Consider the following 56157-nt stretch of genomic DNA (forward strand, 5'->3'; position numbering starts at 1 on the left):
CACCTCCTACAGCCGGGTCTCGCGAAGGAGCCAGGACCAGGCCGGCGACCTTGCCACCGCCGTCGAGGAATCGGTTCACGGCATCCGCGTGCTCAAGGCCTTCGGGCGCAGCGGCGAGGCACTCGATGCGTTCAATGAGCAGGCGGAGCAGCTGCGCCGCACCGAGATCGTCAAGGCGAAATCGCTCGCCAACTTCTCCCTCGTGGTCACCCTGCTCCCGGAGCTGGCGTTGGGAGCCTCCCTCGTCGTCGGCGTGCTGCTGGCCTCCACGGGGCAGGTGAGCATCGGGGCGCTCGTCGCGTTCTTCGCCACCGCCGCCGTCGTCGCCGGCCCGGTGGAATTCATCGGACCGCTGCTGGCCATGACCTTCACCGCCAAGACCGCCATCGACCGCCACTACGAGGTCATGGAGACCCGGAACCCCATCACGTCCCCCGCCGCACCGGCGCGGCCGGCCGAGCCGCGCGGGGAGCTGGCCTTCGAGGACGTCCACTTCCGCTACCCGGACACCCAGGACGCTGCCGGGGACATCCTCAACGGCGTGGACCTGCGGCTGCGGGCCGGAGAAACCCTGGCCCTGGTGGGCGTGACCGGCAGCGGCAAGACCACCCTGGTGCAGCTCGTGCCGCGCCTCTACGACGTGACCGGAGGGCGCATCACCCTCGACGGCACCGACCTGCGGGACTTCGCGCTGGCCGACCTGCGCACCCTGGTGGCGGTCGCCTTCGAGGACACGACCCTCTTTTCAAGCTCGGTGCGCGACAACGTCCTGATGGGCGCCCGGACCGAAAGCGACGCCGAGGCGGAGGCACTGCTGGCCGAGGCGCTCGAGGTGGCCCAGGCGCACTTCGTCTACTCCCTCCCGCTCGGGGTCGACACCCTCATCGGCGAGGAGGGACTGAGTCTGTCCGGCGGCCAGCGCCAGCGCCTGGCCCTGGCCCGGGCCATCGCCGCCCAGCCACGCGTGCTGGTGCTCGACGATCCCCTCTCCGCCCTCGACGTGCGCACCGAGGAACTCGTTGAGGAGCGGCTCCGGGAGGTGCTGCGCGGCACGACGACGCTCGTGGTCGCCCACCGGCCCTCGACCGTCGCCCTGGCCGACCGGGTGGCGCTGCTTCAGGACGGGCGGATCACCGACGTCGGCACGCACATCGAACTGCTCGCCCGCAACGACCACTACCGCTATGTCATTGCGAGCCTGACGGAGGAACCGGTGGATCTCGACAGCGGGTACGACGACGAAGAGGCACTGGCATGACAAAGGCTGCACAGCGGCCGCGACGGCGGCCGGGGCGGAAGTCCGGCCCGGAAGCGACGGCGGGGGCCGCCCCCGCCGGCGTCAGCAACGAGGACGAGGTCCTGCTGGACCGGGCGCAGAACCGGACAGTGCGGGCACGCTCCTTCCGCCTGCTCGGGGCACTGATCCGGCCCAACCGGCGGCAGTTCGTCCTCACCATCGCCCTGGTCGTCATCTCACAGGCGGCCCGGGTGGCCGGGCCGGCGATCATCGCCTTCGGCATCGATCGGGCCCTGCCGGCCCTGATCGCCGGGAATCCGGTGCAGCTGGTGGCGGCCGGCGGCGCATATCTCCTCGCCGCCGTCCTGGGTGCCGTGCTCACCGCCGGGTACGTGCGGGCGACGGCGCGGCTGAGCCAGGCGATGCTGCTTGACCTGCGCCTGTGGGTGTTCCGGCACACCCAGCGGCTGAGCCTCGAGTTCCACGAGAAGTACACCTCGGGCCGGATCATTTCCCGGCAGACCTCGGACCTCGAGGCGCTGCGCGAACTCCTCGATTCGGGCATCAGCTCCCTGGCCTCCGGCGCGATGTTCATGCTCTTCACCGCCGTGACCATCTTCGCCCTCGACTGGCGGACCGGCCTGCTGATCCTCGCGGCGGGGGTTCCCATGTTCCTGCTGGCCCGCTGGTACCAGAAGCACTCGCAGATCGCCTTCCGGTCCTCCCGGGTGGTCTCCGCGAAACTCATCGTCCACTTCATCGAGACGATGACCGGGATCCGCGCCGTGAAGGCGTTCCGCCGGGAACCGGCCAACGCCACCCGGTACGACGAACTGGCCGAGGACTACCGCCAGGCCACCATCCGCTCGATCAACCTCAACGGCGTCTTCCAGCCGGGGCTGGTGCTCATCGGCAACCTCACCGTGGCCGTCGTGCTCGCGGCCGGCGGCTTCCGGGTCCTCGAGGGCTCGCTTGAGGTGGGCGCGCTGCTGGCCCTGCTGCTCTACAGCAAGCGGTTCTTCCAGCCGGTGGACCAGATGGCCCTCTTCTACAACTCCTTCCAGTCCGCCTCGGCGGCGCTGGAGAAGGTCTCGGGGCTGCTCGAGGAGGTTCCGACGGTCCGCCCGCCCCGGAACCCGGTGGCCCTGCCGCAGGCCCGGGGCGCCGTCGAATTCCGGGACGTCGAGTTCCGCTACGCCGACGGCCCGCAGGTCATCCCGCCCCTGAACCTGGCCATCCCGGCCGGCCAGACCGTGGCCCTGGTCGGGCAGACCGGCGCCGGAAAGTCCACGCTCGCCAAGCTGATCGCCCGCTTCTACGACGTGTCCGCCGGGAGCATCACCCTCGACGGGGTGGACCTGCGCGAGGTGGACGCGAAGGACCTGCGGCGCTCGGTGGTCATGGTGACCCAGGAGGCCTTCCTGTTCAGCGGCTCCGTCGCCGAGAATATCGCCCTCGGCCGGCCCGATGCGTCCCGGGAGGAGATCGAGGCGGCCGCGCGGGCCGTCGGCGCCGACACGTTCGTCCGCGAACTGCCCGAGGGCTACGACACCGACGTCAACAAGCGCGGGGGCCGGGTGTCCTCGGGGCAGCGGCAGCTGATCAGCTTCGCCCGGGCCTTCCTGGCCGACCCCGCCGTGCTGATCCTCGACGAGGCGACCTCGTCCCTTGACATTCCCAGCGAGCGGCTCGTGCAGGAGGGCCTGCAGCGGCTGCTGGGACAGCGCACGGCCCTGATCATCGCCCACCGGCTCTCCACCGTGGCGATCGCCGACCGGGTGCTGGTGGTGCACGACGGCGAGGTGGTTGAGGACGGAAAGCCGGCGGACCTGATCGGTGGAACCGGCCGGTTCGCGGCCCTGCACGCGGCCTGGAAGGACTCGCTGGTGTAGGACCGCCGGCCGCGACGGGCCGGGGTTTCGCCTCCCGGGCCTTCACGGGGTATTCTTGGAAAGTTGCTTTTGCCGCAGGTTATGCGGCGGGAACAATGCATCGGGGTGTGGCGCAGCTTGGTAGCGCGCGTCGTTCGGGACGACGAGGCCGCAGGTTCAAATCCTGTCACCCCGACCAAAGAAGTTAACTCAGGCACGACAGCAGGGGCGTCTCCGCAGGGCGGAGGCGTCCTTTCCTGTGTCCCGGGTTCTCGACCGGGGTTCTGCGTCCAGGCGGTCGCCCCGGCCTGAAGCAGATGGCGTGGAGCAGTTGGCCTGAAGCAGTTGGCCTGAAGCAGCGAGGACGAAGCCGGCGGCGGTCGCGTGTTGGACCCGGGATCACGGGGCCGATGCGGTTGGATTAAGGGCAAGCGAAACCCCGAGCGCCGGAAGAGGCACCCGAACAATGCACAACGCGGCGCAGGTCGTCTCCCGGTTCGGCCCCACCCTGGACCGGGTGGCCGGGCTCATCGACGCCGCGGCCCAGAAGGCCGTGGTGCACTTCCTCAGCGAGTACCAGCCCGAGGAATTCGTCCGCCGGGAGATCTACCGCCACGCCACCCGCGACCGGGTCTGGAACCTGCTGCTGGGAAACCCCGTTCTCGTCGATACCGGCATCACGGCGGTCCCCAGCAACAAGGGCGGCTACCTTTCGGCCGAGGGCATTGGCAGGATCTCCATCCTGACCCGCCCGCCGGGCGTCACCCTCCTTCCGGGCACCGACCCGGAACAGGGCGCCCTCTTCGACCTGCCCGACGCCGGGGACGGCCTCCTGCCCTCCCGGGAGCTGTGGAGCGTCCAGGCCCTGCAGACGGCGATCTACTGGGACCCCACCGCCACCGGGTCCCTGCGCCGGGCGACCCTCAGCGTTGGGTACGACCTGGCGAAGATCCACGCCGTCGTGCTCTCCGAAGTCCTCCTGAACCCCCGCGGCCCCGGCGCACCCGGCCCGCGCTCCCCGGGCCTGGTCGAGGTTCCCCTCGAGGGCTTCGACGAGCTCTTCGCGCCCGGAGGCGCGACGGGCTAAGCGCGGAGCCGTCCGCCGGGTCAATGCCCGGGCCCCGGCCCGGCGGCGGTTCCTACTGCTCCTCGACCTCGCAGAACAGCCCCGTGAAGGATACCCCCAGGCCGCCGAGCTTCTCGAAGAACGCCCCGGCCTCCGGCACGCTGACCGCGCGGGAGGCGGCATCGTAATCATCGAAATAGACATCCAAAGTGCGGTGCGCCGGAGCCGGCGTGCCGTCCTCCTTCGGCCACACCTTCGCGGACTCGAGGCGGACCTGGCCGGGCAGCGCCCTGGCCTTCGCGAGGAGGTCGGGGAATTCCCGCTCGAATGCTTCCGGGTCGGCAGGGACGTCGATGATGAGGGTGATTTTCGTCTGCATAGGACACTTCTCCTCGTGGCGGGCTGAGCGGGCCTCCGGCCGGCACCGCCGCCGCTGTCCAAAGACGTCGGGAGCGGGGCCGGCTGCGGAAATTGTGAGGCGAGTCTAACGCCGCCGACGCGGGGCTCCACCGGGTGCGCCGAAAGTGTCGGTTCCGTGACGTACGCCCCAGCCGCCGCCCGGTGTCCGGGGGACCCTCAGGCGAAGGCCCGGCCGGTCAGGCGCTCGTAGGCCTCGATGTAGCGCCCGCGGGTCCGCTCTACGACGTCGGCGGGGAGGGCCGGCGGCGCCGACACCCGGTCCCAGCCGGAGGCGTCCGAGGTGAGCCAGTCGCGCACGAACTGCTTGTCGAAGGAGGGCTGGGCGCGGCCCGGGGAGTACTGCGAGGCGTCCCAGAACCGGGAGGAATCGGGGGTCAGCACCTCATCGCCCAGGGTGATCCGCCCCGCGACCGGGTCGAGGCCGAATTCCACCTTCGTGTCGGCGAGGATAATCCCGCGCTCCCGGGCGATCACCTCGGCCCGGGAGTAGATGTCCAGGGTCAGCGAACGCAGCTGCGCAGCGGCGTCGTCGCCCACGGTCATGACGACGGCGTCATAGGTGATGTTCTCGTCGTGCTCGCCCACCTCGGCCTTGGCCGAGGGCGTGAACAGCGGCGGGTCGAGCCGGGAGCCGTCCTGCAGCCCGGCCGGCAGCGGCAGGGAGCAGACCGTGCCCGAGGCGCGGTATTCGGCCAGCCCGCTTCCGGTCAGGTAGCCGCGGGCGATGCACTCGATCGGATACATCTCGAGCCGCCGGCAGATCATGGCGCGGCCCGCGACGGCGGCCGGGACCCCGCCGGCCTCGTCCGCGGCCAGCACGTGGTTGCGCACCCCGGTGAGGCGTTCGAACCACCACAGGCTCAGCTGGGTGAGGACCCTGCCCTTGTCCGGGATCTCCGTGGCGAGCACATGGTCGAAGGCGCTGATGCGGTCACTGGCCACCACGAGGACCCGGTCCGGGTCCCCGTCCGCCGGCTCGTACAGGTCGCGCACCTTCCCCGAGTACACGTGCCTCCAGCCGGGCAGGTCCGGGTGCGGGGGTGCGAAGGAGCTCACCGTCCCGCCACCGGCGCGGCGGCCGCCGCGACGTGGATCTCGCCGCGGGCGGCCTTCAGGGCGATGTCGGTGCGGAACTGTCCGCCCTCGAGGTCGATCTCGGCCAGGGCGTCGTAGGCCGTGGCCCGGGCGCCGGCGAGGTCGCCGCCCAGCCCCACGACGGCGAGCACGCGGCCGCCGGAGCTGACCACCTTCCCGTCCTTCTCCGCCGTTCCGGCGTGCAGCACCTGCACGTCCTCATGCTGAGCGGCCCGCTTCAGGCCGCGGATGCGGCCGCCGGTCCGGGGCGCTTCGGGGTAGTTCTCCGCGGCGAGCACCACGGCCACCGCCGTCCGGGGGGACCACTGGAGGCCGCTGAGGCGGTCCAGGCCGCCCCTGGCAGCCGCCAGCAGCACCCCGCCGAGGGGGGTCCGCAGGCGGGCCAGCACGGCCTGGGTCTCGGGGTCGCCGAAGCGTGCATTGAATTCGATGACCCGCATTCCGCGCGAGGTCAGGGCCAGCCCGCAGTACAGCACGCCCACGAAGGGGGTGGCCCGGTTGGCCATCTCGTCGATGACCGGCTGGGCCACGCGCGTCACCACCTCGTCGACGAGGCCGGGCGGCGCCCAGGTCAGGGGCGAGTAGGCGCCCATGCCGCCGGTGTTGGGGCCCACGTCGCCGTCGTGGATGCGCTTGAAGTCCTGGGCCAGGGCGAGCGGGACCACGCTGCATCCGTCGGAGAGTACGAAGAGGGAGACCTCGGGACCGTCGAGGAACTCCTCGATGACCACGCTTCCGCCGGCGTCGAAGCAGCTCTGGGCGTGGGCGAGCGCCTCGGCGCGGTCGCCGGTCACCACGACTCCCTTGCCCGCGGCCAGGCCGTCGTCCTTGACCACGTAGGGGGCGCCGAAGGTATCGAGTGCCTCCTCGGCCGCGGCGGTGGTCGAGGCAACCCGCGCCATCGCCGTCGGAACGCCGGCCGCGGCCATGACCTGCTTGGCGAAGGCCTTCGAGGCCTCGAGCTGCGCGGCGGCCCGGGAGGGCCCGAAGACGGGGATCCCGGCCTCGGTGAGCGCGTCGGCCACGCCGGCGGCCAGGGGCGCCTCGGGGCCGATGACCACCAGATCCGAGCCGAGCCGCTGCGCCAGTTGCGTCACCTCCGCCGGATCACTGGCGTTGATGCTGTGGGTGGGGACGTCCGCGGCGATGCCGGCGTTGCCGGGGGCCGCGTGGACCTCGCGGACGAACGGATCGTTAAGCAGTGCACGGACGATGGCGTGTTCGCGGCCACCGGGGCCAATCACAAGAACCTTCACAGTAGATCAGCGTACTGGGTGCGCCGCACCCCACGAAGCCCGCTCCCCCTGTTACGCCCCGCCCGCCCACCCATACACGGAACCGGCATCTCCGAATACCCGGTATGGACATCCGACGGAAAAGCGCCCGAGCAACGACCCTGCTGGCAGCACTGGCAGGGATCGCGGCGGCGGCACTCCTCCTCGGCGTGGCCGAGCTCGCCGCGGCGTTCTTCACCGCCCGTGCCACGCCGGTGATCGCCCTCGGATCGACGTTCATCGACTTCACCCCCGGGTGGCTGAAGGACTTCGCCATCGCCACCTTCGGGACCGGGGATAAGGCGGCCCTGTTCGTCGGGATGGGCCTGACCATCACCGCCCTCGCGGCGGTCCTCGGCATCGCCGCGTTCCACCGGTGGGTGCTGGGTGCCGTCGGCGTCACCGCGGCGGGCCTGGTCATTGTGGCCAGTGTCCTGTCCCGGGCCGGCGCGTCAACCTACGATGCCCTCCCCTCCCTGATCGGCACGGCCGCCGGGCTGCTGGCCCTCCGGCTCATGATCGCCCGCCTGCCCGCCGCGCGAGCGGTACCCTCCGACCCCGCGCCCGCCGACATGGCGCCCGCCCCCGCGGCGGCGCGGGCCCTGCCGGGCGGGTCCTCGCGGCGTTCGTTCTTCGCCGCCGCCGGCATCACCACGGCGGCGGCGGCCGCCGCCGCGGCCGGGGGCCGCGCCCTGGGCAGCGTGCGCAACAGCGTGGAGGCGGCCCGGCGCAGCCTGCGGCTGCCGGCCCCTGCCAGCCCGGCCCCGGTCCTGCCGGCCGGGCTCGAAGCCCCGGTGGACGGCGTCGTTCCGTGGCTGACCCCGAACCCCGACTTCTACCGCATCGACACCGCCCTCAGCGTCCCCCAGCTCGACGTCGACACCTGGGAACTGAGGGTCCACGGCATGGTCGAGGAGGAGTTCACCCTGACCTTCGACGACCTGCTCGAGGAGGACCTCATCGAGCGGCACATCACGCTCACCTGCGTCTCCAATCCGGTGGGCGGCAACCTCGTGGGCAACGCCAAGTGGCTGGGCTACCCGCTGCGGGACCTGCTTCGGCGGGCGCGGCCGCTGCGGGGCGCCGACATGGTCCTGAGCACCAGCAGCGACGGGTTCAGCGCCTCGACCCCGCTGCCCGTGCTGCAGGACGGGCGCGACGCCATGCTGGCGGTCGCCATGAACGACGAGCCGCTGCCCCTTGAACACGGCTATCCGGTGCGCATGGTGGTGCCGGGGCTGTACGGGTACGTGTCGGCCACCAAGTGGGTGGTCGATCTCGAGGTCACCCGCTTCGCCGACCGGACCTCCTACTGGACCGACCGCGGCTGGTCCGAGAAGGGCCCGATCAAGACGATGGCCCGGGTCGAGGTCCCCCGCTCCTTCGGCAAGGTCGCCGCGGGCACGGTCCAGATCGGCGGGACGGCCTGGTCCCAGACCCGCGGCATCACCCGGGTCGAGGTCTCGGTCGACGACGGGCGGTGGGAGGAGGTGACCCTTGCCGCGGAGGCCTCCGTCGACACCTGGCGCCAGTGGCACCACGAGATCACCGTCGGCCCGGGTTCCCACACGCTGCGCGCCCGCGCCACGGACCCCGCCGACGGGCTCCAGACCGACGAGCGGGCCGACCCCGTGCCCAATGGCGCCTCCGGCTGGCAGTCGGTCCAGTTCACTGCGACCTAGGCCCTTCCACCGGCGCGGGCAGGACGCCGCGCTGCGGGAGCCGCGCCCGCCGGAGGCCCGTCCCCTCCGGCGGGCGCGGCGCCGGCGGAAAGGTGCCGCGGAAGGAGCCGGCGAATAGGCAATACTTGTTCCATGCTTTCAACTTTCAGCTCGGACGACGCCGTTGATCTCGCCGTCCTTGAGCGCAGCGGCCTGATCGAGTCCCGCCACGTGGGATCCGCCGTCGTCCTCGCCGCCGACGGCTCGGTGGTGATCGCGCTGGGCAACGTCGAGGCGCCGATCTACCCGCGCTCCACCCTCAAGCCCTTCCAGGCTCTGGCCACCATGAAGTCAGGGGTGCCCCTGCGCGGCCCGCAGGTGGCCCTCGCGGCCGCCAGCCACGTAGGCAGCGCCGAACATCTGGACGTGGTGAAGACAATGCTCAATGCCGCCGGCGTGAGCGAAGAGCACCTCCAGTGCCCGGAGGACTGGCCGCAGGACGAGGCCACCCGGACCCAGCTGGTCCTCTCCGGCAAGGGAAAACAGCGCATCGCGTTCAACTGCTCCGGCAAGCACGCAGGATTCCTGTGGGCGTGCACCGAGAACAACTGGGACCATTCCACCTACCTCGACCGGGGCCACCCGCTGCAGCAGAGCATCGCCGAGGTCATCGAGGAGTACACCGGAGAGGCGCCGGCGCACTGGGGCGTGGACGGCTGTGGGGCGCCCGTGGCCGCGGTGTCCCTCACCGGCCTGGCCCGGGGCATCGGCAGGATCGCCAAGGCCCCCTCGGACAAGTACGCGGACGCGCGCGCCGCGACGGTGGCCACCGCCATGCTCGATTACCCGTGGGCCGTGCACGGCCGCGGCCAGGACAACTCCGTGGTCATGGAGGAGCTGGGCATCCTCGCCAAGAGCGGTGCGGAGGGCGTGCTGGTCCTGGCCGCACCCACCGGCGCGTCCCTGGCACTGAAGGTCCTCGACGGCAACCTGCGGGCGGCCACCCTGGTGGGCCTGAGCCTGTTCGCCGCCGCCGGGGCCATCGACGCCGCGGAGGTTGGCGCGGTGCTTGAGCGGGTGGTCCCGCGCGTCCTCGGCGGTGGACGCCCCGTGGGCAGCCTGCGCCTCGCCGCGCCCGTGCTGGCCCAGCTTGACGCGGGTTCGCTGAGCTGAGGTCCGGGCACCGGAGGCAGGATCGGCACCGAAAGGGACGGTATGGCACGACGACGCATCAGCGCCGAGGACGGGTACGCCGCCCTCCGGGCCGCGCCGGGTGGCGGCCGGGCCGAGAAGGCCGCGGCCGTGCGCTTCTGCCTTGAGGAACTCGCTGAACGGGCCCCGGGCAACAGCGTCGAAGTGCGCGTGCCGCCCTTCGGCGTGACGCAGTGCGTCGAAGGGCCCCGCCACACCCGGGGCACCCCGCCCAATGTCGTCGAAACCGATCCGCAGACCTGGCTGGAGCTGGCCACCGGCGCCCTGTCGTGGAGCGGCGCAGTGGCCGCCGGAAGGGTCTCGGCCTCCGGGCAGCGGGCCGATCTTGGCGCCTGGCTGCCACTGTTCCCCGACGTGCCTCCTCCGGCCGCCGGGCCTCCCGTTCCGGACCGGTAGCCATGGCGCATCCAGCACCGGCGCCGCACCGGAGCACCGGCCGGCCGGAATTGCGCCGCCGGGGCCCGGCCCGCGCCGTCGCCCTGGCCGCCGCGGCCGGCGGTGCCCTCCGGCGCCAGCCGGCCGGCGCCTGGCTGATCGCCGGCGCCGTCACGGCCCTCTACTGCGCCTACTCCACCGCGCAGTGGCACCGGCTCGAGTCGCCGTCGTGGGACCTGGGGATCTTCACCCAGCTCGCCAAGGCCTACGCGGGATTCGATGCGCCCATCGTTCCGATCAAGGGCGCGTCCTTCAACCTGCTCGGGGACCACTTCCATCCGCTGCTGGTCCTGCTCGGGCCGGTCTACGCGCTGTTCCCCTCGGCCTTCGCCCTCCTGGTGGTGCAGAACCTGCTGTTCGGGCTCTCGGTGTTCGTCGTCGCCCGCACCGGGCTGCGGGAGCTCGGCCGGGCCGGCGGGACCGCCGTCGGGCTGGCCTACGGCCTGTCCTGGGGGCTGCAGGCCGCCGCCGCCGCCCAGTTCCATGAGATCGCCTTCGCTGTGCCGCTGCTCGCCCTCAGCTGCGAGGCGCTGATCCGCCGGCGCCTTGCCGCGGCCGTGGCCTGGGGTGCGCTGCTGGTCTTCGTGAAGGAGGACCTGGGCCTGACGGTGATCGCGCTGGGTCTGGTCATCGCACTGCGCTTCCGGCACGCGGCCGGCCTCTGGCTCGCCGTCTGGGGCGCGCTCTGGCTCCTGCTCTCGGTGCGGGTGATCCTGCCGGGCCTGAACTCCGCGGGATCCTATGACTATGCCGGCCGCGTCGACGCGGAGGCGATGGTGGCCGACCCCCTGCAGGCGGCGGCCGACTTCTTCTCCGGGGCGCCCAAGTACGAGACGGCGCTCCTGCTCCTGGTGGCCGGCGGGGTAGTCTTCCTGCGCTCCCCGCTGGCGCTGGTCCTGGTGCCGACCCTGCTCTGGCGCTTCGCCTCCACCGAGGTGGGCTACTGGGGGCCGGGCTGGCATTACAGCGCCGTGCTCATGCCCGTGCTCTTCCTGGCCCTGATCGACGCCGCGGCCCGGCTCCGGCGCAGCGGGCGCACCCTGCCGCGGGTCCTCGCCGGGGCCGGGTGCGCCTGCGCCGCGGCCGCCGCGCTGGCCCTGCTGCCCGGCCAGTCCCTGGCGGAGCTCGCCGACCCTGAAACCTACCGGCAGTCCCCGCGGTGGGACGCCGCGCACCGGCTGATCGAGGCAGTGCCCCGAGGGGCCAGCGTGGAGACCGGCGTGGGGCTGATGGCCTACCTCGTGCCCCGGTCCGAGGTGTACTGGATCGGGAACACCAACCCGGCCCCCGACTTCCTCCTCGTTGACGCCGAGGACTGGAGCTGGGGCACCACTCCCCCGGCCGACGCCGAGGCGCACGCCGAGGAGACCTACCCGGGCACCGCCTACACCCTGGTGTTCGCCGAGGACGGCTATCAGTTGGTCGAACGGACCGGCTGATCGCCGGTAGCCTTAATTCATGAGCTCCGAGACCCCGCCGTCCAACAGCCCGTCCGGGCGCCCCGCCGAGCGCCGGGAGGTGAGCGTGCGCCGCGCCCCCCGGTTCGCCCCGTTCATGCTGCTTGGAGTGGCGGCCGGCTTCATCGCCGCCCTCATCATCGCCTACACGAGCCCGCCCGATCCCACCCTGACCCGCGAATCCGTCCTGGGATTCTTCTTCGTCGTCCTGGCACTGCCAGGGCTGCTGCTTGGCGCCCTCGTGGTCCTGGTGCTCGACCGGCGCAGCGTGCGCCGGGCCCGCCGCCTCTCGGCCGACCCCATTGACGACGACGCCTGAGCCCGCCCTCCTCCAACCGGTTCCGCCCGCCGAACCCGAGGCGTACACTGTACTCCTAACGATTCGACCGGGCGTGCGGCACAGGACAAGGTGGCGGCAATGACGGACACTCTCCAGGCCGGGCCGCGCCCGCGCCTGAACCGGGCCCGGGTGCTGGAGGCCGCGGTGGCCCTTGCCGATGAGATCGGCATCGACTCCCTCAGCATGCGCCGGCTCGCCCAGGAGCTCCGGGTGGTGCCGATGGCCCTCTACAAACACGTAGCCAATAAGGAGGAACTCCTCGACGGCATGGTCGACGTCATCGTCGGCGAGATCGATCCTCCGGCGGCCGACGCCGACTGGAAGAGCGGGGTGCGGTCGAGGATCCTCTCGGCGCGGCACACCCTGCAGCGGCACCCCTGGGCGCGCCGGGCGATCGAGACCCGCACCGCCATGACCCCTCGGGTGCTCGACTATATGGAATCCTTCGTCGGTGTGTTCCTGACCGGCGGATTGTCCCTCGACCTCACCCACCACGCCATGCACGCCCTCGGTGGGCGGATGTGGGGATTCACCCAGGAACTGTTCGAGGACCCCGCGGCCCCGGCGCCGGCCGTATCGGACGCCGACCGGGCCGAGATGCTGCGGCAGGCGGCTCAGCGTTATCCGAACGTGGTGGCGATCGCGACGTCGGTGACGCACGACGAGGGGTCGGTGGTCGGGCACGGCTGCGACGACGAGTTCGAGTTCGAGTTCGCCCTCGATCTGCTGCTCGACGGCTTCGAGCGGCTTCACGCGCGGGGCTGGACCTCGCAGGGGGCGAAAACCCAATTGCTGAAACCCGAGGCGTCGACAACCGCCCGCTGACGCACCCACCCACCGACACACCGGCCCCACCGGCGGCGTCGGCCGGGTTCCCGGCCCCGGCCGCCCGGACACGGGAACGGCGGGGACCGCGCCGCTGGGCGCGGTCCCCGCCGGTTCACCCGCCGGCCGGAATGTCCCCGCCGGCCGTTCATCGAACTAGGCGGGCACGCGGTCGCCCGGCGTCCGGGCCGCGTCGAGCGCCGCCACGGCCGGGGAGCGGAAGCCCCTGGCGATCAGGTAGACCGCAAGGCATACCTCCCAGGCGAAGACCGGGAGGGCTGCCACCGCTGCCCACACCGAGACCTGCTCGTAGAGGCCGAACATCTGGGCCGCCCCCGAGGCGAAGACCAGAGGCCCTCCCACCAGTCCCAGCACGGCGATGAACCGCGGCACCAGTTCTGACCGGTAGAGCAGGTAGGCCAGGAGCAGGGTGTTCGTTCCGCAGATGAAACTCGGCCCGACGAGGAAGGTCCAGTTGTTGAAGGCGACCAGGGCGCTGCCGAGGGCGAGCGTCTCCGGGCCCGCCTGCGGAAGGTCCTGCCGCAGTGTCACGAGCGTCAGGAGGGCGACGACGCCGGCGGTGATCACGGCGCCCTCGAGGGTACGCAGCGCCACATATCCCAGGGCGATCCCTTCGTTCTGCCGCCGGACCACGGGGTAGAGGGCAACGCCGGTTCCGACGATGGCCAGCACGAGCAGCACATCGAGAAAGGCTGCAAGGACCACCAGCGACTCCGGCCCCGAGCCGGTGATGTACTCCGGATTGCCGAGCGCCGGAACGTAGAGCAGCCGCGCCGCGATCGACGTGACGTGCGTGATGAGGAAGAGGACGCCGGCGACGGCGGCGGTCCTTCGCAGTGAGGTCATTTTCCACTCTCTCGGGTGTTTGGCGTACGGCGTACACCATCAGAACCCCAACGTTAGGTGTACGCCGTATACAAGTCAAGGGATGGGAAGACTTTTTTCGACCGCCGCAGGAAGCCGGGCGCCGTCACGTTCAGGCGCCGCATCCGGCCCGTGAGAGAATGGGTCCATGGTGCGCGGTGATGGAAAACTTACCCACGATCTTCTCCCCAACGAAAAAGGCCCCCAGGATGCCTGCGGCGTTTTCGGCGTCTGGGCCCCGGGCGAAGAGGTGGCCAAGCTGACGTACTACGGCCTGTACGCCCTGCAGCACCGGGGGCAGGAGTCCGCCGGCATCGCCACCAGCGATGGGGCGCGCATCAATGTGTATAAGGACATGGGCCTGGTGTCCCAGGTGTTCGACGAGACCACCCTCAACACCCTCACCGGCCACATCGCCGTCGGCCACTGCCGGTACTCCACCACGGGAGCCTCCCAGTGGGCCAACGCCCAGCCCACCCTGGGCGCCACCGCCGCGGGCACCGTCGCCCTGGCCCACAACGGCAACCTGACGAACTCCGCCGAGCTCTACCAGATGGTCCTTGACCGGCACGGCGTCCCCCGTTCCGGGGAGATCGCCCAGGGCAACACCACCGACACCGCCCTGGTCACGGCGCTGCTGGCCGGCGATGAGGGCCGCTCGCTGGAGGAAACGGCGATGGACCTGCTGCCGAACATCCGCGGCGCCTTCTGCTTCGTGTTCATGGACGAAGGAACCCTCTACGCGGCACGGGACACCTACGGGGTGCGCCCGCTGGTGCTCGGCCGCCTCGAGCGCGGCTGGGTCGTCGCCTCCGAGCAGGCCGCGCTGGCCACCGTGGGCGCGAGCTTCATCCGGGAGATCGAGCCCGGGGAGTTCATTGCCATCGACGAGGACGGAGTCCGCTCAAGCCGCTTCGGGTCCTCGACGGCCGCCGGATGCGTCTTCGAGTACGTGTACCTGGCCCGGCCCGACGCCGCCATCGCCGGTCGCTCGGTGTACGAATCCCGGGTGGAGATGGGCCGCCAGCTCGCCCGCGAGAACTCTGCGCAGGCCGACATCGTCATCCCCGTGCCCGAATCGGGCACCCCCGCCGCCGTCGGATTTGCCGAGCAGTCGGGCATCCCCTTCGCCCACGGTTTCGTCAAGAACGCCTACGTGGGGCGCACCTTCATCCAGCCCAGCCAGACCCTCCGCCAGCTGGGCATCAAGCTGAAGCTCAACGCTCTGGAATCGGTGATCCGCGGCAAGCGCATCATCGTCGTCGACGACTCCATCGTGCGCGGCAACACCCAGCGGGCCGTGGTGCGGATGCTGCGGGAGGCCGGAGCGGCCGAGGTCCATGTCAAGATCTCCTCGCCGCCGGTCCGCTGGCCCTGCTTCTACGGCATCGACTTCGCCTCCCGCGCCGAACTGATCGCCAACGGCGCCGCGGTGGAGGAGATCAGCAAGTCGATCGGCGCCGACAGCCTCGCCTACATCTCCGAGGACGGCATGATCGAGGCAACGCAGCAGCCCCGCGAGCGGCTGTGCACGGCGTGCTTCACCGGCACGTACCCCATCGAACTTCCCGCCGCCGACCGCCTGGGCAAGCACCTCCTGGAGCTCAACCCGGCCGACAAGACCGGTGCCGACGGGTGCGATCCCGGGCCGGACACCGAATTCGAAGCTGTACTCACCGACGCCGACAGGAAAGAACGGGTATGAACCCCTCCCCCAATCCCATCACCTACGCAAGTGCAGGAGTGGACGTCGAGGCCGGTGACCGCGCAGTCGAACTGATGAAAGGCGCGGTGAAGGCCACCCACGGCGCCGAGGTGATCGGGGGCGTCGGCGGCTTCGCCGGCCTGTACGACGTGTCGAAGCTGCTGACCTACCGTCGGCCGCTGCTGGCGACCTCCACCGACGGCGTCGGCACCAAGGTCGCCATCGCCCAGGCCATGGACATCCACGACACCATCGGCTTCGACCTGGTGGGCATGGTCGTCGACGACATCGTGGTGGTCGGCGCGGAGCCGCTCTACATGACCGACTACATCGCCTGCGGCAGGGTGGTTCCCGAGCGCATCGCCGCCATTGTCCGTGGCATCGCCGCCGCCTGCTCGGTCGCCGGAACCGCACTGGTGGGCGGGGAGACCGCCGAGCACCCGGGCCTGCTCGGGGAGCACGAGTACGACGTCGCCGGTGCGGCCACCGGTGTCGTGGAGGCCGACGGGCTGCTCGGACCGGACCGCGTGCGGGAGGGCGACGTCGTCATCGGCATGGCCGCCTCGGGTCTGCACTCCAACGGCTACTCCCTGGTGCGCCGGGTCATCAACTCGGCCGGGTGGGCCCTTGACCGACAGGTCTCCGAACTGGGCCGTACGCTGGGCGAGGAACTGCTCGAGCCCACGCGCATCTACGCCGCCGACTGCCTCGACCTCGCCCGCTACACCGGCGCCGCCGTGCACGGGTTCAGCCACGTGACCGGCGGCGGGCTCGCCGCGAACCTCGCCCGGGTCCTCCCCCGCGGTATGGAGGCCACCGTGGACCGCTCCACTTGGGCGCTACCGCCCATCTTCGCCCTCGTCTCCGAACTCGGCAACGTGCCCCTGCCCGATCTGGAGCGCACCCTGAACCTGGGCGTGGGCATGGTGGCCATCGTTGGGGCCGAGGGGGCCGACGCCGCCTTGGCGCGCCTCGCCGAGCGCGGCGTCCCCGCCTGGGCCATGGGCACCGTGGGCTCAGCCGCCGGATCGGCCGCGACGGACGGACCGGACTACGTGCAGGGCGCCAAGGGCGTCGACGGCGGAGCGGTCCGGCTGGTGGGCTCCTACGCCTGAGGCCTGCGCCTCCGGGCCGGACAGGCCGGCAGGAAGAACGAACGAAAGAGCGGTGCACCGGGTGCACCGCTCTTTCAATGTCTATTTGCTGCCGACCCGCGAAAGCCCGAAGCGGGGATCAGAGGATTATCCGGCGCGCCGGAGGCTATCCCGTGCGCCGCGAACCGTCTTCTCCGTCGTCGTCAAATTCGTCCGCATACTTGTCCGCATACTCCGAATAGTCCGGTTCCACCGGTTCGAGAGGTTCACTGCGTCGGTTGGAGGCATGGCTACCAGGGCCTGTGAGCTCGCGCTGCAGTGCCGTGTAGTCGGTCGCGGGGCTGAAGTACTTCATGTCCCGTGCCTGCTTGGTAGCTTTTGCCTTTTGACGGCCGCGCCCCATGGCGTGACCCCCTTTGTGCGTCGATCCGGAGGTGGTCACTGGGGCACAAAGGCCCAAGGCTGCAGCGAGGCCCCGGAGTAATTGGTCAATTTATCGTAACTATAGGTTACATGCTTTAACGTGAGTCCGCGTGCCGTTGTGACCTGCATGACGGATCGCCCGCCCACTGCCCTGAAAGGGCGCGAACCGGCGGGCTAAGGTCAGCGCCCGAGCGCCGGAAATTTGGATAGAGTTCTGCCCTAAGGGCCCATTTCCGGGCGCAGAACGAAAACCCTCCGAGGAGACAACGGTTGGCTACGAAGAATCGGGAGAACGCCCAGCGTGGTCCGGAGGATCAGGGGAAGCGGGATGCCGGCGGGCACCAGGATGCCGCCCGGGATGCGGACCTGGACACCGACGCCGTCGGGCCCGCGGGCGCCACGGAGGCCACCGCCGCCGGCGCACCGGCGGAACCCGAGCTGTCGGTGACCGCTGAGGACCTGACGCTCGCCGAACCGGTGCTGGCACCTGCGTCCGTCAGCAAGACCACCGCCGACGCCGCAGCCCTCGAGGACGCGGCGGCGGAGGCCCAGGCAGTGGCGGACGAGGCCGAGGACGCCGGCACCCTCCTGGCCGGTCCCCTGCCTGCCAACGCGCCGACCGTGACGGCGGCTCCGTCGGGCACCGCACCTGCGGGCGGTCCCGCCGGCGACGTGGCGGATCCCACCCTCCAGAGCAGTGAGGCCCAGGGCGGGAGCCCCCGGTCCGGCGCCTCCGCGGCCGGCGGGTCAACCGGTTCGTCCATCCCGGACGGCCGGGGTGGGGAAACCCCTTCCGGCGACGCGCCTCCCGCCGGGCCCGCCGGGGAGCAGCCCGCTCCCAACAGCTCCGCGGGTTCCACCTCCGGCCGGTCCGCCGGAGATCCGTCCGCCCCCAACGCGACCGCGGACGGTTCCGCCGAGGACGCCGGCACGGGTGGACCCGACGCTTCCGCGGCCGACGATACCGAGGACCTCCGCCTCGCCTCCGTCCTTGAAACGGTGGCGGTCGGATCGGGCGCCGCCCACTCCGGCCTCCTCGCGGGAACCGATCCGGCCGCTCTCGGTGTCGGCCCCGCGGCTTCGTCCGGTGCCACCGGACGGGCCGGCGCGACCGCCGTCTCCCGCAGCGCATCCGGTGGACCGGAGACCGCCGAGCCGTCGGCAGAGGCCCGCCGGTCCGTCTGGGCTCCGGCCGGCGACGCCGGCGACCCCGTGGGCCCGCGGCGGGCGCGGTCCCGTGAGCGCCGGGAGAAGTCCCGGCGCCCGGTGGCGATCCTTGTCCTCGGCGGTGTCGCGGTCCTGGCCCTGGTCGTCTGGGCGGCCATCAGCCTGGTGCGCGGTCTGACCGGCGCCGGCGACCCCCAGTCGCCGGAGGACATCCCGACGGCGGCCGGCGCTGACGGGGTGATTGCCGAAGACGTCCCGCCGTCGGTCCTGACGGCCGGCCACTGCCTCCTTGATTTCACCGACATCGAGAGCGATGTCACCATCGTGACCTGCTCGACGCCGCACCGGGCCCAGCTGATCGCCTCGGAGTTCTATCCAGACGACGCCAAGTTCCCCGGCCGCGATCAGCTCGGGGCCCGGGCCGACGCGGCCTGTGAAACCGCCCCGATCGACTCCGGCGTCGCGGCCGGAGCCGGCAGGATCGAACTGCTGCGCGTGACGCCGACCGAGGGCACGTGGGCCGACGGCGACCGCCGGGTTGACTGCTTCGCCGTCCTGCAGGACGGTGCGACGCTGAGCCGGAGCCTGCTCACCGAGTAGGCTCCGGCCTGCTGGAGGAGAGCTGCGGGGCCTGCGCGCCTAGGTGACCGCGCGCAGGCTCAGCCCCTCCCGCTGGCCGTCGGCACTTCCATCGCCGTCCCGGTCGACCAGGACCCGGTCCCCGTCGGTGATCTCCCCGGCCAGGATTCCCCGGGCGAGCTGGTCGCCGATCTCCCGCTGCACGAGCCGGCGCAGGGGCCGGGCGCCGTAGGCGGGGTCGAACCCGGTGAGGGCCAGCCACTCGCTGGCCGCCGGCGTGACCTCGAGCGTGAGGCGGCGCTCCTGCAGCCGCTTGCCCAGCGCCTCCACCTGAAGGTCGACGATCTTCGACAGCTCATCGAGGCTGAGCGCGTCGAAGATGATCACGTCGTCGAGCCGGTTGAGGAACTCCGGCCGGAAACTGGCGTTCACCGTCGCCATCACGGTCTGGCGGCGGGCCGCGTCATCGAGCGAGGGATCCATCAGGAACTGCGAGCCCAGGTTGGAGGTCAGCACCAGGATGACATTGCGGAAATCCACGGTGCGTCCCTGCCCGTCGGTCAGGCGGCCGTCGTCGAGCACCTGCAGGAGGATGTCGAAGACCTCCGGGTGAGCCTTCTCCACCTCGTCGAGCAGCACGACGCTGTAGGGACGGCGGCGCACCGCCTCGGTGAGCTGGCCGCCCTCCTCGTAACCGACATAGCCCGGAGGCGCGCCGACGAGCCGGGCCACCGAGTGCTTCTCGGAGTATTCGGACATGTCGATGCGCACCATGGAGCGCTCGTCGTCGAACAGGAAGTCCGCCAGCGCCTTCGCGAGTTCGGTCTTGCCCACACCGGTCGGACCGAGGAACAGGAAGGAGCCGGTGGGCCGGTTCGGGTCGGACACCCCGGCCCGGGCACGGCGCACCGCATCCGAGACCGACGCGACCGCCTTGGACTGGCCGATCAGCCGGGACCCGATGACCTCCTCCATGTGCAGCAGCTTCTGGCTCTCGCCCTGCAGCATGCGCCCGGCGGGAATGCCGGTCCACGCCGAGATGACCTCCGCGATGTCATTGGCCGTCACCTCTTCGGCCACCATCAGCTCCGGGGCCTCCCCCGCCGACTCCTGCTCGGCGGCCTGGGCGGCATCGAGTTCGCGCTGCACCTGCGGAATCTCCCCGTAGAGGATTCGCGAGGCCGTCTCCAGGTCGCCCTCGCGCTGTGCCTTGTCGGCCTGGGAGCGCAGCTCGTCGAGGGAAGCCTTCAGGTCGCCGACCCGGTTCAGGCCCGCCTTCTCGGCCTCCCACCGGGCGTTAAGCGCCGTCAGCTCCTCCTGCCGGTCCGCCATGACCGCGCGCAGGTCCTCGAGCCTCTCCTGGGATGCTTCGTCGGTCTCCCGTTCCAGCGCGAGCTCCTCCATGCGCATCCTGGCCATAGCGCGGCGCAGCTCGTCGATCTCCACCGGGGCGGAGTCGATCTCCATGCGCATCCGGGACGCTGCCTCGTCGACGAGGTCGATGGCCTTGTCCGGCAGCTGCCGCCCGGAGATGTACCGGTTGGACAGGCTCGCCGCGGCCACCAGGGCGGAGTCGGCGATGGAGACCTTGTGGTGGGCCTCGTAGCGTTCCTTGAGCCCGCGGAGGATGCCGATGGTGTCCTCCACCGACGGCTCTCCCACATAGACCTGCTGGAAGCGACGCTCCAGCGCCGGGTCCTTCTCCACATTCTCGCGGTACTCGTCAAGGGTCGTGGCGCCGATCAGACGCAGCTCGCCGCGGGCCAGCATGGGCTTGAGCATGTTGCCGGCGTCCATCGATCCCTCGGCGGCCCCGGCCCCGACCACGGTGTGCAGCTCGTCGATGAAGGTGACGACCTGCCCGTTGGAGGAGCGGATCTCCTCCAACACGGCCTTGAGCCGCTCCTCGAATTCGCCGCGGTACTTCGCGCCGGCGATCATCGAGCCGAGGTCGAGGCTGATGAGGGACTTGCCGCGGAGGGATTCGGGGACGTCGCCTTCGACCATCCGCTGCGCGAGACCTTCGACGACGGCCGTCTTGCCGACGCCGGGCTCCCCGATCAGCACGGGGTTGTTCTTGGTGCGGCGCGAGAGCACCTGGACCACGCGGCGGATCTCGGAGTTCCGCCCGATCACCGGGTCGAGCTTGCCCGCCCGCGCCAGCTCGGTGAGGTCGACGCCGAACTTCTCAAGGGCCTGGAAGGTGTTCTCCGGGTCGGCGGAGGTTACCCTGCGGTCGCCCCGGACCCCGGGGAGCGCGGCGGCGAGCGCGTCGCGGGAGATTCCGGCCTCGCGCAGGATCCTGCCGGCCGGACCGGAGTCTGCTGCGAGCCCGAGCAGCAGGTGCTCGGTTGAGACGAACTGGTCCCCCAGCACTTCGGCCTCCTGCTGGGCAGCCGAAACCACCTGCAGGGCCCCCCGGGAGAACTGGGCCTGGGCCACGTTCGACCCCGAGGAGGAGGGCAGGGCGCGGATGGCCGTGCTGGCCTGCACGCTGATGTCGTCGGGCGAGGCGCCGGCGGCCTTGAGCAGGGCCACGGCGATGCCCTCCCGCTGATCCATCAGCGCCTTGAGGAAGTGCGGCGTTTCGACCTGCGGATTGCCCGCCGTCGAAGCGTTCATCGCCGCAGCCGAAAGAGCCTCCTGGCTCTTGGTGGTGAATTTTGCGTCCATCAACCCATCCTTCGCTATCGACGATGTTCCTGCTCGGAACACCCTCCAAAACCTAAGTTGAGTGTACCTGACTCAACCTTGTCGCGCGGAATTTTATGCCCGGTCCGCCTCCAGCGAAGCCGCCGGCTGCTGCCCGGCCCGCCGGCGTTCTTTCGAACCCGGTCCGGAGAGGGGCCGCTGTCGGCCATAATGGCCCGATGGGGAAATTTCATCGACTCACCGCCGTCCTTACCACCGCCGTCCTGGCCGCCTCGCTCGCCGCCTGCGCCGACGACCGGCCCAGCGCCGCCGACGCCGCGAAAGAGCTCGCAGCGGGCCTGTCGAAACTCGACGTCGGGGGCTCCGCCTTCACCGTAGTCAGGGCCGAGGACGTCACCACGGACCTGGGCACCATCACCGAGGCACTCGCCCCCCTGAAGCCCAAGGTGACCGCCGGCGGCGTCGAATCCACCGGTGAGGACACCGCCACCGCCACCCTGGACTATGTGTGGGACGTCGACGCCTCGGACGAGGACTGGACGTACTCGACGTCAGTGGAGCTCTCCCGGGAGGAGGACGAGTGGCAGGCCGAATGGGACCCGTCCATCTTCGTGCCGGAACTGCGCGTCGATGAACACCTCGCCCGTGAGGAAATTCCTGCTGACCGGGGCGACATCACCGGTGCCAACGGCGAGGTCCTCGTCACGCAGCGCACGGTCCTGCGGGTCGGCATCGACAAGACCAAAGCCCCCGAGGAGGGGCACGACGCCGCGGCGCGTGCCCTCGCCGCACTCGTGGAGATCGATCCGGCGTCCTACGCGGAGCAGGTGGCCGCTGCCGGCGCGGAGGCGTTCGTTGAGGCCATCGTGCTGCGCGAGGACGCCCCGCTCGCGGCCGACCGCGCCGCCATCGATGCCATTCCGGGGGCGGTTGCCCTTCAGGACTTCCGCGAACTGGCCCCGACCCGCTCATTTGCCCGTGAGCTGCTGGGCACCGTCGGGGAACCGACGGCCGAACTGATCGAGCAGTCCGGCGGGAAGCTCGAGGCCGGGGACATCACCGGCCTTTCCGGCCTGCAGCAGCAGCACAACGACCTGCTCGCCGGGACCCCCGGGGTGATGATCACCGCGGTTCTCGGCGACGGAACCACCCTGACACCCCGGCCGCTGTTCTCCAAGTCCCCGGTGAATGGAAAGCCGCTCGCCACGACGCTCGACGCGAAGCTGCAGACCCTCGCCGAGAACACCCTTGCCGAGGAGCCCTCGGCGTCCTCGATCGTCGCAATCCGCCCCAGTACCGGGGAAATCCTGACCGCCGCCAACGGGCCCGGCAGCGAAGGCCTGCCCACCGCGCTGCTCGGGCAGTACCCGCCGGGGTCCACCTTCAAGATCGCGACCACCCTCGCGCTGCTGCGCAAGGGCCTCACTCCGGAGTCCCCCACCGAATGCCCCGCCGAACTCACAGTCGACGGGCGCAGCTTCAACAATGCGAGCACCTACCCCGCGCAGTTCACCGGGACGATCCCGCTGCTCCAAAGCTTCGCGCAGTCCTGCAACACCGGGTTCATCTCCAACCGCGACAAGGTGTCCCAGCAGGAACTCGCCTCGGCCGCCGCTGACCTCGGCGTCGGGATCGAAGCCTCCATCGGCACGCCCGCCTTCTTCGGCGTCGTTCCCGCCGAGGCCGAAGGCACCGCGCACGCCGCGTCGATGATCGGGCAGGGCGAAATCCTCGTCTCGCCGCTGGCGCTGGCGACCATGGCAGCGAGCGTCGGCAAGGGCGCCAGGGTCACCCCGACGGTGATGGCGGGCGGGCAGGACGACGCGTCGCCGTCGGACTCTGCGCCGTCGGCATCCCCGTCCCCGTCCTCCGGGCCGTCGGAGGATGCCTCAAAGTCCACCAATGCGCCGGCCGAACCCAGCAAACTGACAGAGGAGGAGGCCGCCACCCTGCGGACGCTGATGCGGGCCGTGGTCACCGAGGGCGGCGCGGGCATGCTCGCCGGCGTCCCGGGCGAACCCGTGCATGCGAAGACCGGGACCGCGGAGTTCGGCAGCGAGACCCCGCCGCGCACCCACGCGTGGATCGTCGCGCTGCAGGGCGACCTTGCCGTGGCGGTCTTCGTGGAAGAGGGCGAGCTCGGCTCAACCTCGGGAGGGCCGCTCATGGAGGCGTTCCTTCGGGGAGCCGGCTCCTAGGAGACACTCATTTCCGCCGAAAGTGCAGCTCACCACGCTCTGCACCAACCACGTCCGCCGAACGTGCAGCTCACCACGCTTCCAGCGCACCTAAGCGTGGTGAGCTGCCAACTCGGCGGGGTTTCCGGGCGCACTCCCGCGTCCCGGCGCCTTGGCGCTCCCGACCCGGGGTCAGCGGTACTGGGGAATTCGAGTGCCACGCGTCTCCACGATGACCTTCCCCAGCGGCATCAGTGACACAGGGATGAGCTTGAGGTTGGCGATGCCCAGGGGGATCCCGATGATGCTCACGAACATGGGGATCGCCGTGAGGACGTGCCCGATGGCGATCCAGATCCCCGCGACGAGCAGCCAGATGATGTTGCCCACGGTGGAGAAGAAGGACACCTGCCCACCCCGGTCCACCACTGTCCGTCCGAACGGCCACAGGGCGTAGAGGCCGATCCGGAATGAGGCGATTCCGAAGGGGATCGTGATGATCAGGACGCAGCACAGGATCCCGGCGGCGAAGTAGCCGAGGGCCAGCCAGATACCGCCGAAGAGCAGCCAGATCACGTTCAGGAGTGTATTCATGGGCCCATTGTCGCGCATCGCAGGGCACGGCGTCCGGGGATCTGCTCCGCGGCCCCTCGGCCCCCGCCGAAACTGCAGCTCACCACGCCTCCACCCCGTCGAAACTGCAGCTCACCACGCTTTCGCGCGCCCAAAGCGTGGTTATCTGCCAAGTCGGCGCCCCCCCCCACCGCAAAACGCCCCGCACAGCAGAAAGGCCCCTTCCCGTGCGGGAAGGGGCCTTCTGTTGGATCGGCTCTGCTGGATCGGCTCTGCCGGATCAGCGGAGCTTAGCGCGTGCGGCGGTCGTTCGACGCCGGGGCGCTTGCCCTGCGCGAGCCACCCGCGCGACCGGCGCTGGCGGGACGGCCCGCAGCGGCCGGTGCGTGGCTGCGCTGGCCCGAGGACGTTCCACCGGCGGCCGCCGGACGGCGGGGAGCGACGTCCGCGGCGCGCTGACCCGTTGCGGGACGGCGGCTGCGGGTTCCGGCGGTGTCGGCGGCGGGACGGCCCTCGGCGGAGCGTCGGCGGCCTGCGCCGGCGCCTGCCTCGGTGCCGAAGCGCGGTGCCTGCGGCTGGTCCTTGCGGCGGTCGGCGCGGTTGCCCTGGGCGGGCTGCGCCTCGGCCGCGACACGTCCACGGCCACCCCTGCCGCCGCGTCCGCCGGCGGCGGGTGCTGCGGCGCCGCGGCGGGCGCGCTTGCGCTGGGCGTTGGCACCGGTGGAGGTGCCCTCGCCGCGGGCGGTGTCACGCTGGGCGATGAGTGCGGCGCGGGTGCGCGGATCGATCTTTTCCGCAACGTCACCGATCAGCTTGCCGACGAGCGGCGAGGTCGCCTTGACGTTCTCGAAGGCGACGTCGACGCCGGCGGCGCGCATCAGCTTCTGCACCTCGGACTTCTGCTCCGGCAGGGTGATCGTCACGACGGTGCCCGAGGACCCGGCGCGGGCGGTGCGGCCCGAACGGTGGAGGTATGCCTTGTGCTCGGTCGGCGGGTCGACGTGGACGACCAGTTCGACGTCGTCAACGTGCACGCCGCGGGCGGCCACGTCGGTCGCCACGAGGACGCGCACATCGCCGCTGGAGAACTCCGCAAGGTTCCGGTCACGGGCATTCTGCGAGAGGTTGCCGTGGAGGTCGACCGCGGGGATGCCGGCGTCGGTGAGGGTCTTGGCCAGCTTGCGGGCGTGGTGCTTGGTGCGCATGAACAGCAGGCGGCGCCCGGTGCCGGAGGCAAGCTGGACGATCAGCTGCTTCTTCTGGGTCTGGTCGCCGATGAGCAGCACGTGGTGCTCCATGGTGGTCACCGCGGCCTGGGGATCGTCGACCGAGTGGGTGACGGGCTTGCTCAGGTACCGGTTGACGAGCTTGTCCACGCCGTTGTCGAGGGTCGCCGAGAACAGCAGGCGCTGGCCCTCGGTGGGCGTGGTGTCCATGATCTTCTTCACGACGGGCAGGAAGCCCAGGTCGGCCATGTGGTCGGCCTCATCGAGGATGGTGATCTCCACCGATTCAAGGGTGATGAGCTTCTGGCGCATCAGGTCCTCGAGGCGCCCGGGGCAGGCGATGACGATGTCGACGCCGGCCCGCAGGGCCTTCTCCTGGCGCTGCTGGGAAACCCCGCCGTAGATGACGGTGGTGTTCAGGCCCAGCTCGTTGGCCAGGGGCTCGACGGTGTTGTTGATCTGCGTGGCCAGCTCGCGGGTCGGGGCGAGGATCAGGGCCAGCGGGCGTCCGGGCTTGCGCCGGTAGGCAGCCTCCTGCTCGGCGAGCCGGGACACCATGGGAAGGGCAAAAGCGAGGGTCTTTCCCGAGCCGGTGCGGCCGCGGCCGAGGACGTCGCGTCCCGCGAGGGTGTCGGGGAGGGTCTTGACCTGGATGGGGAAAGGTTCGGTGATTCCCTGCGCGGTCAGGTTCGAAACCAGGGCTTTGGGCACACCAAGGGCGGCAAAAGTAGTCATGTATATACACGAACTTTCTTCTCATCTTCCCCGGCGCCGGTTGGCACAGGGGTTCGCCGAAGAAAAGTCAGACAGTGTCCACCGCGCTTCCATACGGGAAGCTGGATGCGGGACAAAAGAAAGCGCTCATCGACGCAGGCTGCGGGTATCGGGGCCGTCTCCGGCCTCCGGGATACGCAGGCATGTCCTTCCACCCTACCAGCCGGAACGGCCTCCGCCTGACGCGCACCGTCCCCGAGACACTACGCCCCTCCCGTTTTCCGGCACCGTCTGGGAGGGTGTGAGAACCCCCACACCAGGGAAACCATCGACCGAATCCACCAGGAGGACCTCAATGACCGCCACCCCCGCCAGCCTGCTCGAGGAGGCACGCCAGCTCCACGGCGGCCTGACCGATCTGCGGCACCGCCTGCACCGCGAACCCGAGATCGGGCTGTCCCTTCCGCGGACCCAGCAGAAGGTCCTCGAGGCCCTTGAGGGCCTCCCGTACGAGGTGACGCTGGGCGAGGAGACGACCTCCGTCACCGCCGTCCTGCGCGGCACCGCCGCCTCGGCCGGCCGGCGGCCCACGGTGCTGCTGCGCGGGGACATGGACGCCCTCCCGGTTCAGGAACGCACCGGGGAGCAGTTCTCGTCCACCATCGACGGCGTGATGCACGCCTGCGGGCACGACCTGCACACCTCCATGCTCGCCGGCGCCGCCGGTCTGCTCGCCGCCCACCGGGACGAAGTGGCCGGCGACGTCGTGCTCATGTTCCAGCCCGGTGAGGAGGGCTTCGACGGCGCGGCGGTGATGATCCGCGAGGGCATCCTCGAGGCCTCCGGCCGGCTGCCCGACGCGGCCTACGGACTCCATGTGACCTCCTCGCTGCTGCCCAATGGGATCTTCGCCAGCAGGGGCGGCACGCTGATGTCGGCCTCGGACGGACTCATGGTGACGGTCCGCGGCGCCGGCGGCCACGGCTCGGCCCCGCACACCGCGAAGGACCCGGTCACCGTGGCCGCCGAAATCGTCACGCAGCTGCAGGTGATGGTGACCCGGCAGTTCAATATGTTCGACCCGGTGGTGATCTCCGTCGGCGTGCTTCAGGCGGGCACGAAGCGGAACATCATTCCCGACACGGCCCGGATCGAGGCCACCGTGCGGACCTTCTCGGCGGAAAACCGGGAGAAGATGGCTGCCATCGCCCCACGCCTGGTGCGCGGCATCGCCGAGGCGCACGGGCTGGAGGCCGACGTCGACTACGAGACCGAGTACCCGCTGACCGTGACGAACTTCTCGGAGACCCTCCATGCGCAGGAGCAGGTCGACGCGCTCTTCGGCCCCGGCCGGTACACGGAGATGCAGCAGCCCCTGAGCGGTTCCGAAGACTTCTCGCGCATCCTGGAGGCGGTCCCCGGCAGCTTCGTCTTCCTCGCCGCCACTCCCCCGGGCGCCGACCCGCGCTCGGCACCGTTCAACCACTCGCCCCTGGCCGTGTTCGACGACAATGTCCTGGCCGACGGCGCCGCCCTGTACGCCCAGCTGGCGCTGTCCCGGCTGGCGTCCCTCGCCGCGTCGGGCATCGGCTGAGAGTCCGGCGGCCCCGCGCCGGGCACGCCGGACGGTAGCCTTGAGGGTGATGAGCACCGAGCCCAACGCCCCGGCAACCACCCCGGCAGATCCCGAAACACCCGAAGCTCCCGCACCGCCCCGAGGCCACCCCGTGTCCTTCGTTCGACGCGGTTCCCGGCTCCAGGGCCGCCGGCGCGAGGCGTGGGCCGAGCTCGCCGGGGACTACCTGATCGACGTCCCGCGCGTGTCCGCCGACACGTCGGTGGACCCTGACTACCGGTTCGACGCCACCGCTGCCTTCGGCCGGCACGCCCCGCTCGTGGTGGAGGTCGGCTCCGGGCTCGGCGAGGCGATCACCCACGCCGCGGAGCTTGACCCGGACCGCAACTTCATGGCCCTCGAGGTGTACCGCCCCGGACTGGCCCAGACGATGCTGCGGATCAGCCAGAAGGGCCTCTCCAACGTCCGGGTGGCCCAGGTCAACGCCCCCGAGGCCCTGGCGGGAATGCTCGGGCCGGCCTCGCTCAGCGAGCTCTGGGTCTACTTCCCCGACCCCTGGCACAAGGTGCGCCACCGCAAGCGGCGCCTGGTGAAGGAAAGCTTCGTCGAGCTCGCCGCCCGGGTGCTTGAACCCGGCGGACTGTTCCGGCTGGCCACCGACTGGTCCGACTACGCCGTGCAGATGCGCTCGGTCCTCAACGCCTCACCGATGTTCGCCAACCTCCACGCCGGCGAACGCACCGGCGAGATGAGCCCCCTCACCCAGGTGTGGGAGAGCGGGGTGGAATCGGTGGTCGGCGGCGCCCCGGTCCGTGAAGGCAAGGACCCCGTAAGCACCGGCAATACCGGAATCAACGAGGGCACCGACGCCCTGGGCGGCTGGGCTCCGCGGTTTGAGGGCCGCCCGCTGACCAGCTTCGAGAACAAGGCGCTGGAGGCCGGGCGCATGGTCTTCGACCTCACCTACCGCCGCACGGACCAGCCCACCGGGTAGGCCCGGGCACCGCCCGGAGCGCCTCCCTGAATCGATTCAGTGCAGCGGTTCAGTGGAGCTTCGTGACCCAGTCGCGGGGAACGGCCCCTGCCGGCCCCGGCGAGCCCTGCTTCAACGGGCGGTGCTGGGGCGGCGCAAGCTTCATTCCCTTCGTGTAGGAACCGGTCTCATAGTTCCAGAACCAGTCCTCCCCCGGCTCGAAGGAGGCGATGATGGGATGGCCGGACTCCGCCGCGTGCCGGCTCGCATGCTGGCTCGGCGAGGAGTCACAGCACCCGATGTGCCCGCACTGGGCGCACCGCCGCAGGTGCAGCCACCACCCCTGACTGCCGAGGCACTCGGCGCAGCCGGTGCCCGAGGGTGCCGCCGAGGGAACGATCCCTATCGCTTCGCTCATTCGCTGGATCCTTTCCGAGTCCGGACGGCAGCTTCATGCGGCGGACCGCCGTCGTTCTGTTCTACACCGAGCCGGCGGTGCAGGCCAGAGTCCCTGCCCGTATGACGCCCTGGGCCGCGCGTAATGATCCGCGGATCCTCTACCGAGCCGGGCATGGAACATAAATCCAGGTCAGCCCTTCAGCTCCTGCCGCCGCGGACATTTCCGATCCCGTCCCGGCCGTCCCTCGATTCCTCCGGGCTAGGAGAACCCATGAAAATTGCAGTACTTGGAACAGGAAATGTCGGCACCGCCCTCGCCGACGGTCTGCTCGATGCGGGCCGCGACGTCGTCCTGGGCGCCGCCCGCCGGGCGCAGTGCCCCGGCACGGGGGCGTTCAACCTGATGTCGTCCCTGAACACCCTGTCCGTCAACATCAAGGTCGTGGTGTGAGCCGCTGGCCGGGACTGCTGGTGGACGGGAGGACCTCGGCCTGTTCCTGCTTCCCTACGACGCCGTGAGGCGCTCGGCGGATCCGGACGCCATCGGCCTTGACTTCCTCAGGTCAACGCATGAAGCGGCCGCCGACGGCGCCGGCTGGGACCGCTCCACCCTCGAGACCGACCCGGGGCGCCTGCCTCAACTGGCGCCCCGTGAAACCTGAGCGCGGGCGGCGTCCGGAACGGCCGGCTCAGAACGCCGTGGAAGCCAGGTCCTTCTCGCCTTCCACCAGAGCGGTGATGATGCGCTCGGCAACGGCCTGCGGGTCCTTGCCCTGCGGTAGCCGCGGGGCGGTGCCCGCGAGGGTCCGTTCAGTCAGGCCGGTCTCGGTGTGCGGGGGGCGCACGTCCAGCACCCGCGATCCCTGGCGGCGCAGTTCGAGGCTGAGTGCCTTGCCGTAGGCGCTCAGTGCCGCCTTGGTGGCGGAGTAGGCCGCCATGCCCGCGGTGGGCCGCTCGGCGACGACGGCGCTGAGCTGGACGACGACGGAGTCTTCGGCCAGCCGCGGCGCCAGCTCGCGCATCAGGCGCATGTACCCGAGCAGGTTCACCAGCATCAGCTCATCCAGGGTGTCGTCGTCGACCTCCGCGGCCGGCCCGAAGGCGACGACGCCGGCGGCGAAGATGATGCCGTTCAGCTCCCGGCCGTAGGCGGCGGCCGCGATGTCCGAGGGTGCGCTGAGCCGGCCGAGGTCGGCCGCGACGGTGCCGGCGGCGGCACCGCCCAGCTCGCCGGCCAGGGCGGCCAGCTTGGCCTCCGACCGTCCACTCAGGGTCAGCAGGGCGCCCCGGGCGGCAAGGCCGCGCGCGAGCGCGGATCCCAGCACTCCGGTGGCACCGACGACAAGGAAGTGGGATCCGTTCAGCTCCATGCGGCGAGTGTACCAACGCAGGGGAGAGGGCGGTCCGGCTACGCTGGAGCAATGGGCGAGATCAAGACCTGGCAGGCGATGGCCGACACGAATGCGGAACGGCTCCAGCGCACCACGGGCCGCAGCGTCGAGGAGTGGGTCCAGGCAGCCCGCGGCGCCGGCGTCGGCTCCCGGGCGGCGCTGGCGGCCTGGCTGAAACCCCAGGGGGTGACCGGCTACAGCCTGATGAGCGTGGACTGGGCGATGTTCGGCTACCCGGATTTCATCCTTCGATCCGTGGACGAACTGTACGAGGGCCAGTACGCGGACCGGCAGGCGCTGCGCCCCATCGGGGACCGGCTCCTCGCCTGGGCGCTCGAAGCCGACGGCGTCGAGGTGCAGATGCGCAAGACCTACATCTCACTGCAGACGGCGCGCCGGAAGTTCGCGCAGGTCACCCCGGCGACGAAGTCCGCCGTCGACGTGTTCCTGCGCTTCGCCCGCCCGAACGATCCGCGCGCCGAGCCGGCGCGGGCGGCGAAGGACGATCCGTTCCGCTGGCGGATCCGCCTGAAGACAGTCGACGATATTGACGACGCGGTGCTGGGGGCCCTTACTGCGGCCCGGGACGAGAGCCTCTAGCCCGCTGTTCCTTGAGCCGGGCCAGCTCCAGGCGCGCGGCGGAGTCGGCCTCGAGCTCCTCGAACGCCTCCTGGACCCGCTGTGAGGATGGATCCGACCAGGCCAGTTCCTCACGGGCGGCGGCGAGGGCCTGCAGGCGGCGCACCTCCCGCTCGGCCTCCCGGGCGGCGAGCTCCCCGCCCCCGATCGGGCCCGCCGAGGAGCGCAGCGCCTCCTGGGCCCGCATCGAGGCCTCGGCCGCGGCCTGCTGGGCCAGCAGGGCCTGGTGCCGGAGCCAGCTGTCGGACATCCGTTCCTCAAGCCGCGCGACGTCGGCGGCGAGCCGCCGGGCCTGCGCATCAATCTCCTGGAGCTGCCCGCTGAGGGTCTGCAGGTGCTTCGCGGCCCCCAGCTGGGCGCGCAGGGCCTCCCGGGCGGCGTTGTCATCGCCGCGGGCGACCGCGGCGGCGGCATGCGCCTCGAAGTGGCGCACCCGCGCGGCGGCCTCACCGGCCAGGATTTCGAGGCGGCGCCGGTGCGCGGCGACATCGGCGGCTCCCCGCCGCGCCTGGTCCAGGGCCGCGTGCTGCGCACGCTGTGCGTTGGCGGCGGTCACCCGGGGGTCTTCGACGGGCTGGGCGGCGGCCTTGTTGGCGCGGACGATCCGCGAGATGCGCCGGGAAAGGGACATCGCTGCCCTGCCGGGGCCTAGGAGCGGCGGAGCGGCGCCGTCATGACGCCCTCCGGACCCCGTAGGCGGTAAGCCATGAATGCATGGCGCTGATCTCCATGGTCAGCCGGGCGCCGCTGCGTTCCAGCTCGAGCCGGTCCATGGAGCCTGAACCCCGCAGCAGGCAGCGCCGGAGGTCAACCGAGAGTCCCTCAAGGGAGCGCACATGGCGGGCGAGGTCCGCGGTCAGTTCCCGTTTCAGGGCTCGGTTCGGCTCCCGGTCGGCCATGCGCAGGTGGTCTCCGACGGAGGCGGCGGCCCGTTCGAGCTCTTCGGCGGCGGCGGGCAGGTTGCCCACCGGCCAGCCGCGCTGCACGGCCTCGGCGAGAGCCCGCCGGTTGGCCTGGTTGGAGCGGCGGAGCTCCAGGGCCAGCCGGGCCGGCTCCCGCACGGTCCGGTCCATGGCGAGGGAGTGAAGGGTCAGGACGCCGTTGTCGGCCGCGCGCCGCATGAGTCCTGAGCGCCGGATCCGCCGGACGGCCAGCCAGAGCAGCGCGGTGGAGGTCAGGCCCATGAGGAGCAGGATGATGCCGAACACCATCAGCAGCTGAAGAAATCCGTCCATCAGTACAGGGTCCTCGGGGAGCGGGAGCGGGAGCGGAGCATGCCTCTAGTGTGCCCTGCGGGTGCGGCGATTTCCAGATTTTGGCCGCGGGAATCCACCGGGCCGTGCCGTCTGCTCAGTTGCCGGCGGTGTCCGGGCGCCAGACCATGACGGCCTGGCTGCGGGCCCGCGGGCGCTGGCCCCGGGCCAGAGTGACGACGTCGCCGGCCAGCCCGGCGGCGAACACCCGGCTGGGATCGGGCTGGCCGCGGCGCTGCGCCAGTTCGGAGTTCAGTTCCCGGACCCGCTGCTGCAGCGCCGACACCTGGTTCTCGAGTTCGAGAATGCGGCGGATCCCTTCGAGGGAAACTCCTTCATGGGACAGCCGCTGGATCTCGCGGAGGGTGCTGACGTCCTTCTGGGAGTACCGCCGGGCGCGTCCGGGCGCCCGGCTCGGCGTGACGAGCCCGAGCCGGTCGTACTGGCGCAGCGTCTGCGGGTGCATGTCGGCCAGCTCGGCGGCGACCGAGATGACGTAGATGGGCATCGTGGTATCCATCGTGCGGTTGCCTCCTTCCGGTTCCGCACGGGGCGGAGGGGTGTGCGGTTAGAGCCGGGCCTTGGCCGCCAGGCCGGCGCGGGGATTGGCGTCGGCGGTCGCGGCGGCGAACGCCTCGACCGCGGCGGCGGCCTCCTTGGAGAGGTTCTGGGGCACGACGACGTCGATGGTCACCAGCAGGTCCCCGGTCACCTTCGGCGTGGACACCCCCCGGCCCTTGAGCCTCAGCGTCCTGCCCGAGGGCGTTCCCGGTGGGACCTTCATCTTGACCAGTTCGCCGGTGATGGTCGGCACCTCGATCTGCGCGCCGAGTGCGGCCTCGGGGAAGGTCACGGGCACGTGGACCTTGATGTTGTCGCCGTCGCGCTGGAAGATGGGGTGGTCTTTGACGTTCACGGTGACCATGAGGTCGCCGCTGCCCGCCGGCCCCGACTGGCCGCGCCCGCGCACCCGCACCTTCTGGCCGTCCTTGATGCCGGCCGGGATGCGGACGTCGATGACCTCTCCGGAGGGCTCGCGCAGCCCGATGGTGGTGCCCTTGATGGAGCCGGCGAAGGAGATGGTGGTGCTGGCGGTGCGGTCGGCGCCCTTGCGCGGGGGCGCGTCGAAGCCGCCGCCGAACCCTCCGCCGCCGCCGAAGAGGTCGGCGAACTCGGGCGGGAGGTTGCCGTAGCTGTTGCCGCCGCGGGTGCGGGGCCCGGCGCTCTGGCCGAAGAGGTTCCCGAAGATGTCTTCGAAGCCGGCGCTTCCGCCCGGCGCCCCGGCACCGGCGGCGGTGAAGCGGGCGCCGCCGCCCATGGCGCGGATGGCGTCGTACTGCTGGCGCTGCTCGGAGTCGGACAGGACGGAGTAGGCCTCGGAGACGTCCTTGAACATGCGTTCGGACCCGGCGTCGCCCTGGTTCTGGTCAGGGTGGTGCTTGCGGGCGAGTTTGCGGTACGCCTTTTTGATGTCGGCGTCCGTTGCGTCCTTGGAGACACCGAGGATCTTGTAAAAATCCTTATCGACCCAATCCTGACTAGCCAATTGGAGTCTCCTTTCACTGCTTCTTCTTGAAACCTGAAATGTACCGGGTACGGATCGTCCCGGGCGGAGCGGTCTTGTGTAGGGCCTTCAATATTCCAAGCGAGCTCTGCGAGCTCTGGAATTTCGTTGGCCCGGCAAGACCGCCCCGCCCGGGACAGTAACGCTACTCCGGTACTGCGACGATCACTTGGGCCGCCCGCAGCACGCGGTCGCCCTTGCGGTAGCCGGCGCGGAGGACCTGGCTGACGCTGTCGGCCTGGACGTCCGCGCTGGGCTGCTGGATGAGCGCCTCGTGGATGTTCGGGTCGAAGGCCACGCCGGTCTCGTCGATGCGGGTCAGCTCGTACGCCTTGAGGGCGTTTTCGAACTTGCCCGCGATCGCCGCGAACGGCCCGTCGGCGAGGTCGCCGTGCTGGCGCGCGGCGTCGATGTCGTCGAGGACCGGCATCAGGGAGTTGAGGACCCCGATGACGGCCTGATCGCGTGCAACGTCGCGGTCCCGCTCGACGCGGCGCCGGTAGTTGACGTACTCGGCCTGCAGCCGGAGCAGGTCGTTGCGCAGTTCGGCGATGACCTCCGTCACCGGCGCGTCCTCGCCCTCGCCGGCCTCATTGAGGATGGCTTCGGCCTGGGCGAGCGCGTCGCCGTCGGCGGAATCCGCGGCGGCAGGGGCCGGAGGCGCCTGCTCCCCGGCCGGTTCCCCGGACACCGGCTGGGCCGGTGCCGGGTCGCCGGCGTCGTTCTGCTGCCCACGGACGGCGCCCGTTTCAGGGTCGATCTTGCGGTTGTCCCGGAAGCTCACTGGCTCTGACTGGTGCTCTTCTTCATTTCCGTGGTGCGGCATGGTTACTTCTTTTCTTCGTCGACAACCTCGGCGTCGACGATGTCGTCGTCGTCCGCCGGGGCGGGGCCGGATCCGTCTGCCGAGGCGCCGGGGCCGCTCTGGCCGTCCTGCTGGGCGGAGGCGTAGATGGCCTCGCCGAGCTTGGACTGGGAGGCCTGCAGCTTCTCGAACGCGGTCTTCACCTCGTCGTCGTTGTCCTGGGACTCGAGCGCCTTCTTGAGGGCGTCGACGTCGGCCTGGACCTCCGTCTTGACCTCCTCGGGCAGCTTGTCCGAGTTGTCGGCGATGAGCTTGTCGACCGAGTAGGCGAGCTGCTCGGCGGCGTTGCGGGTGTCGGCTGCCTCGCGGCGGGCCTTGTCCTCGGCTGCGTGCTCCTCGGCCTCGCGGACCATGCGGTCGATGTCCTCCTTGGAGAGGGAGGATCCACCGGTGATGGTCATGGACTGCTCGGTGCCGGTGCCCTTGTCCTTGGCGGACACGTGCACGATGCCGTTGGCGTCGATGTCGAAGGTGACCTCGACCTGCGGCACTCCGCGCGGGGCCGGCGCGATGCCGGTCAACTCGAAGGTGCCCAGCGGCTTGTTGTCCCGGGTGAACTCGCGCTCGCCCTGGAAGACCTGGATCGCTACGGACGGCTGGTTGTCGTCGGCGGTGGTGAAGGTCTCGGACCGCTTGGTCGGGATGGCGGTGTTGCGCTCGATGAGCTTGGTCATCATGCCGCCCTTGGTTTCGATGCCGAGGGAGAGCGGGGTGACGTCGATCAGCAGGACGTCCTTGCGCTCGCCCTTCAGCACACCGGCCTGCAGGGCGGCGCCGACGGCGACGACCTCATCGGGGTTGACGCCCTTGTTGGGCTCCTTGCCGCCGGCGAGTTCCTTGACCAGTTCGGAAACGGCCGGCATGCGGGTCGAGCCGCCGACCAGGATGATGTGGTTGATGTCGGAGACCTTGATGCCGGCCTCGGAGATCACATCGTGGAACGGCTTCTTCGTGCGGTCCAGCAGATCCTTGGTGAGGTCCTGGAACTTGGCGCGGGAGAGGTGCTCGTCCAGGTGCACCGGGCCCTCCGGGGTGACGGAGAGGTACTGCAGCGAGATGTTGGTGGAGGTGGCCGAGGACAGTTCCTTCTTGGCCTGCTCCGCGGCTTCCTTCAGGCGCTGCAGGGCGATCTTGTCCTTGGACAGGTCGGCACCCTTGGCCTTGGCCTGGGCGAGGAGGAAGTCGACGACACGCTGGTCCCAGTCGTCGCCGCCGAGGCGGTTGTCGCCTGCGGTGGAGCGGACCTGAATGGTGGAGAACTGGTCCTCGTCCTTGCCGACTTCGAGCAGGGAGACGTCGAAGGTTCCGCCGCCGAGGTCGAACACGAGGATGAGCTCGTCTTCCTTGCCCTTGTCCAGCCCGTACGCCAGTGCCGCGGCGGTGGGCTCGTTGACGATGCGCAGCACCTTCAGGCCCGCGATCTCGCCGGCCTCCTTGGTGGCCTGGCGCTCGGCGTCGTTGAAGTACGCGGGAACGGTGATGACGGCGTCGGTCACCTTCTCGCCGAGGTAGGACTCGGCGTCGGTCTTCAGCTTCTGAAGGATGCGGGCCGAGATTTCCTGGGCGGTGTACTTCTTGTCATCGACGGGGATGGACCAGTCGGTGCCCATGTGGCGCTTGACCGACGCGATGGTGCGGTCGATGTTGTTGACGGCCTGGCGCTTGGCGATCTCGCCGACCAGCACCTCGCCGGCCTTGGAGAAAGCAACGATGGAGGGCGTGGTGCGCGCGCCCTCGGCGTTCGCAATAACGGTGGGCTCGCCGCCTTCGAGGACTGAAACAACTGAGTTGGTGGTTCCGAGGTCAATGCCTACTGCACGTGACATGCAAGTTTCCTTTCGACAGCCCGGTAATCTGCTGGCCGCTCAACCGCCGGGCGCGTAGATTGAGCGTTCTACACTCAACTGTACCCCGCCCTCATCGAGAGTCAAACCAAAGTTGAGCCTGCCCTACTCAACTTCGAAATGCTGGGATACATTCCGGCTGGTACAGGGGGCTCGCCGGGCCCTTGGAGTCCAGGGCGTGGCTGACCAGCTGGTGCACCACCGGGTCGTTGGGCGCCTGGTCGTGCTCGATCGGGTCGAGCGGGCACTTGTCCTGGAGGGTGATGTTGGTGACCTGCTGGGCCGGCCCGCTGAGGAACTGGCTCGGATAGGGGGTGACGACCTCGTCGTACTTAGTGGAAAGCACCGTGTAGGACGGCCCGTTGACCGTGTCGCCGATCGAGTTCAGCTTCGTCAGGAAGGCCGACCCCGCCTCCTGGTCGGCGCAGGCCTGGCAGAGGAAACCCGAGTCACCGGAGCCCAGGGGAACCTGGTCCGGCGTCGGCGCAATCACGCCTTCGGTGCCGTGGTTGGACGGCGCAATCCCGACGAGGTGGTTGACCTTTTTCGCTCCGCCGAGGAACCCGAGGTAGTACCGGGGCATCATTCCGCCCTGGCTGTGCCCGACGATGTCCACCTTCTGGGCCCCGGTGGCGCCCAGCACACCGTCGACGAAGGAGGCGAGCTCCCCGGCGGACTCGGCGATGGGCCCGGTGGCGTCGACGCCGTTGGTGGTGCCGTAGTTAAGGGCGAAGACGCAGTAGCCCTCGGCCGCCAGGCGGGGTGAGAGCGTCGACCAGTTCTTCGCCATGCTCTCGAAGGTGCCGGGAACCAGCACCACGGGCCGCGGGTGCTCGGCGCTGGGCTTGCACGACCAGTCGTTGGCTCCGGGCGGGGCGATGTCCGTAGTGTCGGCCGACGCTGGTGCTCCCCCAGCAAGGCTGGTGGCGGCGAGGGCGACGGCGGCCAGGGCGGTTCGGAAGCGGAAGGACATGGCGGAGGACCTCTTCGTGTCGGCACGGGCCCGCAGGGGCATTGGACCCCGTCAACGCTAAGCGTACTTAGCAGTTTGGGCAATGCCTCCCGCCCAGCCGGCCCGCCGCGGCCGGTTGGGCTCAGGCGCGGTGGGCCGCCACCTCGCGGTGCTCGTGCTCCTCGGCATCGGGCCCGGCGGCGCGGTGGGCGGACACCTGGCCCTTGGCCAGCGCGGAGGGCCACCAGATGCGCGGGCCCAGATCGTAGGCCAGCGCCGGCACCAGCAGCGACCGCACCAGGATGGTGTCGAGCAGCACGCCGAACGCGACGATGAAGGCGATCTGCGCGAGGAAGAGGATCGGAATGACGCCCAGGGCGGCGAAGGTCGCCGCCAGCACCACGCCCGCGGAGGTGATGACGCCGCCGGTCACGCCCAGCCCGCGCAGGATTCCGGGCCGGGTGCCCAGCCGCAGCGACTCCTCGCGGACCCGGGTCATCAGGAAGATGTTGTAATCCACCCCCAGCGCCACGAGGAACACGAAGCCGAACAGCGGCACGGAGGCGTCGGCCCCCTCGAAGCCGAGCAGGTTGTTGAAGACCAGTGCCGAGACGCCCAGGGCCGTCGCGTAGGAAAGCACGACGCTCAGGATCAGCAGCACCGGCGCCACGACGGCGCGCAGCAGGAGCATCAGGACCACCAGAATGACGGCGAGGACGATGGGGATGATCTTGCCCAGGTCGGCCACTGCGGTGTCGTTGGTGTCGACGGCGATCGCCGTCACGCCTCCGACCAGCGAGTCCGGGCTCTGCTGCTCCAGGTCGGCGCGGAGGTCCCGCACGACGTTTTCGGCGTCTTCGGAATCGGCCTGGAACTGCAGCGTGCCGCTGATCAGTACCCGGCCGTCGTTGACGTCGACGGCTCCGGCTGGGTCGGTGGCGAGGGCGGCCTCGGAGATGCCCGGGGTGTCCCCGACGAGGTCCAGGACGCGGTCCCGGTCCTCCTCGGGGGCGATGACGGCGATCGGGCTGCCGGCGCCGGCGTCGAAGTGGCGGCCGAGCGCCTCCTGCCCGTCGACGGCATTGGAGGAGCTCAGGATCACTTCCGACTGCGGTACACCGCTGGCCTGCAGTTGGGTGAGCCCGAGCGCTCCGGCCCCCAGGATGACGAGGGAGCCGATCCAGACCGTACGGTACCGGCGGGCCACCAGGACGGCGACCGCCCGCCACAGCCCGCGCAGGCCCTCGGTGCCCGCGGGCCCGCCGGTGGAGGCGTTCCGGGCGCTGGCCCCCACCTTCGGCCGCAGCGGCCAGAAGGCGGCGCGGCCGAAGATCAGCAGCAGGGCCGGGAGGAGGCTCAGCGCGGCGGCGAGGGAAAAGACGATGCCGATGGCGGCGATGGGTCCGAGGCTGCGGTTCGAGTTGAGGTCGGAGAAGAGAAGGCACAACAGCCCGAGGATCACGGTGGCCGCCGAGGCCGCAATGGGTTCAACCGATCCGCGGTAGGCCCGCTTCATGGCCTCCCAGGTGGACTGCACCTCCCCCAGGCTCTCCCGGAAACGGGCCACCAGGAGCAGCGCGTAGTCGGTCGCGGCGCCGATCACGAGGATGGAGAGGATGCCCTGGCTCTGGCCGCTGAGCTGGATCCAGTCCCACTTGGCGAAGGCGAACACCACGAGGATGGAGGTGGCCAGGGCGAACACCGAGGTCAGCAGGACAAGGAACGGCAGTACCAGGGAGCGGTAGACGCCGAGCAGGATGAGGAACACGCAGCCCAGCGCCACGCCGAGCAGGATCCCGTCGATGCCGCCGAAGGCGCTGACCAGGTCGGCGGTGAACCCCGCCGGCCCGGTGACGTAGCCGGTGGCGCCGTCGGGCAGTTCCGCATTGAGCACCTCCCGTAGCTCGGCGACGACTTCGCCGAGTTCGGCGTCGGCCGAGACGAAGGCGAGGTACTGCACGGCGCCGAGGTCCTCCGACGGGATGGGCCCGACGACGGTGGGGCCGCCGCCGGCCGGCGCCTCGAGGCCCTCGACCTCGGCGAGCTGCCCCGCGACGGCGGCGTAGGCGCCGAGCTCACCGGGCGCGATGTCCTGCGCGGACTCGGCGACGATGACGGCCGGCACCGCGTCGGAGTCCCGAAACTGCTCCTCGAACTCGCCGGCGGCTGTGGACTCGGCGCTTGCGGGCAGGAAGGACGCCTGGTCGTTGCTCGAGACCTCCTCGAGCCGGCCGAAGGTGGGGCCGCCGAAGCCGGCGCCGACCAGCCAGACCAGGACGATGAGAGCCGGTAGCAGGACGCGCAGCCAGGTGCTTTTCATGATGGGGCCTTCCGAAGGATTGTCTCTGCGGTCGAGTATATCCATGATGGAGATAAATGGGGAGGGGGCCTAGAGTAGGAAAAGGGAAGGGAGGGGTAACAGTGGGCAAGGACAACCGCGCGGCCATTCTGAGGCTCCTGCAGCAGTTCACGGCGGAGACCGAACGCTATGTCGACGTGGTGAGCGCCAAGGACGCCCTGCACCGGACCGACCTGCATGCCCTGGGCATCCTCGTCGGGGCAGCCCAATCGGGGACGACTGTCACGCCGGGCAGGCTGCGTGAGGAACTGAACCTCAGTTCCCCCGCAACGACGGCTCTGATCGACCGGCTCACCACCGCCGGGCACGTCACCCGCGCCCGCAGCGACATCGACCGCCGGCAGGTGCACCTGGAGATGACCGAGAAGGCACAGGCGGCCGGGTCTCGGCTCTTCGCCCCCCTCGCACAGCACATCTCGGCGGCGCTCGACCAGTTCAGCGAAGACGAGCTCGCCCTGCTGACCACCATGCTGGAGCGGATCACCGCGGCAACGATTACTGCGAAGAATGACGCCGGAAGGCTGCCCGGACCGCGACCGGGCGCTACCCTCGGACCATGAACAGCGAGGTGTACTCCCACGGCCACCACCCCAGCGTCACCCAGGCACACGCCACCCGCACCCTTGCGGATTCCGGCGCCTACCTGATCGGGAACCTGCGGCCGGGCATGGACGTGCTCGATGTTGGCTGCGGGCCCGGGAGCATCACCGCCGACCTCGCGCGCGCCGTCGACCCCGGCACCGTGACGGGCCTCGACCGCTCGCCGGAGGTGGTGGCCGAGGCCGCCGGCCTCGCCGCGGACCTGCCCAACGTGCGCTTCCAGACCGGAAACGTCTACGACCTCGACTTCCCCGATGAGAGCTTCGACCTGGTCCACGCCCACCAGGTCCTGCACCACCTCGCCGATCCGGTGGCAGCCCTGCGCGAGATGCGCCGGGTCGCCCGCCCCGGCGGGTTCGTGGCGGTGCGCGACGCCGACTACGCCGCCATGAGCTGGTACCCCCGGCTTCCCGAGCTGGACGAGTGGATGGAGCTCTACCAGCGGATCGCCCGCGGCAACGGCGCCGAACCCGACGCCGGACGCCGCCTGCTCGGCTGGGCGCAGGACGCCGGGTTCCAGGACATCGAGGTCTCCTCCTCGAACTGGCTCTACGCCACCGACGAACGCCGCCGTGCGCACTCGGAGTCCTGGGCCGCACGGGTGCTTCACTCGGCGTTCGCCGACCAGGCGCTGGAACGGGGACTTGCGGACCGGGACGACCTCGAACGAATCTCTGCCGGGTGGCTCGCCTGGGGGCGCGCGCCGGAGGCCACCTTCCTGATGCCGAGCACGGAGATCCTCGCCCGACCCTGACCCGGGGCCCTGAGGCGGGGCGGGCAGCGGCCAGGAATTACTATGAACAGGTGAACCCCTCGGTCTGGCTTGCGCTCCTGGGCGCCGGCACCCTCATCAGCTTCACCCCCGGCGCCGGCGCGGTGAACACCATGAGCAACGCGCTCACCGTCGGCTTCCGCCGGGCGATCTGGGGCATCGCCGGTCAGCAGGCCGCACTCCTGATCCACATTCTCGTCGTGGCGGCCGGGCTCGGGCTGCTCGTCGCCAGCTCCCCGGTGGCCTTCAGCATCATCCGCTATTCGGGCGCCGCGTACCTGATCTATCTGGGAGTCCGGAAGTTCCTGGCGGCACCGGAGCCCGAGGAAGCCGCCTCCACCCGCCACCTGGAGGGCCCGCTTTCCATGTTCCGGCGCGGGCTGTGGGTGAACCTGCTTAATCCGAAGGCGGTCGTCTTCTTCCTGGCGTTCATCCCGCAGTTCATCGAACCCGAGAAGCCGCTGCTGGGCCAGTACGGCGTGCTGGCGGGAACGGTTGTGGCCATCGATGTGCTGGTGATGTGGTTCTTCTACGCCGCCGCGGCACGCTCCTTCCAGCGCTACACGCGCAGCCAGCGCGGGCAGAAGGCCCTCAACCGGGTCTTCGGCTCCCTCTTCGTCACCGTGGGGGTGCTCCTTGCCTTCGCCTGATGCCCCTCCCTCCGCCCTCCCCCGCCGGCTCCCCGGCACCCTCTGGAAGTAGCGATGGAAGCCCATTCCGGCCGAGCCGGCGTCCCCCTCATCCTCGCCGTGGACGGGCGTTCCGGCGCGGGAAAGACCACCCTGGCCGTGGAACTGGCGGCGCTGCTGCGCGAACACCACCGCGTGAGCCTGTTCCACCTCGAGGAGATCTACCCCGGCTGGGACGGACTCGCCGGCGGCCTGGCCCGCTACGTCGAGTCGGTGCTGCGCCCCCTGGCCGCCGGCGCCACGGCCACCTGGCACGCCTGGGACTGGGAGCGCGGAACCGACGGCCCGCTGCGGCGCACCGAACCGGCCGAAATCGTCATCGTGGAGGGCGTCGGGGCCTCCTGCGCCGCCGCCCGCCCCTACCTCGACGCCGCCCTGTGGGTCGAGGCGCCCGACGACGTCCGCCGCACCAGCGCCCTCACCCGGGACGGCGACACCTTCGCCCCGTTTTGGCAGCGCTGGGCCGAGCAGGAACTCGCCTGGCTCGCACAGGATGACCCGGCCGGCAACGCGGACCTGATCGTCCAGGGCCACCGGGGCCTGGGCACCCCGCACGAGGTCCGGCTGGCCCTGTCCGGGCTGCCGCGGTGGGCCGCCCCCATGTCACCCGAGCGCGCAGGGCGCCGCGGACTGCGGGTCCACGCCGAGCGACTGGGGCATGAGCCCTCGACCCCGGAGGTGTTCGCCGAACTGTACGGCTCCTCGCCCTCGGCGGTGTGGCTCGACAGCTCCGACGCCCGCGAGACCACCGCCCCGGAGCGCAGCCGGTTCACCATCCTGGCCGACGACGGCGGCCGGTACGGCCAGTCGGTCCGCCACCGCGCCGGCCTCACCGAGGTCACCGCGGGCGCCGTCACCGCCCGCATCCACGGGCAGTTCTTCCGCTGGCTCGACGGCGTCTGGGGCCGCGGCAGCATGCGCGCCCCCGCCGGCTATGAGTGCGGCTTCGCCCTCGGCTGGCTGGGCTACCTCGGCTACGAACTGAAACGGGAGACCGGAGGGGCGTCCCTGCCTGCGGCTCCGCTTCCCGACGCGGCCCTGATCTTCGCCGGGCGCGCCGTCGTCGTCGACCACCAGCAGCGGTGCACCTTCCTGCTCACCCTCGGCGACGGCACGGCAGACCCGGAGTGCGGACGCTGGCTCGAGGCCGCCCGGGCCGCCGTGCTCGGCGCCCCGGCGCCGGGAAGCCGCGCCACCCGGAACCCCGCGCCGGCCGGACAGGCCCCCGTCTTCACCGCCCGCGACACCCGCGCCGGGTACCTCGGCAAGATCAAGGAATCCCAGGCGGAGATCGGGGAGGGCAACACCTACGAGGTCTGCCTGACCACGGCGCTGGAGGCCCGGCTCGAGGGAGCCGTCGACCCGCTGCCGCTGTACCTGGCGCTGCGGGAGGCCAACCCCGCGCCCTTCGCCCACCTGCTGCGCTTCCCCGGCGCCGTGCTCGCCAGCACCTCCCCCGAGCGGTTCCTGCGGCTCGACGCCGACGGGTTCCTGCGCGCCGAGCCCATCAAGGGCACCCGGCGCCGCTCCGCCGACCCGGTGGAGGACGAGGCCCTCCGGCGGGACCTCGGCGCGTCGCTGAAGGACCGCGCGGAGAACATCATGATCGTCGACCTGCTGCGCAACGACCTCTCGCACTTCGCCGTCCCGGGCTCAGTGACGGTCAGCCGGCTGTGCGCCATCGAGAGCTATGCCACCGTGCACCAGATGGTCAGCACCATCGACGCCCGGCTGCGGCCGGGATCCTCACGCGCCGAGGCCGTCTCCGCGGCTTTCCCGGCCGGATCGATGACCGGGGCGCCGAAGATCAGCACGATGGCCCTCCTCGACCGCCTCGAGGATGCTCCGCGGGGCGCCTATTCCGGGGCGGCCGGCTTCTTCTCGCTGACCGGCGCGGCGGACCTCGCGGTCGTCATCCGCACCCTGGTCCTCGAACAGGACGGCGGGGCCACGCGGGTCTCGCTGGGCGTCGGCGGGGCGATCACCGCCGACTCCGTGCCCGAGGAGGAATGGGAGGAAGTGCGCACCAAGGCCTTCGGCGTGCTGTCGGCCCTCGGGTCCCGGTTCCCCGACTGAGGCCGGTCGCGGTCGTTATGCTGACGGCATGACAGTTCTGGTGTTCCTTGATTCAGCCTTCGAGCACGGCCGTGTGGTCGATGCGGCCCAGCCCCAGCTCATGGCCACCGACCAGGGAGCCACGCGCGGCGACGGCGTCTTTGAATCCCTGCTCGCCGTCGATGGGGGCGTCCGCAAGGAACAGGCCCACCTTGCGCGGCTGGCGTCGTCGGCCGCTGCCCTGCGCCTGGAGATTCCCGATGCCGAAGCATGGAGCCGGGCCATCTGCACCGCGCTCACCGAGTACGCCGCATCAACCCCCGGCCAGCCCGAGGCCGTGGTGAAGTTGATCGCCACCCGCGGAGTGGAAGGCGCAGGGCCCACGGCCTGGGTCGCTGTCTCCCCCGTCCCTGCCGCCACGCGCCGGCAGCGGGAGACCGGCGTTTCGGTGCTGCTGCTCGACCGCGGCTACGACAGTACCGTCGCCCAGCGCGCACCCTGGCTGCTGCTGGGCGCCAAGACCCTCTCCTACGCGGTGAACATGGCCGCCATCCGGCACGCGAAGGAACACGGCGCCGACGATGTCATCTTCACCTCCTCCGACGGGAAGGTCCTCGAAGGGCCCACCTCCACGGTCCTGACCGCCCGCCACCGCGGTGGCGTCAAGACGCTCGTGACGCCCCAGCTTGAGAGCGGAATCCTGCCCGGCACCTCCCAGGGGGCACTGTTCAAGGCGGCCGCCGAGGCCGGCTGGCAGCTCGGCTACGGCCCGCTGGAGCCCAAGGACCTGTTGGAGGCCGACGCCGTCTGGCTGATCTCAAGCATCCGGCTGCTGACGCCGGTGACGGCGATCGACGGTGCGGCCATCCCCACGGCACCGGAGCTCACCGCGGAACTCGCCGCGCTGGTCGACCGGTTCCTCTGACTGCGGCCCCCTGCGCTGATGCCGGCTCCGGGCCGGCGTCAGGTCAGGAGAAGGTTCCAGGTCCCGGCCGCCACCGCGGCGGCCACCGCGGCCGCGGCGAGCGCGGCTCCTGCGGCGGCAACCCAGAGATCGACGGCACTGAAGGTGCTCTCCCGTGCCCAGGTCCGCGGCCCGGCGCCGAAGCCGCGGGCCTCCATGGCCACGGCCAGCCGGGTGGCCCGGCGGATCGCCTGGACGAGGAGCCCGAAGGACTGCCCCAGGAAGTCCCGCACGCGGGCGATGGGGCTCCCATCCGGTCCGGCGCCGCGGGCGTGGCGGGCCAGACCGAGCATGCGCCACTGATCGAGCAGGAGACCGGCGAGCCGCATCGCGGCCAGCGCGCTCAGGACGAACCGGTGGGGCAGGCGCAGCTTCTGCCCCAGGGCATCGGCGAGGTCGGTCGGGTCGGTCGAGATCAGGAGGAAAATGCCGGGCAGGGCCACGGCCAGGCCGCGCAGGGCCACCGCGATGCCGGCGCCCACCGAGCCCTCGGTGAAGAGGAAGGGCCCGGCGTCAAGCAGCACGCGTCCCGTCTTCTCGGCCAGCAGGGCCGTGCCGTACCCGCCTACCGCCGCCGCGGCCACCAGCGGCCAGATCCTCAGCAGAAGTCTGCGGGCGCTGATCCCCAGCAGTGGCATCAGCAGCAGTTCCCCGGAGAGCACGACGGCGGCGCTGACCCAGTCGATGCTGAGCATGACGGCCACCGTCACGATACCCGCGGCGAAGAGCTTCGAGAGCGGATTGGCCCGCAGCAGCACCGCCCCGCTCAGAACGGGCGCCGAGAGGTCCGCGCTCATGCCGCCGCCATCAGTCGCGCGCTGCCGGCCCGCACTTCGAGGATGCCGCCGCCGAGGGCGCGGCTGAAGTCATCGTCGTGGGTCACCGACACCACGCTGCGGCCCTCCGCGACGAGCCCGCGCAGCAGGCCCACGAGTTCGGCCCAGGTTCCGGCGTCCTGGCCGAACGTCGGCTCATCGAGCACCAGGACAGCGGGCCGGGTGGCGAGCACGGTCGCCACCGACAGCCTCCGTTTCTCCCCGCCGGAGAGCGTGAACGGGTTGGCGCGCAGCAGGTGGGTCAGCCGCAGCCGCTCGGCCAGGGCCTCGATCCGGGGACCGTACTCGGCGGCGGGGATCCGGGCCGAGCGCGGCCCGAACTCAAGCTCCTGCGCGACGGTGCCTGTGAGGAATTGGTGCTCGGGGTCCTGGAAGACGGATCCGATGCGCTGCACCAGCTGGGCGGACTTCCACCGCGCCGGGTCCGTCCCGGCGCCGCGGGCCAGCGTATCGGCGGCGGTGACGGTTCCCGCGCGGGCGCGCAGCAGGCCGGCGAGGGTCAGCGCCAGCGTCGACTTGCCCGACCCGTTCGCCCCGACAATGCTGAGCGCCGAGCCCTCCGGCAGGGACAGCTCGACGCCCTCGAGGACGGCCGGGCCCCGCCGGGTGCGCGCCGCGGAGAGCCCGCGGGCAGCCAGCAGTTCCGCTCCCGGCGTCCGTGATCCCGGCGCCTCCGCCAGCGGCGGAGGCCAGCCAGGAATCCACACCCCGGCCGCGGCGAGCACCGAGCGGGTGGCCGGGTCTCCCAGCACCGCTGCGGGCGGGCCGTCGGCGAGGATGCCCCCGCCCGCGCCGAGGACCACAACCCGGTCGACGACGTCCGCCCATACCGCCACCCGGTGTTCGACGACGACCAGGGTCGCGTTCGTTCGGTCGAGGGTGCGCACCACCGCGTCGCGCACCTCGGTGACGCCCTGCGGGTCCAAGTTGGCCGTCGGCTCGTCGAGGAGCAGCAGCCCCGGGCGCATGGCCAGCACCGCCGCGAGGGCGAGCCGCTGTTTCTGTCCTCCCGAGAGCTCGGAAGTGGAGCGGTCGAGCGGAACGTCAAGGCCGACGTCGTCAAGGGATTCCCGGACGCGCCGCCAGATCTCGGGGGGCGGCACCGAAAGGTTCTCCGCTCCGAAGGCCACCTCGTCGCCGACCCGGGCGAGCACGATCTGGGAGTCCGGGTCCTGAAGCACGAGCCCGGCCCGGCCGCGGCGGGCGGCGGGAGGGTCGCCGTCGAGCAGGATCCTGCCCTCCTGCTCGCCCTCCTCGGCGTCGCCCAGGACGCCGGCGAGCGCGGAGAGCAGAGTCGACTTGCCCGAGCCCGAGGCGCCCAGCAGCAGCACCCGCTCACCGGGTTCGATGCGCAGGTCGACGCCCCGCACCGCGAAGCCCGGCCGCCCGGCGTGCCGCCACCCCCACCCCTCGGCGGTGGCGGCAACCGGGCGGGTGGAGCCCGCGGTCACCGGTCCGCCGTGCGTCCGGCGGCGAAGGAGGAAAGCACCCCGGTCTTCGCCAGCCCGCGCACGGCAAGCCAGGACAGCAGCCCGGCAATGAGGACGCCCGACACCGAGGCGAACAGCACGTACAGCAGCTGATACTCAACGGACCAGAGGGCGTTGTAGAGGATGTTCTCGCTCACGGCCAGGGCGATGCCGGCGCCGAGCCCGGCCAGCAGGGCGACCCCAACGTTCCACCTCCGGTACAGGAAGAGCAGGAACACCAGCTCCGCGCCGAGCCCCTGGAGGAAGCCCGAGAGCAGCACCGACAGCCCGAACTGGGTGCCGAGCAAGGCCGACACCGCGGCGGCGAGGACCTCGCAGTAGATGGCCGCGCCCGGCTTGCGGATGATCAGGCCGCCGAGCACACCGGCGATCAGCCAACCGCCGGTGTAGAGGCCGGTGAGCGGCGGGAACGCGCCGGTCAGCAGCTGGACCCCGCTGTAGCCGGCGGACCAGGCGAAGAAGATGACGCCGACGGCGACGGCGAGGACCGACGCGACGACGATGTCGACGACGCGCCATTGGAAGCGGCGCGGGGACGTGCCCGTGCCGGGGGTGGCCTTGGTGAGAGCCATGGTGGAATCCTCCTGAGGTACAGGAGGGGAGGGCGCTCCGCCCACGGCACGCGTGCCGGTGGCGTTCGCCCTGAGAACTCGACTCCCTTCGCCGGTACTAACCGGATCAGGTTCGAGGGTCTGCGGTGGTCCGCACTCTCAGCGCCCGGTTCCGTCGGCAGCTCTGCTGCGTCCGGTCGGCGCTCCCCTGTCGTATGTTTGCGCGACCGAGTCTACACCTGGTCCCGCCGGGGGCGCCCGTGCGGTTCTCCCCCGCAGTGCCGCCCGGGCCCGGCACCGCTAGGCTTGTTTGAGATTCAGTCAACCCAAGGAGACGCAATGCACCTGCTGATAAAACTGCTCGGTACCGGAATGGGCCTCGGCGCTGGGATTGTCGCCAGCAAGCTTGTCGACTTCCTGTGGGAGAAGATCACCGGGGAGGCCTCGCCTAAGGGCACCGAGGGACTCGAGAACACCGTACGTTCCGCACTTGCTTTCGCCCTGATCTCCGGTGCCATAAGGACCACCATCCAGGTGTTCACCAACCGCACCATGCAGAAGGCGATCGAGCGGTTCGAGAAGACCCGCGACCTCACCTGAGCCGTCGCTCAACAGCGCCGAAACGCGCCGAACGCGCCGGCCGGGCGGCGGGTCGGGGCGCCGGTAGCATTCACCCTATGACCAAGGACCAGCAGCTGCCGATGCCCGTGAAGAGTGCTGCTCCGGCGCCGTCGAACCGGCCCACTCCGATCCTCTCGCGGCAGGTCCTGTCCTGGGCTTCGTGGGACTGGGGCTCCGCGGCCTTCAACGCGGTCATGACCACGTTCGTGTTCACCGTGTACCTGACCTCCGACGCGTTCGGCGGGGAGGAACGCGCCTCCTCGACCCTGGGCTGGGGCCTCGCCGCCGCCGGCCTGCTGATCGCCCTCCTCGCGCCGGTCACCGGCCAGCGGTCGGACAACGGGGGCCGCCGGAAGCTCTGGCTCGGCGTGAACAGCCTGATCGTGGCCCTGCTTACGGGGCTGTGCTTCTTCGTCTTCCCCCGGCCCGAGCTGCTTCTCCTCGGCGTGGCCCTGATCGCCGCCGCGAATATCTTCTTCGAGTTCGCCGGCGTGAACTACAACGCCATGCTCTCCCAGATCTCCACTCCGGCGAGCGTCGGCCGGATCAGTGGCTTCGGCTGGGCCATGGGGTACGTGGGCGGCATCATCGCCCTGGTCATCGTCCTCGTGGCCTTCGTCCAGCCGGTGGTGGACTGGGCCGGGTCCTCGACCGAGGAAGCCCTCAACATCCGCCTGGTGGCGGTCTTCTCCGCCCTGTGGTTCCTCGCCTTCGCCCTGCCCGTTATGTTCGCTGTGCCCGAGGTGCCCCGGCAGGCAAAAGCGGCGCAGCTCGGCTTCTTCGCCTCCTACGGGCTGCTGATCCGGCGGGTGAAGGCCATCTACCGGACCAGCCCTCACACCATTTTCTTCCTGCTGGCCAGCGCGGTCTTCCGCGACGGCCTCGCCGCCGTCTTCACCTTTGGCGGGATCATCGCGGCCGGCACCTTCGGGTTCGAGTTGAGCCAGGTGATCGTCTTCGCCATCGCAGGCAACGTGATCGCCGCGCTCGGCGCCGTCGTCGGCGGGTACTTCGATGACCGGGTCGGGCCCAAGCGGGTGATCGCGGCCTCGCTGGTCGGCCTGCTGGTCGCCGGTTCCGCGGTCCTGATCCTCGGCGCCGAGACATATTCCTTCTTCGGCATGGCGTGGACCGGTGACACCACCTTCTGGGTGTTCGGCCTCCTGCTGACCCTGTTCGTCGGTCCCGCCCAGGCTTCCTCGCGGGCGTACCTCGCCCGGCTGGCCCCGGAAGGAGGCGAGGGTGAGCTGTTCGGGCTGTACGCCACGACCGGGCGTGCCGTCAGTTTCCTCGCCCCGTCCCTGTTCGCCCTGTCGATCGGCATCTTCGGCGCGCAGCGGTACGGCATCCTGGGGATTCTGGTCGTGCTGCTGGCGGGGCTGCTCCTGCTGCTGCCGGTGAAGCCTCCGGCGCAGGTGGCTCCGGCCGTCGTCCCGGAGGCCTGAGCCGCCCGGCGTTCCTGCCCCCGGAACCTTCACTCGCCGCTCCCGGCACCGAAACTGCACGCCGCCGCCTTCCGCTGCACACCCCTCCCCCGAAACTGCAGCACACCACGCTTTGAAGTGCCCATAACGTGGTGATCTGCCGAATCAACCCGACGACTACGACGGCGAACACAGCAACGACAGCGCCGAGCACCCATGGAACGGCCGCCGTGGATTTTCCCTTACCCGAGCGGGCGGCGTCCGTCCCAGCCGTTCCCCATTAGGGCGTCGCGCACCTTCACCACCGCCGCTGCTGAACCAAACGCGTCCATGAGGCGGGCGGTGATAATGACCTGGGTCCACCCGGCCCGGACGGTGGCTTCGTTGCGCGCGATGTCCAACTCCTGTCGCCCCCGTTCGAAGTGGTGTGCGCCGTCGTACTGGATGGCGATCTTGTAAGTCGGGTACGCGAGGTCTGGCCATACGACGTGACCGCCGGCTTCGTCGGTGATGACCCACCCCAGCACGGGTTCTGGAAGGCCCGCCCGGACGAGGGCAAGACGGAGCATGGTCTCGGGTGCGGAATCACATCCCACCCGGACCAGCGGCAATGCCTCCCGAGCAGTGCACACTCCCCGTGACCCGCGGTGGGTCGTCAGCAGCTGCGACAACTCGTCGACCGAAGCAACGGCCTCCCGCTTCTCCGCGAAGATCCTGTCGTTCCGGTTCACCAAGTGGTCCCCGGCCGCCACCAGGGCATCGACTGATATGAGCTGTGCAAGGTCGAACCAGGTCCGGGCCGGGGTGGTGACCGCGATGCCTTCGAGCGTTGTCGTCTCCGTCGGCGGAAGCCTCATCGAATGGCCCCGAACACCCTTTCGACGAGGGGCCGACGTCCCGTGCGGACAGATGAGATGGACGGCAAAGCCGGGCCCAAGGTCACTCGGCAGGGGGATCCCCCACAGGCGTGCGGCCGTCGAAAACCCGACAACCGCCCCCGGGGTCTCTCTGAGCAGTGGGCGCAAGGAGTCGGCGACCGCCTGTGCTGCGCCCCATGGCACCCGTATTCCCCGGCTGGGTGTCGTCAGATCGGACGATTCGGTCCGCCGTCGGGAAACCCCGGTCAACCTCGCCTCTTCCAAGGTGAAGGAGCGGCCGGCGAGGGCCCGCGGCAGGGGTTGTGGGGAGCGCATGCGGCCAGTGTCGGGCAGATGCCCGGGCCATTGATGTCGGATCCGCGCTATGTGGATGACGGGAGGGAGCACCAGCGCCGGTGCTCCCCACCGAAACTGCAGATCACCACGCTTCACGCGCTCCAGAAGGTGGTTAGCTGCACACTCGGCGCTTGGAGGTGCACACCCGGCGCTTGGCGCACAGGACCTAGATCGAGGTCCTGTGGAAGTTCAGGTGGCTGCGGGACGCGGTAGGACCGCGCTGGCCCTGGTACCGGTTGCCGTACTCGCCCGACCCGTACGCGTGCTCCGCCGGGGAGGTCAGCCGGAAGAAGCACAGCTGGCCGATCTTCGAGCCCGGCCAGAGCTTGATCGGCAGGGTCGCCATATTGGAGAGCTCAAGGGTGACATGGCCGGAGAACCCCGGATCGATAAACCCGGCCGTGGAGTGGGTGAGCAGGCCCAGGCGCCCCAGGGAGGACTTGCCCTCGAGCCGCGCCGCGACGTCGTCGGGCAGGGTCACCGCTTCGTAGGTCGACCCCAGCACGAACTCCCCCGGGTGGAGGATGAACGGCTCGTCAGGGGCCACCTCGACGAGCCGGGTCAGGTCCGGCTGGTCCTCGGCCGGGTCGATGTGGGCGTACTTGTGGTTGTCGAACAACCGGAAGTACCGATCGATCCGCACGTCGACGCTGGACGGCTGGACCATCGCCGGGTCGTAGGGATCCAGCTCGATGCGGGAGGCGGAAATTTCGGCACGGATATCACGGTCGGAGAACAGCACGCTACAAAACTACAGGAGTCAGCGGCCGATCTCGGTGCGCACGGCGAACAGCTCCGGGAAGAAGGTCAGCTCGAGCGCCCGCTGCAGGAAGCCGACGCCGGAGGAACCGCCGGTGCCCTGCTTGAAGCCGATGGTGCGGGCAACGGTCTTCAGGTGCCGGAACCGCCACAGCTGGAAATTGTCCTCAAGGTCGACGAGCTCCTCGCAGGCCTCGTAGACATCCCAGTTGGCCGCCGCGTTCTCGTACACCTCCTTGTACACCTGGACGAGCGCGGGGGTGAAGACGTGGGCGGTGCTCACGTCGCGGTGCAGCAGCTCCTCGGGGACCGCGTAGCCGCGCCGGGCGAGGTAGGCGATGAACTCGTCGTAGATGCTGCTTTCGGTGAGCAGGCCCGAGAGCAGTGAGTGCGCGGTCTCGTCGTCGGCGAACACCGCCAGCATCGCCTCGTTCTTGTTGCCGAGCAGGAACTCCACCGCCCGGTACTGGTAGGACTGGAAGCCGCTCGCCGAGCCGAGGTCGCCGCGGAATTCGGCATACTCCGAGGGCGTCAGGGTGGCCAGCACCGACCACTGTTCGGTGAGCGACCGCTGGATGTGCTTGATCCGGGCGATGCTCTTCATGGCGGCGCGCAGGTCGTCGGCGCGCAGGAACCGGCGGACCGCGCCGAGTTCGTGGAGGACGAGCTTGAGCCACAGTTCCGAGGTCTGGTGCTGGATGATGAAGAGCATTTCGTCGTGGTGCTCCGGCCGGCTGACCGGCTGCTGCGCGGCGAGCAGCAGGTCAAGGCGCAGGTAGGAGCCGTAGCTCATCTTGTCCGCAAAATCCCGTTCGATCCCGGCCTCGAGGCTGCGGGTGTTCTTCTCGACACTCATGGCTCAACAGTACGACCAGCTCCACCGCGGTCCACCGCCACGGGAGCGGGTGTCGCGGCGGCGGGTCATTGATGGGTGTCGGTGCCGGGGTCTAGGTTGGGACCAACCGAGGAGGCCCATGCACCCGCACTGCAGCATCGTCCCGCCCCACCTGCTGGCCCATCTAGCGGCGGTGGATGACCCCCGGCACGCGGTGGCGGCCCGGGCCGCCCGCAGGGCCCTCGTCCAGCTCGACCCCCTGCTGGCCGGCCGGGAGGAGGCCTTCGCGGCGCCGGTTCCGCCGCGCACCGCGGTGGGCCGGCCGCTGGAGCGGCGGATCTCCGACGCCGGAGGGCAGGAAATCCTGCCCGGCACGCTGGTCCGGGGCGAGGGCGACGCCGCGACGGGCGATGCGGCCACCGATGAGGCCTACGACGGCCTGGGCGCCACCGATGCCCTCTTCCGCCAGGTGTACGGACGGGCGTCCATCGACGGCGCCGGCCTGCCCCTGGCGGCGACGGTGCACTACGGGGAGCTGTACGACAACGCGTTCTGGGACGGCGAACGCATGGTGTTCGGTGACGGCGACGGCGACGTCTTCGGCCGCTTCACCCGGTCGCTGACGGTGATCAGCCACGAACTGACCCACGGCTTCACCCAGTACTCGACCAACCTGGTGTACGAGGGTCAGTCGGGGGCGCTCAACGAATCCCTCTCGGACGTCTTCGGCGTGCTCGTCGAACAGCACCACCTTGGGCAGACGGTTGACCAGGCCAGCTGGCTCGTGGGCGAGGGCGTATTCACCGACCAGGTGCAGGGCCGGGCCCTGCGGTCCCTGGCCGCTCCGGGAACCGCCTACGACGACGATGTGCTGGGCCGGGATCCCCAGCCCGCGACCATGTCGGATTTCGTGATCACCACCTCCGACAACGGCGGCGTCCACATTAACTCCGGCATCCCCAACCACGCCTTCTACCTCACGGCGCAGCACCTGGGCGGCTTCGCCTGGGAGAGGGCGGGCCGGATCTGGTTCGACGCCGCGGTCGGCGGCGGCATCCAGGCCAACAGCGGATTCCGGCTCTTCGCCGACGTGACGCAGGAGGCGGCCCGCGTCCGGTTCGGGCAGGACTCGGAGGAGCACGAAGCGGTGAGGCAGGCGTGGGCGAAGGTGGAGGTGACCGGGTGAGGATCGAGATCTCCCGGTCGGGCGGCTTTGCCGGCATGACCCGGACCTGGAGCCTTGAGGTGAGCCCCGCCGAGGCCGAGGAGCGGTGGCTCCCGCTGGCTGACCGGGCGGCGGAGGCGCCTCAGGAGGAGGAATCCCGGCGGGACCGGGACCAGCGCGACCGTTACGTCTATCACATCGTGATCGGGTACCAGGAGGTGACCCTGCCGGAGAGCCGGCTCGACGAGCCGTGGAAGGAACTGATCGACCGCGCCCGGCGCGGGTCGACCGGCTGACCGCGCGGACCGCGGACGTCGCCCGCCGCGGGCACCGCCCGGCATGGCGCAGCGTCCGCCCGATTTCCCGCCCGATCCCCCGCCGAAACCGGGCCTGCCGCGCCGGGATACGGCGGCCGCGGCCAGCCCCGCCGAAATGTTGTAGGGTTATGGAGCGGTTCAACCGCAGTGCGGGCGTAGCTCAATGGTAGAGCGCTAGCTTCCCAAGCTCGATACGCGGGTTCGATTCCCGTCGCCCGCTCTCCTCTCCCCGGCCGCGGCTCTCCGCAGCCCGCGCCCTGTGCGCTGTGAGCGATCCCGTCCTTTGCGCCCCACCGGCGGCAGTATCCTTGATCCTGATGAACCGGACAATGTTTAAATCCAAGATCCACCGGGCCACGGTGACGCACGCCGACCTTCACTACGTCGGCTCGGTCACCGTCGACCTCGATCTCCTCGATGCCGCCGATATCCTCCCAGGGGAGCTTGTGTCGATCGTCGACATCACCAACGGCGCACGCCTTGAGACCTACACCATCGCCGGCGAGCGCGGCTCCGGAGTTATCGGCATCAACGGGGCCGCGGCCCACCTGGTGCACCGGGGCGACCTCGTCATCCTCATCACCTACGCGTCGATGACGGACGAGGAAGCCCGGGCCTACGTCCCGTCGGTGGTCCACGTAGACGCCAGCAACAGGATTCTCCAGCAGGGCACCGACCCTGCCGAGGCCGTGACCGCTGACCTGCAGCGACCGCCGCACGCCGTGGACGCCGCCGCCCGCTAAGCCCCGCCGGCAGGGGCCGGCCGCCCTCAAACCGGCCTCCATCGTGCGCCCGTCGGGGACGACCGCATTCTGCCTCCCCCGGCACGTCCGCCACACCTGCATCTGATTAGTAAGCCTCCTGCCTAGCGCATTCCGCTCTCTAGGCTTATGGTCAAAAAGCACGCAGGTTGTACGGGCTGCCGCTTCACTCGGAGCGCCGGCTGGGTTGTCTACAAAGATGTGGAGGCTCGGTAAGTATGCCGACTAGGAAACAAAATTCCACCCGCAACCGACCGCGCGCCGGCACCGTGGCGTCGGTGCTGGCAGGCACGCTGCTCTTGAGCGGCTGCGGGCCCGCGGACGGCACCGAAACATTGACCTGGTACATCAACCCGGACGCCGGCGGGCAGGCCGCTATTGCGGAGCGCTGCACCGAGGAGGCCGGGGGCGCCTACCGGATTGAGACTTCCCTCCTCCCCAGCGACGCCGCCTCGCAGCGCGAACAACTCGCCCGGCGCCTCGCAGCCGGAGACGCCTCCCTCGACATTATGAGCCTGGACCCGCCGTTCATCCCCGAACTCGCGGAGCCGGGCTTTCTTGCTCCTGTGCCCGAGGACGTCGCGCAGAGCACGACGGAGAACATCGTCGAGGGCGCACTGGCGGGGGCCACCTGGAAGGACGAACTGGTCACCATCCCCTTCTGGGCCAATACGCAGATCCTCTGGTACCGCAAGTCGGTGGCCGAGGCGGCCGGTCTGGACATGTCCAAGCCGGTCACCTGGGACCAACTGATGGATGCCGCCGCGGAACAGGACAAGTACCTCGGCGTCCAGGGTGCCCAGGCCGAGTCGATGACCGTGTGGGTGAACGCCCTCGTCGAGTCGGGCGGCGAGTCGATCATCGTCGACCCAGAGGCGCCTTCGGACGAGATTGAACTGGCGCTTCAGTCCCCCGCAGGGCTCGAAGCGGCCCGCATCGTCTCCACGATCGGCAAGGACGGCCTCGGTGGTCCCGGCCTGGCCACCCAGAACGAGAACACCTCGATGATCAACTTCCAGGGGGACAACGGATCGTTCATGGTGAACTGGCCCTTCGTGTGGCCCGCCACCAACGGTGCGGTCGAAGCGGGGACCCTCGATGCGGGACTGATCGAGGACATCGGCTGGGGCCTCTACCCCCAGGTCACCGAGGGCGAGGACTCCGCTCCACCGCTGGGAGGTATCAACCTCGCCGTCGGAGC

General features: G+C 70.5%; 53 protein-coding genes, 2 tRNA genes and 1 riboswitch (2 of these 56 cut by a window edge). Of the genes, 31 read left to right on the top strand and 24 right to left on the bottom strand.

Going from position 1 to position 56157, the window contains the following annotated elements; all coding sequences use genetic code 11:
• The 4 genes from I6N91_RS04345 to I6N91_RS04365 form a co-directional block, all read left to right on the top strand.
• Positions 1-1258, top strand: partial view of an ABC transporter ATP-binding protein gene (locus I6N91_RS04345; RefSeq protein ID WP_198810988.1) — the 3' portion only. 554 nt of this gene lie to the left of the window's left edge; only the last 1258 of its 1812 coding nucleotides appear in the window; its start codon lies off the left edge, out of view; the stop codon is at positions 1256-1258.
• Complete coding sequence (locus tag I6N91_RS04350) at positions 1255-3129, top strand: ABC transporter ATP-binding protein (protein ID WP_198810990.1); 1875 nt, start codon at positions 1255-1257, stop codon at positions 3127-3129. Before I6N91_RS04345 ends, I6N91_RS04350 begins: the two co-directional genes overlap by 4 nt.
• A 101-nt stretch (positions 3130-3230) precedes the next feature.
• Positions 3231-3307 (top strand) — tRNA-Pro (locus tag I6N91_RS04355).
• Positions 3308-3574: 267 nt separating this feature from the next.
• Complete coding sequence (locus I6N91_RS04365) at positions 3575-4195, top strand: hypothetical protein (RefSeq protein WP_198810992.1); 621 nt, start codon at positions 3575-3577, stop codon at positions 4193-4195.
• A gap of 52 nt (positions 4196-4247) precedes the next feature.
• On the opposite strand, the gene I6N91_RS04370 is transcribed toward I6N91_RS04365, so the two are convergent.
• From I6N91_RS04370 to purD, 3 genes are all read right to left on the bottom strand, one after another.
• On the bottom strand, positions 4248-4553 hold the full coding sequence (locus tag I6N91_RS04370; RefSeq protein ID WP_198810994.1) for an EthD family reductase: 306 nt from the start codon (positions 4551-4553) through the stop codon (positions 4248-4250).
• Positions 4554-4750: 197 nt separating this feature from the next.
• On the bottom strand, positions 4751-5650 hold the full coding sequence (locus I6N91_RS04375) for a phosphoribosylaminoimidazolesuccinocarboxamide synthase (RefSeq protein ID WP_198810996.1): 900 nt from the start codon (positions 5648-5650) through the stop codon (positions 4751-4753).
• On the bottom strand, positions 5647-6945 hold the full coding sequence (purD, locus tag I6N91_RS04380) for a phosphoribosylamine--glycine ligase (RefSeq protein ID WP_198810998.1): 1299 nt from the start codon (positions 6943-6945) through the stop codon (positions 5647-5649). Before purD ends, I6N91_RS04375 begins: the two co-directional genes overlap by 4 nt.
• 104 nt (positions 6946-7049) lie before the next feature.
• Between purD and I6N91_RS04385 the strand changes: the two genes are divergently transcribed.
• The 6 genes from I6N91_RS04385 (at position 7050) to I6N91_RS04410 (ending at position 12893) form a co-directional block, all read left to right on the top strand.
• Positions 7050-8645, top strand: coding sequence for a molybdopterin-dependent oxidoreductase (locus I6N91_RS04385; protein WP_198811000.1), 1596 nt, complete (start codon positions 7050-7052; stop codon positions 8643-8645).
• A 132-nt stretch (positions 8646-8777) separates the two neighbouring features.
• Entirely contained in the window at positions 8778-9797 is a 1020-nt protein-coding gene (locus I6N91_RS04390; protein ID WP_198811002.1) for an asparaginase, read from the top strand.
• Positions 9798-9839: 42 nt separating this feature from the next.
• On the top strand, positions 9840-10232 hold the full coding sequence (locus I6N91_RS04395) for a sterol carrier family protein (protein WP_198811004.1): 393 nt from the start codon (positions 9840-9842) through the stop codon (positions 10230-10232).
• 2 nt (positions 10233-10234) lie between these two features.
• A complete protein-coding gene (locus I6N91_RS04400) occupies positions 10235-11710 on the top strand; it encodes a DUF2079 domain-containing protein (RefSeq protein ID WP_198811005.1) in 1476 nt (491 codons plus the stop codon).
• A 19-nt stretch (positions 11711-11729) separates the two neighbouring features.
• On the top strand, positions 11730-12047 hold the full coding sequence (locus I6N91_RS04405) for a hypothetical protein (protein ID WP_198811007.1): 318 nt from the start codon (positions 11730-11732) through the stop codon (positions 12045-12047).
• A gap of 99 nt (positions 12048-12146) precedes the next feature.
• Positions 12147-12893, top strand: a complete 747-nt coding sequence (locus I6N91_RS04410) for a TetR/AcrR family transcriptional regulator C-terminal domain-containing protein (protein ID WP_198811009.1) — start codon at positions 12147-12149, stop codon at positions 12891-12893.
• A gap of 156 nt (positions 12894-13049) precedes the next feature.
• Here the strand turns inward: I6N91_RS04410 and I6N91_RS04415 are convergent, their stop codons facing one another.
• Entirely contained in the window at positions 13050-13760 is a 711-nt protein-coding gene (locus I6N91_RS04415) for a DUF4386 domain-containing protein (RefSeq protein ID WP_198811011.1), read from the bottom strand.
• Between the two features lie 166 nt (positions 13761-13926).
• On the opposite strand from I6N91_RS04415, the gene purF reads away from it, so the two are divergent.
• Both purF and purM read left to right on the top strand, forming a co-directional pair.
• Positions 13927-15483 (top strand): amidophosphoribosyltransferase, encoded by a 1557-nt coding sequence (gene purF, locus I6N91_RS04420; protein WP_198811013.1) that lies wholly within the window; start codon positions 13927-13929, stop codon positions 15481-15483.
• Positions 15480-16598 (top strand): phosphoribosylformylglycinamidine cyclo-ligase, encoded by a 1119-nt coding sequence (gene purM, locus I6N91_RS04425; protein ID WP_198811015.1) that lies wholly within the window; start codon positions 15480-15482, stop codon positions 16596-16598. The genes purF and purM overlap by 4 nt, the downstream gene beginning before the upstream one ends.
• A 145-nt stretch (positions 16599-16743) precedes the next feature.
• On the opposite strand, the gene I6N91_RS04430 is transcribed toward purM, so the two are convergent.
• A complete protein-coding gene (locus I6N91_RS04430; RefSeq protein WP_159619981.1) occupies positions 16744-16980 on the bottom strand; it encodes a DUF3073 domain-containing protein in 237 nt (78 codons plus the stop codon).
• A gap of 290 nt (positions 16981-17270) precedes the next feature.
• Here I6N91_RS04430 and I6N91_RS04435 point away from each other — a divergent pair, with 290 nt between their 5' ends.
• The gene (locus I6N91_RS04435; protein WP_198811017.1) at positions 17271-18767 is read left to right on the top strand and encodes a septum formation family protein; all 1497 of its coding nucleotides are present in this window, start codon (positions 17271-17273) and stop codon (positions 18765-18767) included.
• A 39-nt stretch (positions 18768-18806) separates the two neighbouring features.
• Here I6N91_RS04435 and clpB read toward each other — a convergent pair whose 3' ends face one another.
• Positions 18807-21419: an ATP-dependent chaperone ClpB gene (gene clpB, locus I6N91_RS04440; protein ID WP_198811019.1), complete on the bottom strand. Its 2613-nt coding sequence runs from the start codon at positions 21417-21419 to the stop codon at positions 18807-18809.
• Positions 21420-21616: 197 nt separating this feature from the next.
• On the opposite strand from clpB, the gene I6N91_RS04445 reads away from it, so the two are divergent.
• Positions 21617-23596: a penicillin-binding transpeptidase domain-containing protein gene (locus tag I6N91_RS04445; protein ID WP_198811021.1), complete on the top strand. Its 1980-nt coding sequence runs from the start codon at positions 21617-21619 to the stop codon at positions 23594-23596.
• A 171-nt stretch (positions 23597-23767) separates the two neighbouring features.
• Here I6N91_RS04445 and I6N91_RS04450 read toward each other — a convergent pair whose 3' ends face one another.
• Entirely contained in the window at positions 23768-24169 is a 402-nt protein-coding gene (locus tag I6N91_RS04450) for a YccF domain-containing protein (RefSeq protein WP_198811023.1), read from the bottom strand.
• 269 nt (positions 24170-24438) lie between these two features.
• Positions 24439-26109, bottom strand: coding sequence for a DEAD/DEAH box helicase (locus I6N91_RS04455; RefSeq protein ID WP_198811025.1), 1671 nt, complete (start codon positions 26107-26109; stop codon positions 24439-24441).
• Positions 26110-26443: 334 nt separating this feature from the next.
• Between I6N91_RS04455 and I6N91_RS04460 the strand changes: the two genes are divergently transcribed.
• Together I6N91_RS04460 and trmB are read left to right on the top strand one after the other, a co-directional pair.
• Entirely contained in the window at positions 26444-27682 is a 1239-nt protein-coding gene (locus I6N91_RS04460; protein ID WP_198811027.1) for a M20 family metallopeptidase, read from the top strand.
• Positions 27683-27731: 49 nt separating this feature from the next.
• Entirely contained in the window at positions 27732-28658 is a 927-nt protein-coding gene (gene trmB, locus I6N91_RS04465) for a tRNA (guanosine(46)-N7)-methyltransferase TrmB (protein WP_198811029.1), read from the top strand.
• 49 nt (positions 28659-28707) lie between these two features.
• Here the strand turns inward: trmB and I6N91_RS04470 are convergent, their stop codons facing one another.
• Positions 28708-29055 carry a UBP-type zinc finger domain-containing protein gene (locus I6N91_RS04470; RefSeq protein ID WP_198811031.1) on the bottom strand — a complete coding sequence of 116 codons (348 nt, stop codon included), beginning with the start codon at positions 29053-29055 and terminating at the stop codon, positions 28708-28710.
• A gap of 252 nt (positions 29056-29307) precedes the next feature.
• Here I6N91_RS04470 and I6N91_RS04475 point away from each other — a divergent pair, with 252 nt between their 5' ends.
• Complete coding sequence (locus I6N91_RS04475; protein WP_198811032.1) at positions 29308-29487, top strand: NAD(P)-binding domain-containing protein; 180 nt, start codon at positions 29308-29310, stop codon at positions 29485-29487.
• Between the two features lie 4 nt (positions 29488-29491).
• A complete protein-coding gene (locus I6N91_RS04480) occupies positions 29492-29698 on the top strand; it encodes a DUF5996 family protein (protein ID WP_269823057.1) in 207 nt (68 codons plus the stop codon).
• Between the two features lie 27 nt (positions 29699-29725).
• Here I6N91_RS04480 and I6N91_RS04485 read toward each other — a convergent pair whose 3' ends face one another.
• Positions 29726-30406, bottom strand: coding sequence for an SDR family oxidoreductase (locus I6N91_RS04485; RefSeq protein WP_198811036.1), 681 nt, complete (start codon positions 30404-30406; stop codon positions 29726-29728).
• A 51-nt stretch (positions 30407-30457) separates the two neighbouring features.
• Between I6N91_RS04485 and I6N91_RS04490 the strand changes: the two genes are divergently transcribed.
• A complete protein-coding gene (locus tag I6N91_RS04490) occupies positions 30458-31027 on the top strand; it encodes a DUF5655 domain-containing protein (protein ID WP_198811038.1) in 570 nt (189 codons plus the stop codon).
• On the opposite strand, the gene I6N91_RS04495 is transcribed toward I6N91_RS04490, so the two are convergent.
• The 8 genes from I6N91_RS04495 to I6N91_RS04530 form a co-directional block, all read right to left on the bottom strand.
• Positions 30999-31697, bottom strand: a complete 699-nt coding sequence (locus I6N91_RS04495) for a PspA/IM30 family protein (protein WP_198811040.1) — start codon at positions 31695-31697, stop codon at positions 30999-31001. The two genes, I6N91_RS04490 and I6N91_RS04495, sit on opposite strands and share 29 nt — an antisense overlap.
• Before the next feature lie 40 nt (positions 31698-31737).
• A complete protein-coding gene (locus tag I6N91_RS04500) occupies positions 31738-32301 on the bottom strand; it encodes a hypothetical protein (protein WP_159803220.1) in 564 nt (187 codons plus the stop codon).
• A 115-nt stretch (positions 32302-32416) separates the two neighbouring features.
• On the bottom strand, positions 32417-32839 hold the full coding sequence (locus I6N91_RS04505; protein WP_198811041.1) for a heat shock protein transcriptional repressor HspR: 423 nt from the start codon (positions 32837-32839) through the stop codon (positions 32417-32419).
• Positions 32840-32887: 48 nt separating this feature from the next.
• Positions 32888-33865 carry a DnaJ C-terminal domain-containing protein gene (locus tag I6N91_RS04510; RefSeq protein ID WP_120167623.1) on the bottom strand — a complete coding sequence of 326 codons (978 nt, stop codon included), beginning with the start codon at positions 33863-33865 and terminating at the stop codon, positions 32888-32890.
• 163 nt (positions 33866-34028) lie between these two features.
• Positions 34029-34709: a nucleotide exchange factor GrpE gene (locus I6N91_RS04515; RefSeq protein ID WP_198811043.1), complete on the bottom strand. Its 681-nt coding sequence runs from the start codon at positions 34707-34709 to the stop codon at positions 34029-34031.
• 2 nt (positions 34710-34711) lie between these two features.
• A complete protein-coding gene (dnaK, locus tag I6N91_RS04520) occupies positions 34712-36574 on the bottom strand; it encodes a molecular chaperone DnaK (RefSeq protein ID WP_120167619.1) in 1863 nt (620 codons plus the stop codon).
• A 127-nt stretch (positions 36575-36701) separates the two neighbouring features.
• Entirely contained in the window at positions 36702-37565 is an 864-nt protein-coding gene (locus I6N91_RS04525) for a triacylglycerol lipase (RefSeq protein WP_198811045.1), read from the bottom strand.
• 121 nt (positions 37566-37686) lie between these two features.
• Complete coding sequence (locus I6N91_RS04530) at positions 37687-39864, bottom strand: efflux RND transporter permease subunit (RefSeq protein WP_198811047.1); 2178 nt, start codon at positions 39862-39864, stop codon at positions 37687-37689.
• A 101-nt stretch (positions 39865-39965) separates the two neighbouring features.
• Here I6N91_RS04530 and I6N91_RS04535 point away from each other — a divergent pair, with 101 nt between their 5' ends.
• From I6N91_RS04535 to I6N91_RS04555, 5 genes are read left to right on the top strand one after another with little or no spacing between them, the layout of a single operon-like run.
• Positions 39966-40463: a MarR family winged helix-turn-helix transcriptional regulator gene (locus I6N91_RS04535; RefSeq protein WP_198811049.1), complete on the top strand. Its 498-nt coding sequence runs from the start codon at positions 39966-39968 to the stop codon at positions 40461-40463.
• A complete protein-coding gene (locus I6N91_RS04540; protein WP_198811051.1) occupies positions 40460-41257 on the top strand; it encodes a methyltransferase domain-containing protein in 798 nt (265 codons plus the stop codon). The genes I6N91_RS04535 and I6N91_RS04540 overlap by 4 nt, the downstream gene beginning before the upstream one ends.
• Positions 41258-41307: 50 nt before the next feature.
• A complete protein-coding gene (locus tag I6N91_RS04545) occupies positions 41308-41925 on the top strand; it encodes a LysE family transporter (protein ID WP_198811053.1) in 618 nt (205 codons plus the stop codon).
• A gap of 54 nt (positions 41926-41979) precedes the next feature.
• Complete coding sequence (gene pabB, locus I6N91_RS04550; protein WP_198811055.1) at positions 41980-44040, top strand: aminodeoxychorismate synthase component I; 2061 nt, start codon at positions 41980-41982, stop codon at positions 44038-44040.
• Positions 44041-44068: 28 nt separating this feature from the next.
• Complete coding sequence (locus tag I6N91_RS04555; protein ID WP_198811057.1) at positions 44069-44944, top strand: aminodeoxychorismate lyase; 876 nt, start codon at positions 44069-44071, stop codon at positions 44942-44944.
• Positions 44945-44982: 38 nt separating this feature from the next.
• On the opposite strand, the gene I6N91_RS04560 is transcribed toward I6N91_RS04555, so the two are convergent.
• The 3 genes from I6N91_RS04560 to I6N91_RS04570 are packed head-to-tail and all read right to left on the bottom strand — an operon-like array spanning position 44983 to position 47881.
• Positions 44983-45780, bottom strand: a complete 798-nt coding sequence (locus I6N91_RS04560; protein ID WP_198811059.1) for an energy-coupling factor transporter transmembrane protein EcfT — start codon at positions 45778-45780, stop codon at positions 44983-44985.
• Positions 45777-47270, bottom strand: a complete 1494-nt coding sequence (locus I6N91_RS04565) for an ATP-binding cassette domain-containing protein (protein ID WP_307843235.1) — start codon at positions 47268-47270, stop codon at positions 45777-45779. Before I6N91_RS04565 ends, I6N91_RS04560 begins: the two co-directional genes overlap by 4 nt.
• Positions 47267-47881, bottom strand: coding sequence for an ECF transporter S component (locus tag I6N91_RS04570; protein ID WP_198811061.1), 615 nt, complete (start codon positions 47879-47881; stop codon positions 47267-47269). Before I6N91_RS04570 ends, I6N91_RS04565 begins: the two co-directional genes overlap by 4 nt.
• 66 nt (positions 47882-47947) lie before the next feature.
• A riboswitch (TPP riboswitch) is annotated at positions 47948-48080 on the bottom strand.
• Between the two features lie 119 nt (positions 48081-48199).
• On the opposite strand from I6N91_RS04570, the gene I6N91_RS04575 reads away from it, so the two are divergent.
• Both I6N91_RS04575 and I6N91_RS04580 read left to right on the top strand, forming a co-directional pair.
• Positions 48200-48460, top strand: a complete 261-nt coding sequence (locus I6N91_RS04575) for a DUF4235 domain-containing protein (RefSeq protein ID WP_133403667.1) — start codon at positions 48200-48202, stop codon at positions 48458-48460.
• Positions 48461-48561: 101 nt separating this feature from the next.
• Complete coding sequence (locus tag I6N91_RS04580; RefSeq protein WP_198811292.1) at positions 48562-49926, top strand: MFS transporter; 1365 nt, start codon at positions 48562-48564, stop codon at positions 49924-49926.
• Positions 49927-50147: 221 nt separating this feature from the next.
• On the opposite strand, the gene I6N91_RS04585 is transcribed toward I6N91_RS04580, so the two are convergent.
• From I6N91_RS04585 to I6N91_RS04595, 3 genes are all read right to left on the bottom strand, one after another.
• Positions 50148-50762 carry a hypothetical protein gene (locus I6N91_RS04585; RefSeq protein WP_198811063.1) on the bottom strand — a complete coding sequence of 205 codons (615 nt, stop codon included), beginning with the start codon at positions 50760-50762 and terminating at the stop codon, positions 50148-50150.
• A gap of 523 nt (positions 50763-51285) precedes the next feature.
• Positions 51286-51861 carry a dCTP deaminase gene (dcd, locus tag I6N91_RS04590; RefSeq protein ID WP_120167593.1) on the bottom strand — a complete coding sequence of 192 codons (576 nt, stop codon included), beginning with the start codon at positions 51859-51861 and terminating at the stop codon, positions 51286-51288.
• 18 nt (positions 51862-51879) lie between these two features.
• Complete coding sequence (locus I6N91_RS04595; protein ID WP_198811065.1) at positions 51880-52734, bottom strand: tryptophan 2,3-dioxygenase; 855 nt, start codon at positions 52732-52734, stop codon at positions 51880-51882.
• Between the two features lie 118 nt (positions 52735-52852).
• On the opposite strand from I6N91_RS04595, the gene I6N91_RS04600 reads away from it, so the two are divergent.
• From I6N91_RS04600 to I6N91_RS04620, 5 genes are all read left to right on the top strand, one after another.
• Positions 52853-53899 (top strand): M4 family metallopeptidase, encoded by a 1047-nt coding sequence (locus tag I6N91_RS04600; RefSeq protein ID WP_198811067.1) that lies wholly within the window; start codon positions 52853-52855, stop codon positions 53897-53899.
• Positions 53896-54174, top strand: coding sequence for a protealysin inhibitor emfourin (locus I6N91_RS04605; RefSeq protein WP_198811069.1), 279 nt, complete (start codon positions 53896-53898; stop codon positions 54172-54174). The genes I6N91_RS04600 and I6N91_RS04605 overlap by 4 nt, the downstream gene beginning before the upstream one ends.
• A gap of 170 nt (positions 54175-54344) precedes the next feature.
• Positions 54345-54415: transfer RNA gene (locus tag I6N91_RS04610), tRNA-Gly, on the top strand.
• A 97-nt stretch (positions 54416-54512) separates the two neighbouring features.
• Positions 54513-54938: an aspartate 1-decarboxylase gene (gene panD, locus I6N91_RS04615; protein ID WP_198811071.1), complete on the top strand. Its 426-nt coding sequence runs from the start codon at positions 54513-54515 to the stop codon at positions 54936-54938.
• Positions 54939-55174: 236 nt separating this feature from the next.
• Positions 55175-56157, top strand: the 5' portion of a protein-coding gene (locus I6N91_RS04620) for an extracellular solute-binding protein (RefSeq protein WP_198811073.1). The gene runs 331 nt beyond the window's last position; 983 of the gene's 1314 nt are visible here — the first part of the coding sequence; it begins with the start codon at positions 55175-55177; its stop codon lies beyond the right edge, outside the window.

The organism is Arthrobacter sp. MSA 4-2 (assembly GCF_016405885.1).
Taxonomy (GTDB): Bacteria; Actinomycetota; Actinomycetes; order Actinomycetales; family Micrococcaceae; genus Arthrobacter_D.

Bases quoted from the DNA above. Each gene is read 5' to 3' on its own strand.
- pabB (WP_198811055.1), top strand. From the start codon at position 41,980: ATGGAAGCCCATTCCGGCCGAGCCGGCGTCCCCCTCATCCTCGCCGTG.
- I6N91_RS04595 (WP_198811065.1), bottom strand. From the start codon at position 52,734: ATGAGTGTCGAGAAGAACACCCGCAGCCTCGAGGCCGGGATCGAACGG.
- I6N91_RS04405 (WP_198811007.1), top strand. From the start codon at position 11,730: ATGAGCTCCGAGACCCCGCCGTCCAACAGCCCGTCCGGGCGCCCCGCC.
- I6N91_RS04530 (WP_198811047.1), bottom strand. From the start codon at position 39,864: ATGAAAAGCACCTGGCTGCGCGTCCTGCTACCGGCTCTCATCGTCCTG.
- purF (WP_198811013.1), top strand. From the start codon at position 13,927: ATGGTGCGCGGTGATGGAAAACTTACCCACGATCTTCTCCCCAACGAA.
- I6N91_RS04385 (WP_198811000.1), top strand. From the start codon at position 7,050: ATGGACATCCGACGGAAAAGCGCCCGAGCAACGACCCTGCTGGCAGCA.
- I6N91_RS04585 (WP_198811063.1), bottom strand. From the start codon at position 50,762: ATGAGGCTTCCGCCGACGGAGACGACAACGCTCGAAGGCATCGCGGTC.
- I6N91_RS04600 (WP_198811067.1), top strand. From the start codon at position 52,853: ATGCACCCGCACTGCAGCATCGTCCCGCCCCACCTGCTGGCCCATCTA.
- I6N91_RS04495 (WP_198811040.1), bottom strand. From the start codon at position 31,697: ATGTCCCTTTCCCGGCGCATCTCGCGGATCGTCCGCGCCAACAAGGCC.
- I6N91_RS04505 (WP_198811041.1), bottom strand. From the start codon at position 32,839: ATGGATACCACGATGCCCATCTACGTCATCTCGGTCGCCGCCGAGCTG.
- clpB (WP_198811019.1), bottom strand. From the start codon at position 21,419: ATGGACGCAAAATTCACCACCAAGAGCCAGGAGGCTCTTTCGGCTGCG.
- I6N91_RS04365 (WP_198810992.1), top strand. From the start codon at position 3,575: ATGCACAACGCGGCGCAGGTCGTCTCCCGGTTCGGCCCCACCCTGGAC.
- I6N91_RS04560 (WP_198811059.1), bottom strand. From the start codon at position 45,780: ATGAGCGCGGACCTCTCGGCGCCCGTTCTGAGCGGGGCGGTGCTGCTG.
- I6N91_RS04525 (WP_198811045.1), bottom strand. From the start codon at position 37,565: ATGTCCTTCCGCTTCCGAACCGCCCTGGCCGCCGTCGCCCTCGCCGCC.
- panD (WP_198811071.1), top strand. From the start codon at position 54,513: ATGAACCGGACAATGTTTAAATCCAAGATCCACCGGGCCACGGTGACG.
- I6N91_RS04395 (WP_198811004.1), top strand. From the start codon at position 9,840: ATGGCACGACGACGCATCAGCGCCGAGGACGGGTACGCCGCCCTCCGG.
- purM (WP_198811015.1), top strand. From the start codon at position 15,480: ATGAACCCCTCCCCCAATCCCATCACCTACGCAAGTGCAGGAGTGGAC.
- I6N91_RS04400 (WP_198811005.1), top strand. From the start codon at position 10,235: ATGGCGCATCCAGCACCGGCGCCGCACCGGAGCACCGGCCGGCCGGAA.
- I6N91_RS04475 (WP_198811032.1), top strand. From the start codon at position 29,308: ATGAAAATTGCAGTACTTGGAACAGGAAATGTCGGCACCGCCCTCGCC.
- dnaK (WP_120167619.1), bottom strand. From the start codon at position 36,574: ATGTCACGTGCAGTAGGCATTGACCTCGGAACCACCAACTCAGTTGTT.
- I6N91_RS04460 (WP_198811027.1), top strand. From the start codon at position 26,444: ATGACCGCCACCCCCGCCAGCCTGCTCGAGGAGGCACGCCAGCTCCAC.
- I6N91_RS04450 (WP_198811023.1), bottom strand. From the start codon at position 24,169: ATGAATACACTCCTGAACGTGATCTGGCTGCTCTTCGGCGGTATCTGG.
- I6N91_RS04580 (WP_198811292.1), top strand. From the start codon at position 48,562: ATGCCCGTGAAGAGTGCTGCTCCGGCGCCGTCGAACCGGCCCACTCCG.
- I6N91_RS04430 (WP_159619981.1), bottom strand. From the start codon at position 16,980: ATGGGGCGCGGCCGTCAAAAGGCAAAAGCTACCAAGCAGGCACGGGAC.
- I6N91_RS04410 (WP_198811009.1), top strand. From the start codon at position 12,147: ATGACGGACACTCTCCAGGCCGGGCCGCGCCCGCGCCTGAACCGGGCC.
- I6N91_RS04570 (WP_198811061.1), bottom strand. From the start codon at position 47,881: ATGGCTCTCACCAAGGCCACCCCCGGCACGGGCACGTCCCCGCGCCGC.
- I6N91_RS04575 (WP_133403667.1), top strand. From the start codon at position 48,200: ATGCACCTGCTGATAAAACTGCTCGGTACCGGAATGGGCCTCGGCGCT.
- I6N91_RS04445 (WP_198811021.1), top strand. From the start codon at position 21,617: ATGGGGAAATTTCATCGACTCACCGCCGTCCTTACCACCGCCGTCCTG.
- I6N91_RS04485 (WP_198811036.1), bottom strand. From the start codon at position 30,406: ATGGAGCTGAACGGATCCCACTTCCTTGTCGTCGGTGCCACCGGAGTG.
- trmB (WP_198811029.1), top strand. From the start codon at position 27,732: ATGAGCACCGAGCCCAACGCCCCGGCAACCACCCCGGCAGATCCCGAA.
- I6N91_RS04350 (WP_198810990.1), top strand. From the start codon at position 1,255: ATGACAAAGGCTGCACAGCGGCCGCGACGGCGGCCGGGGCGGAAGTCC.
- I6N91_RS04455 (WP_198811025.1), bottom strand. From the start codon at position 26,109: ATGACTACTTTTGCCGCCCTTGGTGTGCCCAAAGCCCTGGTTTCGAAC.
- I6N91_RS04370 (WP_198810994.1), bottom strand. From the start codon at position 4,553: ATGCAGACGAAAATCACCCTCATCATCGACGTCCCTGCCGACCCGGAA.
- I6N91_RS04500 (WP_159803220.1), bottom strand. From the start codon at position 32,301: ATGGACGGATTTCTTCAGCTGCTGATGGTGTTCGGCATCATCCTGCTC.
- I6N91_RS04490 (WP_198811038.1), top strand. From the start codon at position 30,458: ATGGGCGAGATCAAGACCTGGCAGGCGATGGCCGACACGAATGCGGAA.
- I6N91_RS04470 (WP_198811031.1), bottom strand. From the start codon at position 29,055: ATGAGCGAAGCGATAGGGATCGTTCCCTCGGCGGCACCCTCGGGCACC.
- I6N91_RS04515 (WP_198811043.1), bottom strand. From the start codon at position 34,709: ATGCCGCACCACGGAAATGAAGAAGAGCACCAGTCAGAGCCAGTGAGC.
- I6N91_RS04415 (WP_198811011.1), bottom strand. From the start codon at position 13,760: ATGACCTCACTGCGAAGGACCGCCGCCGTCGCCGGCGTCCTCTTCCTC.
- I6N91_RS04555 (WP_198811057.1), top strand. From the start codon at position 44,069: ATGACAGTTCTGGTGTTCCTTGATTCAGCCTTCGAGCACGGCCGTGTG.
- I6N91_RS04540 (WP_198811051.1), top strand. From the start codon at position 40,460: ATGAACAGCGAGGTGTACTCCCACGGCCACCACCCCAGCGTCACCCAG.
- I6N91_RS04390 (WP_198811002.1), top strand. From the start codon at position 8,778: ATGCTTTCAACTTTCAGCTCGGACGACGCCGTTGATCTCGCCGTCCTT.